General features: G+C 68.9%; 36 protein-coding genes. 20 read left to right on the top strand and 16 right to left on the bottom strand.

Annotated elements, in window-relative coordinates; genetic code table 11:
* Window positions 1-402: 402 nt before the first annotated feature.
* The 3 genes from ABGB08_RS47050 to ABGB08_RS47040 all read left to right on the top strand — a co-directional run bounded on the left by ABGB08_RS47050 (window position 403) and on the right by ABGB08_RS47040 (window position 7,138).
* Window positions 403-3,828: an AAA family ATPase gene (locus tag ABGB08_RS47050; RefSeq protein WP_347604570.1), complete on the top strand. Its 3,426-nt coding sequence runs from the start codon at window positions 403-405 to the stop codon at window positions 3,826-3,828.
* Between the two features lie 92 nt (window positions 3,829-3,920).
* Entirely contained in the window at window positions 3,921-5,066 is a 1,146-nt protein-coding gene (ftsY, locus tag ABGB08_RS47045; protein ID WP_347604567.1) for a signal recognition particle-docking protein FtsY, read from the top strand.
* Window positions 5,067-5,335: 269 nt separating this feature from the next.
* The gene (locus tag ABGB08_RS47040) at window positions 5,336-7,138 is read left to right on the top strand and encodes a tetratricopeptide repeat protein (protein WP_347604564.1); all 1,803 of its coding nucleotides are present in this window, start codon (window positions 5,336-5,338) and stop codon (window positions 7,136-7,138) included.
* Here the strand turns inward: ABGB08_RS47040 and ABGB08_RS47035 are convergent.
* Window positions 7,116-8,186: a PLP-dependent cysteine synthase family protein gene (locus ABGB08_RS47035; protein ID WP_347604561.1), complete on the bottom strand. Its 1,071-nt coding sequence runs from the start codon at window positions 8,184-8,186 to the stop codon at window positions 7,116-7,118. The genes ABGB08_RS47040 and ABGB08_RS47035 overlap by 23 nt on opposite strands.
* 254 nt (window positions 8,187-8,440) lie before the next feature.
* On the opposite strand from ABGB08_RS47035, the gene ABGB08_RS47030 reads away from it, so the two are divergent.
* A complete protein-coding gene (locus ABGB08_RS47030; RefSeq protein ID WP_155346215.1) occupies window positions 8,441-9,034 on the top strand; it encodes a sigma-70 family RNA polymerase sigma factor in 594 nt (197 codons plus the stop codon).
* Window positions 9,035-9,058: 24 nt separating this feature from the next.
* Here ABGB08_RS47030 and ABGB08_RS47025 read toward each other — a convergent pair whose 3' ends face one another.
* Together ABGB08_RS47025 and ABGB08_RS47020 are read right to left on the bottom strand one after the other, a co-directional pair.
* Entirely contained in the window at window positions 9,059-10,000 is a 942-nt protein-coding gene (locus ABGB08_RS47025; protein WP_347604558.1) for a sensor histidine kinase, read from the bottom strand.
* 17 nt (window positions 10,001-10,017) lie between these two features.
* Window positions 10,018-10,842 carry a DMT family transporter gene (locus ABGB08_RS47020; RefSeq protein ID WP_347604555.1) on the bottom strand — a complete coding sequence of 275 codons (825 nt, stop codon included), beginning with the start codon at window positions 10,840-10,842 and terminating at the stop codon, window positions 10,018-10,020.
* Window positions 10,843-11,060: 218 nt separating this feature from the next.
* On the opposite strand from ABGB08_RS47020, the gene ABGB08_RS47015 reads away from it, so the two are divergent.
* The 3 genes from ABGB08_RS47015 (at window position 11,061) to ABGB08_RS47005 (ending at window position 13,189) form a co-directional block, all read left to right on the top strand.
* Window positions 11,061-11,366, top strand: a complete 306-nt coding sequence (locus ABGB08_RS47015; RefSeq protein ID WP_347604552.1) for a hypothetical protein — start codon at window positions 11,061-11,063, stop codon at window positions 11,364-11,366.
* Between the two features lie 42 nt (window positions 11,367-11,408).
* Window positions 11,409-12,215 carry a polysaccharide deacetylase family protein gene (locus ABGB08_RS47010; protein ID WP_347604549.1) on the top strand — a complete coding sequence of 269 codons (807 nt, stop codon included), beginning with the start codon at window positions 11,409-11,411 and terminating at the stop codon, window positions 12,213-12,215.
* A 242-nt stretch (window positions 12,216-12,457) separates the two neighbouring features.
* The gene (locus ABGB08_RS47005; RefSeq protein WP_347604546.1) at window positions 12,458-13,189 is read left to right on the top strand and encodes a DUF2461 domain-containing protein; all 732 of its coding nucleotides are present in this window, start codon (window positions 12,458-12,460) and stop codon (window positions 13,187-13,189) included.
* Between the two features lie 175 nt (window positions 13,190-13,364).
* On the opposite strand, the gene ABGB08_RS47000 is transcribed toward ABGB08_RS47005, so the two are convergent.
* Both ABGB08_RS47000 and typA read right to left on the bottom strand, forming a co-directional pair.
* Window positions 13,365-13,976, bottom strand: coding sequence for a superoxide dismutase family protein (locus ABGB08_RS47000; protein WP_347604543.1), 612 nt, complete (start codon window positions 13,974-13,976; stop codon window positions 13,365-13,367).
* Window positions 13,977-14,136: 160 nt separating this feature from the next.
* Entirely contained in the window at window positions 14,137-15,990 is a 1,854-nt protein-coding gene (gene typA, locus ABGB08_RS46995; RefSeq protein ID WP_347604540.1) for a translational GTPase TypA, read from the bottom strand.
* A 208-nt stretch (window positions 15,991-16,198) separates the two neighbouring features.
* On the opposite strand from typA, the gene ABGB08_RS46990 reads away from it, so the two are divergent.
* Complete coding sequence (locus ABGB08_RS46990) at window positions 16,199-16,987, top strand: alpha/beta fold hydrolase (RefSeq protein WP_347604573.1); 789 nt, start codon at window positions 16,199-16,201, stop codon at window positions 16,985-16,987.
* A gap of 168 nt (window positions 16,988-17,155) precedes the next feature.
* Here the strand turns inward: ABGB08_RS46990 and ABGB08_RS46985 are convergent, their stop codons facing one another.
* Window positions 17,156-18,592: an aldehyde dehydrogenase gene (locus tag ABGB08_RS46985; protein ID WP_347604537.1), complete on the bottom strand. Its 1,437-nt coding sequence runs from the start codon at window positions 18,590-18,592 to the stop codon at window positions 17,156-17,158.
* A 219-nt stretch (window positions 18,593-18,811) separates the two neighbouring features.
* Here ABGB08_RS46985 and ABGB08_RS46980 point away from each other — a divergent pair, with 219 nt between their 5' ends.
* Window positions 18,812-19,696, top strand: coding sequence for a hypothetical protein (locus ABGB08_RS46980; protein WP_347604534.1), 885 nt, complete (start codon window positions 18,812-18,814; stop codon window positions 19,694-19,696).
* A 21-nt stretch (window positions 19,697-19,717) separates the two neighbouring features.
* On the opposite strand, the gene ABGB08_RS46975 is transcribed toward ABGB08_RS46980, so the two are convergent.
* Entirely contained in the window at window positions 19,718-20,251 is a 534-nt protein-coding gene (locus tag ABGB08_RS46975) for a hypothetical protein (RefSeq protein WP_347604531.1), read from the bottom strand.
* Window positions 20,252-20,456: 205 nt separating this feature from the next.
* Between ABGB08_RS46975 and ABGB08_RS46970 the strand changes: the two genes are divergently transcribed.
* Window positions 20,457-22,496, top strand: coding sequence for a hypothetical protein (locus tag ABGB08_RS46970; RefSeq protein ID WP_347604528.1), 2,040 nt, complete (start codon window positions 20,457-20,459; stop codon window positions 22,494-22,496).
* Here the strand turns inward: ABGB08_RS46970 and ABGB08_RS46965 are convergent.
* Window positions 22,483-22,959, bottom strand: coding sequence for a hypothetical protein (locus tag ABGB08_RS46965; RefSeq protein WP_347604525.1), 477 nt, complete (start codon window positions 22,957-22,959; stop codon window positions 22,483-22,485). The two genes, ABGB08_RS46970 and ABGB08_RS46965, sit on opposite strands and share 14 nt — an antisense overlap.
* Window positions 22,960-23,074: 115 nt before the next feature.
* Here ABGB08_RS46965 and ABGB08_RS46960 point away from each other — a divergent pair, with 115 nt between their 5' ends.
* Window positions 23,075-23,344 (top strand): hypothetical protein, encoded by a 270-nt coding sequence (locus ABGB08_RS46960; RefSeq protein WP_347604522.1) that lies wholly within the window; start codon window positions 23,075-23,077, stop codon window positions 23,342-23,344.
* Between the two features lie 171 nt (window positions 23,345-23,515).
* On the opposite strand, the gene ABGB08_RS46955 is transcribed toward ABGB08_RS46960, so the two are convergent.
* The gene (locus tag ABGB08_RS46955) at window positions 23,516-24,808 is read right to left on the bottom strand and encodes a GH1 family beta-glucosidase (RefSeq protein WP_347604519.1); all 1,293 of its coding nucleotides are present in this window, start codon (window positions 24,806-24,808) and stop codon (window positions 23,516-23,518) included.
* Between the two features lie 67 nt (window positions 24,809-24,875).
* Here ABGB08_RS46955 and ABGB08_RS46950 point away from each other — a divergent pair, with 67 nt between their 5' ends.
* From ABGB08_RS46950 to ABGB08_RS46940, 3 genes are all read left to right on the top strand, one after another.
* Window positions 24,876-25,529, top strand: coding sequence for a TetR family transcriptional regulator (locus tag ABGB08_RS46950; protein WP_155356278.1), 654 nt, complete (start codon window positions 24,876-24,878; stop codon window positions 25,527-25,529).
* A 199-nt stretch (window positions 25,530-25,728) separates the two neighbouring features.
* Complete coding sequence (locus tag ABGB08_RS46945) at window positions 25,729-26,106, top strand: MerR family transcriptional regulator (protein ID WP_155356277.1); 378 nt, start codon at window positions 25,729-25,731, stop codon at window positions 26,104-26,106.
* 81 nt (window positions 26,107-26,187) lie between these two features.
* Window positions 26,188-27,606, top strand: coding sequence for a penicillin-binding protein 2 (locus ABGB08_RS46940; protein ID WP_347604515.1), 1,419 nt, complete (start codon window positions 26,188-26,190; stop codon window positions 27,604-27,606).
* Window positions 27,607-27,705: 99 nt separating this feature from the next.
* Here ABGB08_RS46940 and ABGB08_RS46935 read toward each other — a convergent pair whose 3' ends face one another.
* A complete protein-coding gene (locus tag ABGB08_RS46935) occupies window positions 27,706-29,643 on the bottom strand; it encodes an ABC transporter ATP-binding protein (protein WP_347604512.1) in 1,938 nt (645 codons plus the stop codon).
* 179 nt (window positions 29,644-29,822) lie between these two features.
* Here ABGB08_RS46935 and ABGB08_RS46930 point away from each other — a divergent pair, with 179 nt between their 5' ends.
* The 5 genes from ABGB08_RS46930 to ABGB08_RS46910 all read left to right on the top strand — a co-directional run bounded on the left by ABGB08_RS46930 (window position 29,823) and on the right by ABGB08_RS46910 (window position 36,606).
* Window positions 29,823-32,228, top strand: coding sequence for a LuxR C-terminal-related transcriptional regulator (locus ABGB08_RS46930; RefSeq protein ID WP_347604509.1), 2,406 nt, complete (start codon window positions 29,823-29,825; stop codon window positions 32,226-32,228).
* Window positions 32,229-32,674: 446 nt separating this feature from the next.
* Window positions 32,675-33,457 carry an AMP-binding protein gene (locus tag ABGB08_RS46925; protein WP_347604506.1) on the top strand — a complete coding sequence of 261 codons (783 nt, stop codon included), beginning with the start codon at window positions 32,675-32,677 and terminating at the stop codon, window positions 33,455-33,457.
* A gap of 117 nt (window positions 33,458-33,574) precedes the next feature.
* Window positions 33,575-34,861: an ABC transporter substrate-binding protein gene (locus tag ABGB08_RS46920; RefSeq protein WP_347604503.1), complete on the top strand. Its 1,287-nt coding sequence runs from the start codon at window positions 33,575-33,577 to the stop codon at window positions 34,859-34,861.
* Window positions 34,862-34,912: 51 nt separating this feature from the next.
* A complete protein-coding gene (locus tag ABGB08_RS46915) occupies window positions 34,913-35,800 on the top strand; it encodes a sugar ABC transporter permease (RefSeq protein WP_347604500.1) in 888 nt (295 codons plus the stop codon).
* The gene (locus ABGB08_RS46910) at window positions 35,797-36,606 is read left to right on the top strand and encodes a carbohydrate ABC transporter permease (protein ID WP_347604498.1); all 810 of its coding nucleotides are present in this window, start codon (window positions 35,797-35,799) and stop codon (window positions 36,604-36,606) included. Before ABGB08_RS46915 ends, ABGB08_RS46910 begins: the two co-directional genes overlap by 4 nt.
* On the opposite strand, the gene ABGB08_RS46905 is transcribed toward ABGB08_RS46910, so the two are convergent.
* From ABGB08_RS46905 to ABGB08_RS46890, 4 genes are all read right to left on the bottom strand, one after another.
* Window positions 36,596-37,276: a hypothetical protein gene (locus ABGB08_RS46905; RefSeq protein ID WP_347604495.1), complete on the bottom strand. Its 681-nt coding sequence runs from the start codon at window positions 37,274-37,276 to the stop codon at window positions 36,596-36,598. The two genes, ABGB08_RS46910 and ABGB08_RS46905, sit on opposite strands and share 11 nt — an antisense overlap.
* A 35-nt stretch (window positions 37,277-37,311) precedes the next feature.
* Window positions 37,312-37,839 carry an NUDIX hydrolase gene (locus ABGB08_RS46900; RefSeq protein WP_347604492.1) on the bottom strand — a complete coding sequence of 176 codons (528 nt, stop codon included), beginning with the start codon at window positions 37,837-37,839 and terminating at the stop codon, window positions 37,312-37,314.
* Entirely contained in the window at window positions 37,778-38,827 is a 1,050-nt protein-coding gene (locus ABGB08_RS46895) for a hypothetical protein (RefSeq protein WP_347604489.1), read from the bottom strand. Before ABGB08_RS46895 ends, ABGB08_RS46900 begins: the two co-directional genes overlap by 62 nt.
* A gap of 265 nt (window positions 38,828-39,092) precedes the next feature.
* The gene (locus ABGB08_RS46890) at window positions 39,093-40,091 is read right to left on the bottom strand and encodes a winged helix-turn-helix domain-containing protein (RefSeq protein ID WP_347604487.1); all 999 of its coding nucleotides are present in this window, start codon (window positions 40,089-40,091) and stop codon (window positions 39,093-39,095) included.
* A 79-nt stretch (window positions 40,092-40,170) separates the two neighbouring features.
* Here ABGB08_RS46890 and ABGB08_RS46885 point away from each other — a divergent pair, with 79 nt between their 5' ends.
* Window positions 40,171-41,601 (top strand): MFS transporter, encoded by a 1,431-nt coding sequence (locus ABGB08_RS46885; protein ID WP_347604484.1) that lies wholly within the window; start codon window positions 40,171-40,173, stop codon window positions 41,599-41,601.
* On the opposite strand, the gene ABGB08_RS46880 is transcribed toward ABGB08_RS46885, so the two are convergent.
* Both ABGB08_RS46880 and ABGB08_RS46875 read right to left on the bottom strand, forming a co-directional pair.
* Entirely contained in the window at window positions 41,598-42,590 is a 993-nt protein-coding gene (locus ABGB08_RS46880; RefSeq protein ID WP_347604481.1) for a LacI family DNA-binding transcriptional regulator, read from the bottom strand. The two genes, ABGB08_RS46885 and ABGB08_RS46880, sit on opposite strands and share 4 nt — an antisense overlap.
* A gap of 32 nt (window positions 42,591-42,622) precedes the next feature.
* The gene (locus ABGB08_RS46875) at window positions 42,623-43,402 is read right to left on the bottom strand and encodes an IclR family transcriptional regulator (RefSeq protein ID WP_155356267.1); all 780 of its coding nucleotides are present in this window, start codon (window positions 43,400-43,402) and stop codon (window positions 42,623-42,625) included.
* Window positions 43,403-43,541 lie beyond the last annotated feature (139 nt).

The following is a 43,541-nucleotide window of genomic DNA, read 5'->3' as shown; positions in this document are numbered from 1 at the left end:
GATCCCAGGGCATCCCGTTGGTTTGACGCCGGTGGGCGAAACATCCACGGCGTCGGCGGGGTCGGGCGGAGCCCGAAGGAAAACGAAAAGGCTGGGTGGGTGGGAGAACCACCTTGAGCCCGGTGGACATGGGCCGGGTGCAGGGGATGCCGCCTCACGGAACCTTGGGCACCCCGTTGGCTTCGGCACCGGTGGGCGAACATCCCCGGCGTTGGCGGGGTCGGGCGGAGCCCGAAGGAGAACGAAAGGGCTGGGTGGGTGGGAGAACCAATGTGCTGAGGTTGTTGATTCCGTTTGTCCCAGTCGCATGGGGGAAGTGGGTCGGCCGGGCGGAAGGCGCGGCTGATAGGACGGAAGACCGGTAGTCTTCCCCCAGAGCGGGGAGCAGGAGGGGGTCGTGAAGTGTACCTGAAGACCCTCACCCTGCGTGGGTTCAAGTCGTTCGCCTCCGCCACCGCCCTCCGGTTCGAGCCTGGCATCACCTGCGTGGTCGGCCCCAACGGTTCCGGCAAGTCCAACGTGGTGGACGCGCTGGCCTGGGTGATGGGCGAGCACAGCGCGAAGTCGTTGCGTGGCGGGAAGATGGAGGACGTGATCTTCGCGGGGACCTCGTCGCGGCCGCCGCTGGGGCGGGCCGAGGTCACGCTGACGATTGACAATACCGACGGTGCGCTGCCGATCGACTACACCGAGGTGACGATCAGCCGGTTGATGTTCCGGTCGGGGCAGAGCGAATACGCGATCAACGGGGACACCTGCCGACTGCTGGACATCCAGGAGCTCCTCTCGGACTCCGGCATCGGCCGCGAGATGCACGTGATCGTCGGCCAGGGCCAGCTGGACCAGGTCCTGCACGCGGGCCCCGAGGAGCGCCGGGCGTTCATCGAAGAGGCCGCGGGCGTGCTGAAGCACCGCAAGCGTAAGGAAAAAGCGCTCCGCAAGCTCGACGCCATGCAGGCCAACCTGACCCGGGTCCAGGACCTGGCCACCGAACTGCGCCGCCAGTTGAAGCCGTTGGGACGCCAGGCCGAGATCGCCCGTAAGGCCGCCGTGATCCAGGCCGACCTGCGCGACGCCCGGCTCCGGCTACTCGCCGACGATGTCGTGACTTTACGCGACACCCTCCAGCGCGAGGCCCAGGACGAGGCCGCCGTACAAGCCAGGCGGGCGCAGGTGGAACGGGAACACGCCGAGAGCCAGGAGCGCGAGGCCGCGCTGGAGACGGCCGCCAACGAGGCCCAGCCGAGGCTGACGGGCGCTCAGGAGACGTATTACCGGCTTTCCGCCCTGCGCGAGCGCCTGCGCGGAGTGGAGAGCCTGGCGGCCGAGCGGGAGCGGCACGCGGCCGACGCGGCGTCCATCGAACGTCGGGGCCGGGACCCGGAGGAGTTCGAGCGGGAGGCGGCCGAGGTCAGGGAGCAGGAGCGGGAGCTCCAGGAAGCCCTGGCGGAGGCTCAGGAGCGCCTCGCTGTCGCGGTGGAGACCCGGGGAGAGGCCGAGGAGTCGCTGGCCACCGAGGAGCGCAGGCTGGCCGCCATGGCCAGGGCCGCCGCCGACCGCCGGGAGGCGCTGGCGCGGTTGCGCGGCCAGGTGGATTCGGCCAGAAGCCGGGCGCGTGCCGCCGAAGAGGAGATCGGCCGCCTCGCCAAGTCCCTCGACGACGCCCGCAAGCGGGCCGAACAAGCCCAGGCCGACCACGACGCCCAGGAACTGAGCGAACCCGCGACCGACCCGGAACTGACCGCCGAGCTGGAATCCGCCCAGGCGGGGGTGGAACTGGCCAGAGCCCAGGTCGACGCCGCCCGCGACATCGTGGAGCAGGCGAAAGGCCAGGTCGAGGAGGCCAAGACCGCCGTCGCGGCCCCCCGCGCCGCCCTCGCCGCGGCCACCTCCCAGGTCGGTACGGCCCGCGCCGCCGACCAGGACGCACAACGCGCCATCAGCGCTCTGACCGCCCGCAGGGACGCCCTGGAACTCAGCCTCTCCGGCGACGGCGAGCTGGAATGGGTGACCGGCGAGCTGGCCGGGCCCCGGCGTTCGGTCCTGCTGGCCAAGGACGTGCCCACGGCGGAACGGTTGCTGGCCAACCGCCCCGACCTGGCCGCCGTGATGGGCTCGGACGCGATGTTCGGCGCGCTCACCGGCACCGGCTCGGCCGACAACTCGACCTGGCAGGTCAGGGCCGCCCTGGAGCAGGCAGTCGCCGACCTCAGCGCGGCCCATGCCACCGCGGCCGAACACGCGTCCTCCCTGGAGGAGGCCGTCGAGGCCGAAGCCGAAGCCCGGGAGGCCGTGGAAGCCGCGCAGGGCCGGGTGAACGAGGCGCAGACCGGGGTCACCGTCGCCCAGAACGGGGTCAACTCGGCGCGGAGCGGGCTGGACGCGGCGCAGGCCGTACTCGATCGGGTGCGGGGGCGGCAGCGGGACGCGGATCAGCGGCTGGCGGACGCGGCCAAGCAGCTGGCGCGGCTGGAGGCCGCGGTGAAGGCCGCGCGGGACGAGGGCGAGCGGCTGGCGTCAGCCGTGCAGGGGGCTGAGGAGGCCCGGGAGGTGGCGCGGGCCGGGATCGCCGAGCTGGAGGAGCGGCTGGCCGAGGAGGAGTACGCGGACGAGCTGGAGGCCGAGCCGACCACCGAACTGCGCGACGAGCTGGCCGCGGCCTGCGGGGTCACCCGGCAGGCCGAGATGGAGGCCAGGCTGACCGTGCGGACGGCAGAGGAGCGGGTGCGGGGGATCGCGGGCCGGGCCGACGGCCTGCTGCGCGCGGCCCGCCGGGAACGCGAGGACCGGGCCAGGGCGGCGGCGCAGCGGGAGCGCAGGCGGATCCAGGCCAAGGTGGCCGCGGCGGTGGTCAAGGGCGCCCAGACGGCGCTGGGCGCGCTGGAGACCTCGCTGGCGCGGGCCGCCGCCGAGCGGGACGAGGCGGAGACGGTACGGGAGGCCGTGGACGCCGAGCTGAAGATGGTCAGGGTCCGGGTCAGGGAGCTTGGGGTCGAGCTGGACAAACTGGTCAACCGGGTGCACGGCAGCGAGATGGCCAGGACCGAGCAGCGCCTGCGGCTGGAGCAGCTGCAGGAGCGCGCCATGGACGAGTACGGCGTCGAGACCGACGCCCTCATCGCCGAATACGGGCCGACGGTGCCGGTTCCGGGCGAGCCCCCGGTTCCGTATGTCCGTGCCGAGCAGGAGAAACGCGCTCGGGCCGCCGACAAGCAGATGACCCAGCTGGGCAAGGTCAACCCGCTCGCGCTGGAGGAGTTCGCGGCGCTGGAGGAGCGTCACACGTTCCTGACCTCGCAGCTGGAGGACCTCAAGAAGACCAGGCGCGACCTGCTGCTGGTGGTCAAGGAGGTGGACGACCGGGTCGAGCAGGTGTTCACCGCCGCCTACGACGACGTGCAGCGCGAGTTCTCGCAGATCTTCGAGCGGGTCTTCCCCGGCGGCGAGGGCAGGCTGCTGCTGACCGACCCCAGCGACATGCTCACCACCGGCGTCGAGGTCGAGGCCCGCCCGCCCGGCAAGAAGGTGAAGCGCCTCTCCCTGCTCTCCGGCGGCGAACGCTCCCTGACCGCCGTCGCGTTCCTGATCTCCATCTTCAAAGCCCGCCCGTCCCCGTTCTACGTGATGGACGAGGTCGAGGCCGCCCTCGACGACACCAACACCCAGCGCCTGCTGACCCTCTTCGAGGAGCTCCGGCAGAGCTCCCAGCTCATCGTGATCACCCACCAGAAGCGCACGATGGAGATCGCCGACGCGCTCTACGGCGTATCGATGCGCGGCGACGGCGTAACCCAGGTGGTCAGCCAGCGGCTACGCGAGCACGCCTGACCTTGGGTGCCAGATAACGCGCGGCCAAGCCCGCCGTGCCGGAGGCGCGGCCATAGACGCAGCCCCCGGTGTTATCTGGAAAACTGACCGTTGTGGATGGTTACCTGGTCATCACCATTGTCGTGATCCTGGCCGCCTTGCTGGTGGCCGGTGGTCTTTTCTTCATGTACCGGCCGAAGGGCAAGGCTCTTCCCCCCGTGGACACGCCGCTGGTGGGAGGCGGGGCGGAGGAGGAATCGGGCGGCACCGCGACGGCGACGCTGGCGCCGCCGGTGGAGGAGCTGGTCAAGCCGCCGGAGATCGAGGTCCCGCCGCCGTCGGCGGGCCGGATGGTCCGGTTGCGTGCCCGGCTGGCCCGCTCGCAGAGCACGCTCGGCAAGGGCCTGCTCGACCTGCTCTCCCGGGACCGCCTGGACGACGACGTCTGGGACGAGATCGAGGAGACCCTGATCACCGCCGATGTGGGGGTGGCGCCCACCCGGGCCATGGTGGACGAGCTCAGGACCAAGGTGAAGGTGCTCGGCACGCGCAGTCCGGCGGAGGTGCGCGGGCTGCTCAGGGAGCAGCTGCTCGCCCAGATCAACCCGGGCCTGGACCGCACGCTGCACACCTCCGCGCCGGGCGAGCGCCCGGCCGTGCTGCTGGTGGTGGGCGTGAACGGCACCGGCAAGACCACCACGACCGGCAAGCTGGCCCGCGCCCTGATCGGCGACGGCAAGACGGTGGTGCTGGGCGCGGCCGACACGTTCCGGGCCGCCGCCGCCGACCAGCTGCAGACCTGGGGCGACCGGGTGGGCGCGGCCGTGGTGCGCGGCCCGGAAGGCGGCGACCCGGCCTCGGTCGCGTTCGACGCGGTGGCCCGCGGCATGGCCGACAAGGTGGACGTGGTGATCGTGGACACCGCCGGCCGCCTGCACACCAAGACCGGCCTGATGGACGAGCTCGGCAAGGTCAAGCGGGTCATCGAGAAGAAGGCCCAGGTCGACGAGGTGCTGCTGGTGCTGGACGCGACCACGGGCCAGAACGGCATGCGCCAGGCCCAGGTGTTCGCCGAGGTGGTGAACATCACCGGCATCGCGCTCACCAAGCTGGACGGCACCGCGAAGGGCGGCATCGTCATCTCGGTCCAGCGGGAGCTGGGCGTTCCGGTCAAGCTGGCCGGCCTCGGCGAGGGCCCCGACGATCTGGCCCCGTTCGACCCCGAAGTCTTCGTGGACGCACTTCTGGGAGAGGCGTGACCGAAGCTTCTGGGTGACTGAATAGCTAATTAAGTGCATTTATCGGGAAATGTCTATTACCGGCCAAAGTATTGTTAATTCCTTGGCGGTTGTGTTGACATTGGCGAGTCCCGAAACCATCTGGAAGGCCGTTTGATGAAGAAGGTCATCGTGCACAAGCCAGGTCCAGTCAAGCTGTCCGGCAGCGCCAGCGCCAAGCACCTTCCTTGATCGATCAGTGGGGCCGGAGCCGCGGGGTTCCGGTCCTCACCGGTGAGGGGAGTCGGACGATGCGCCATCTTTGGGTGCGGGGAAGCCGCTGGAACGGGGAAAAAGACCTGCCGCGCCTTTTGCTCGCGCCCATTGACGCGCATCGTTCCGGCGGCCCTTACACGGTGGCGGCGACGCTGCTCGCCGTCCTGGTGCCGGAGGCGCGGCCGGAACTGGTGGCGCGGCACGACATCGAGATCCGGGCGGCCGCGCCGCACCTGCGCGAACGGGTCCCCGCCCGGCGGCTCACCCTGGCCACGCAGGTCCCGGAAGCGGAGCGCATCCTGGTGCCCGCCCCGCGCCGCACACTCCGGCTGGCCAACGGAATCGCCGAGTTCATCCGCGACCACCTGGCCGGAGCCGGTCCGGTCGCGCTGGTCGTGGAGAACGTGCACGAGGCCGACCACACCGACAGCGAGCTGCTCGGCGTGCTGCTCCGGCGGCTCGACCCCGCCGTGCTGACCGTCGTGGTGTGCACGCCGGTGGCCGAACCGCCGCTGGCCGCCGCCCTGCCCCTGCACGTGGAGAGCGTGCCCGGCGCCGGCGGGCCGTCCGCGCACACCTGGCCGGCCCTCACCCCCGACCTGGTACGGCGCTACGTCGCCGAAGGCTTCCACCACGCCGCCGCCGAGGCCGGAACCCGGGCACTCGAACGCGCCCACGTGGACACCGAGGACTGGTGGACCCTGCTCCACCGCACGGCGGGCGCCCTGGCCGCCACCGACCGCGAGGACGACGCCCGCGCCCTCTTCGACCTGGCCCGCCGGGAGAGCACCGACCCGGTCAACCGCGCCACGGCCGCGTACGCCACCGCGATGCTCCTGACCCGCCACCACGACCCCGAGAAACGGGACATCGAGGAGGCCAGAGCCTGGATCAACGAGGCCGTCACGATCACCCGGCTGCTTCCCGACCGGCGGAGCCGCGCTTTCCACCTGGGCTTCGACCTGAACGGCAAGGCCCTGATCGAGACCCGGCTGGGCCGCCACCGCTCGGCCCTGCGCCTGGTCCAGGAGGCGATCGAGCTGGCCGACCGGGACCTCGAACCAGGCGAGCACGCGATCCACCGCCTGGTCCTGCGCGCGAACCGGGCGCAGCTGACCGTGCTGCTCGGCGACCCGGCCGCCGCCCTGGCCGACCTGGACGCGGTGATCGAGGCCGACCCCGGCTACCCCGACTACTACATCGACCGCGGCAACCTGCTCTACCGGCTGGGCCGGTCCGCGGACGCGGTCGCCGACTACGAGACCGCGATGCGGGTCGGGCCGCCGTTCCCCGAGGCCCACTACAACCGGGCCGAGATCCGCTTCGCCGACGGGGACCACGCGGGCGCGCTGGCCGACCTGGACTACGCGATCGAGCTGGACCCCGGCTTCGTGGACGCGTACGCCAACCGGGCCGGGCTGCTGGTGGCGATCGGCGAGTACGACCGGGCCAGGGCCGACGCGCGGCTGGGTCTGGCGCTGAACCCGCGCAACGCGTACCTGCTGTGCGCGCTCGGGCAGGCGGAGGCGGCCACCGCGCGGTACGCGGAGGCCCGCAAAGCCTACGACGCGGCCGTCTTCCACGATCCCGGGCTCGCCGCGGGCTGGGCCAGCCGGGGCGAGCTGGCCTTCGAGCTGGGCGACCCGGAGGGCGCGATCGCCGATCTCACCCGGGCGATCGAGCTGGCCGACGACGCCGCGCTGCGCTTCAACCGGGCGATCGCGCTGCGGTCGGTCGGCCAGCCCGAGCGTGCCCAGGCCGACCTGCTGCGGGCGGCCGAGCTGGACCCCGCCGACGAGGACGTGCGCGAGGCCCTCAGGACGCCAGAAAAGCCCTGAATTCGACCAGGTACGGCGCGATGTCGATCCGCCTGCCGGCCAGCCAGTCGTCGCTGCCGTAGGTGCCCCGGTAGCGCTCGCCGCCGTCGCAGATGAGCGTGACCACGCTGCCCCGCTCCCCGGCCGCCCGCATCTCCCTGATGATCTGTACGGCGGCCGCCATATTGGTCCCCGTCGATCCGCCCACGTCACGATGGGTGACCTCACGGGTCCACCGCATGGCGGCGATCGACATCGCGTCCGGCACCTGGGTCATGCGGTCGATCACGGTCGGCAGGAAGGACGGCTCCACCCGGGGGCGGCCGATGCCCTCGATGCGGGAGCCGCGGGCCGTCCCGTCCTGGCCGGAGACCCAGGACGGGAAGAAGGCCGAGCCGTCGGGGTCGGCGACGCAGAGCTTGGTCTGGTGGCGGCGGTAGCGGATGTAGCGGCCGATGGTGGCCGAGGTGCCGCCGGTGCCCGCGCCGACCACGATCCAGGCGGGCTCCGGGTGCCGTTCCAGGGCCAGCTGATCGAAGATCGACTCGGCGATGTTGTTGTTGCCACGCCAGTCGGTGGCCCGCTCGGCGTAGGTGAACTGGTCCATGTAGTGGCCGCCGGTCTCGGCCGCCAGCCGGGCCGACTCTTCGTAGATCTTTCCGGGGTCGTCGACCAGGTGGCACTTGCCGCCGTAGAACTCGATGATGTCGCGTTTCTCCGGCGACGTGGTGGCCGGCATGACCGCGATGAACGGCAGGCCGAGCAGGCGGGCGAAATACGCCTCGCTCACCGCGGTGGAGCCGCTGGAGGCTTCGATGATCGTGGTCTGCGGGCCGATCCAGCCGTTGGCCAGGCCGTAGAGGAACAGAGAGCGGGCGAGTCGATGTTTGAGTGAACCGGTTGGGTGCACCGATTCGTCTTTCAGGTAGAGGTCCACTCCCCAGTGCGCGGGAAGGGGGAAGACGTGCAGGTGGGTGTCGCAACTGCGGTTGGCGTCGGCTTCCACGGCCCGGATGGCTTCGGCCGCCCACGCGCGCGTCACCGGGTCGTGCCGGTCCAGGTGTTTCATGGGAGTCACTGTAACGAGTGCCATACGCCACACTTTCTTCCGGAACGAGGCGAGAGTGTTATGATAATGAGACTTGTCCGGCAGGCGGGTGATCAAGCCATTGCCGTCCCGGTGCTCCCGTCTGAACCCCTCTGGCCGGCTAACACCCCGCTTACGGGCCACCTGACACGATGACGATGACCACGACGGTTCGCCATAACCGCATGGGTCCGTTCCGGAGGGGCAGCGGGGGAGAGAGTTCCAGGGGGGATGACATGATCTCGATGAGCGATGAGCAGCGTCAGGCCTGGTTCGAGCGCGACGTGGTGCCCGTGACCAGCCAGTTGTACGCATCGGCCATGCGTCTCACCCGCAACCCCGCCGACGCGGAGGACCTTGTCCAGGAGACGGTGACCAAGGCGTTCACGTCCTACCACCAGTTCCGGGAGGGCACGAACCTGAAGGCGTGGCTGCACCGGATCCTCACCAACAACTTCATCAACGACTACCGCAAGAAGCAGCGCTCGCCCAAACTGTCGGCCGCCGAGGAGATCGAGGACTGGCAGCTGGCCGCCGCCGAGTCGCATATGTCGACCGGGCTGAAGTCGGCGGAGACCGAGGCGCTGGAGTCCCTGCCGGACAACGTCGTGATGAACGCGCTCCGGTCGCTGCCGGAGGACTTCCGGGTCGCGGTGTATCTCGCCGACGTGGAAGGCTTCGCGTACAAGGAGATCGCCGACCGGATGGGCACGCCGATCGGGACGGTGATGTCGCGGCTGCATCGCGGGCGGCGGCAGCTGCGCGGCATGCTGGAGGAGTACGCCCGGGAGGAGGGCGTCGTCCGGGAGTCGGAAAGCGTAGCCGCATAAGCCGAAATTTCGGCTGAAAGCGGCTTAAAGGGTCATACGCATGTGAAGGCGGACGCAGGACTTCCCGTCCAGCGTTCTGACCTCCATGACGTCGCAGAGTTGGCGGCTGATCCACAGGCCGTAACCCCGCAGCGATTCCTGTTCCGGTGGGATATATCCCGGAAAAGGCACTTCGATCCCGGCGTCCGGGTTGGTGATCTCGCAGATCAGCTCGTCCCCGGCCCGCCACACCGCCACGCGCCCGTGCCCCGCCCCGTGCTCGACCGCGTTCGCGGCGATCTCGGCCGCGGCCAGCACCAGCGAGGTCACCTCGTCCCGCTCCAGCCCCGCCGCGTACGCCTGGTCCCGGACGAACGCCCGCATGCGCCGCACCCCGGGCAGATCGAAGTCCAGCCCTTCGGCCTCCGCCGGAGGCGACTCGAACGCCGGTTGCTCCCAGTTCATCCGCTCCGGCGGGAGGTACGGCTCGCTCGCCCGGATCACCTCGCCGTCCAGATACCAGGGATGGCTGCGGAACACCTCCTCGCCCGGGTCCCGGTAGACGCAGAGCATCGTCGTCTGGATCCCGGCGAACGCCACGTTCGCGATCGCCTCGATCCTGGCCCACTCGGCCGCGTCCCTGGCCGAGCGCCAGACCGGTTCGCAGATCATCCTGGCCGGGCCGTTCCGCCGGGCGAAGTCGAGGTAGGCGGCCATGGTCCGGGCCGGATGGCCGTACCAGTCCTGGCTCAGCCCCAGCTCGACCCGGGCGGCGTCGGTGCCGAGCGCGGCCCGTACCAGCTCGAGGTTCTCTTCCGGGCCGAGCAGGATGGTGCGTTCCCCTCGGCGCAGCCCGTCCAGCAGGGCGGGCAGGACCGTTTTCAGGTATTCCTCACCAGAGCCATACGCCACAGCTACGTGCGCGAACGGCTCGGAGACGAGAGGGGCCCGCTCGACCTGCACGGGGACGAACGTAACAAGCTCCAACGTCTCATGACAATGCACTAGGAAGCCGCAATCAACGCGATTGCCCCCAATGCGCAGCCAACTCCCGCAATTTGCGTGGAACTCAGCCGTTCTCCGAGCACATATCGGGCCAGCAGCAACGTGCTCGCCGGGTACAACGACACCAGCACGGTCACCAAGATCAGCATGCCCCGCTGCGCGGCCAGCAGGAACAGCACGTTGGCCCCCATGTCCAGCACCCCGGCCGCGATCGTCACCCGCCACGACCCGGCGGCCGGGCGCATGCTCCGCCGCGTCGCCACCGCCAGCGCCGCCACCAGCGCGATCGACGCGATCCGCGCCCCCACCAGCGGCCACAGCCCGGCGTCGGAGGGCGCCAGCTTCAACAGGATGAAGAACCCGCCGAACCCGGCCCCGGAGGCGAGCGCGTTCAGCACCGGGCCCAGCGTCAGCCCGCCGGAGCCGCCGGGCTCCCTGCTCACCAGCATCACCGCGAGCAGCCCGAGCACCACCCCGCTCAGCGCCGGCACGGACGGCCGCTCGCCCGCGAGCAACCCGAACAGCACGGGGACGGCCATCGCCGTGGTGGCCGTGATCGGCGCGACCACCGACATCTTGCCCATCGCCAGGCCGCGGTAGAACAGCACGATCCCCAGCCCGCCGGCCACCCCGGAGGCCATGCCCCACAGCAGCGCGCCCGAACTGGCGATCCCCGGCAGGAACGGCATCAGCGCCAGAACCAGGACCATGCCCCCCAGCTGGGAGCACACCACGACGGCCAGCACCCGGGATCGGCGGGTCGCGAGCCCGCCGAAGAAATCGGCGGTGCCGAAGATCACCGCACACGCCGTCGCGAGCGCCACAGCCGTCACGCTAACCCCCCGTAATTGTGAAGCGAACCCCAATACCTTACAAAAGGGCATGAAAGCTCATCGACCGACCCGACAACCACTCAGAAGCCGGATAAGGCTGCGAAGTCACGCGGTGGAGTCCCATGATTACCCCATGAGCATGCGCGGGGTGGCCCGATGCTGGGTACATCCCTCCTTGTGCGCGTCGCTATGTCAGTTGGGGGTGGCCAGTGAGTGAGTCTCGCGCCGCCGTGGAGAAACTCCGGGCCGAACTGACCAACGTCGGAGTGGACGATGCGTACGAGATCGGCGATGACGCTACGCTCTCGGTTTGGATCGGCCTTGTCGTGAGCTACCGTGACGGCTTCTTCCGCTGGCAGGAAGGCGCGGTGAAACGCCGCCACCTGGGTACGGATCCGGTTGGATGCGCCATCAGAGTGGCCCGACGGTATGCCGAGTTGCAGGCCGACGTGCCGCCCTGGTGGGAGGACTTGGCCAAGGTCTTACGGGGGGACACGGCCGAGGACTATCCCTAGTCCCCGCCTGCCTCGGGGGGAAGAATGCGGCTGGGACTTGTGTTGCTCATTGCGGTTACCGGCTGTAGTGGTGCCGTTACCAATGCGGTCGCTCCGGGGAAACTGGCGTCCCTGCCCGCCCTGCCGCCCCCCGTCCATGATCCGGCGACGCTGGCGCGGCAGCTGGCCTCGATCCAGCCGGGGTGGCCGGCGCCACGCTTTCCGGTCGCGCCGCAGTCCCGCGGCATCGACTGCCACAAGCTCAAGTGCGTCGCGCTCACCTTCGACGACGGGCCCGGCGACCAGACCGGCGTGGTCCTGGACCGGCTCGCCGAGCATGGCGCCAAGGCCACCTTCTACATCGTCGGCCGGATGGTCTCCGAGAAGACCGCCGGGCTGCTGCAGCGCATGGTCACTGAGGGTCACGAGCTGGGGAACCACTCTTGGGACCACCCGGCGCTGCCCTCGCTGTCGGAGGCCGCCCTCAAGGAGCAACTGGTCAGGACGCAGCTCGCGGTGGGCAGGTACACCGGGGTGCGGATGCGGACGATGCGCCCGCCGTATGGGGCGACCAGTCCCGGGGTGGCGGCGATGACCCGGCGGTACGGCATGGCCCAGATCCTGTGGGGTCTCGACACCATGGACTGGCGGGATCGTAACGCCGAACTGGTGGCGAAACGCTGCCTCAAGGCCAAACCCGGCGATGTCATCCTCATGCACGACATCCACTCCTCCACCGTCCAGGCGGTGCCCAAGCTGCTCGACCTGCTGGACGCGAAGGGTTTCACCTACGTCACGATCACCGAGCTGTTCGGCGAGACGACCCCGGGCAAGGAGTACTTCCACCTGCGAAAGGAACGCCCGACGTAACGGTGGTTCTCCCACCCACCCAGCCCTTTGTTTTTCCTCGGGCTCCGCCCGACCCCGCCATCGCCGTGGTCGCCCCGTGGGAAACCACGGCGACGACGAGGGCGGGCGGAGCCCGAAGGAACAGGGGCTGGGTGGGTGGGAGAACCACCGGGCCTTCAAGCGCGTCCTTCAGCGGATCGGGCGGGGGCGGGCGGAGCCCGGACAGAGCAAGAGGGCTGGGTGGGTGGGAGAACCACTGCGCCATGACAAGTCGCTCCCTCCACGGGCACGACAGCTTTGGCGTGGTGGTTCTCTCTCGGGTTCCGCCCGGGGTTCCGCCCGCCCGCGCCATCACCGATACGGTGGAGGGCATGGTGTTCAGTGGGATTCCGGATGAGGCGTTCATGTTCTACGAGGGATTGGAGGTGGATAACTCCAAGTCCTACTGGAATGCCAACAAACAGGTGTACGACACGATGGTCAAAGCGCCTGTGGCTGCGATGCTGGACGAGTTGGCTGACGAGTTTGGAACGCCGCACCTGTTCCGGCCGTACCGAGACGTCCGATTTTCAAAGGATAAAACGCCATATAAGGACCATCAGGGTGGCTACATCCAGATTCTCGATGGGGTGGGGTATTATCTGCATATCGGTGCGGATGGGCTTTATGTGGCGGGTGGTTGGTGGTCCCAGGGGGAGATGACCAATCGATTCCGGGCCGCTCTTGAGGATGACGCCATCGGGTCCGAACTGGAAAAGATCGTCGACGGGCTGCGCTCGGATTTCAGGATCTCCGGAGACCGGCTCAAGACCCGTCCCCGCGGCGTTCCCGAAGATCACCCCCGCCTGGACCTGCTCCGCCACAAGTCCCTCTACGCCGCCCGGCAGTACGAACCGGAACCCTGGGTCCACACCCCCGAGGCCCTCGACCGGGTCCGCCAGACCTGGCGGACCCTCACACCATTGGTCGATTGGTTGCGGGTTAGACTCAGCTGACCCATATGCCCCGTACCGTTCAGCTCAGCACGTACTGAAACACGACAGCGACCACAGCGATGATCGCCCAGGCGCAGAACAGCGCCACGTAGAAACTTGCACTCACGATTTTCATCGTCAGCCCCCTTCCTCTGCCATTGAGCGTGCGGCACGGGGATTGCAAATGACTTGAGCCCTACTTGGGCGCTTTGATCGGCTTAATAGCGCCGCAGGCGACACGCGGTCCCGAGTCACCCGTTTTGAGGGTGGCCTCGTCCGGGCCCTTGGGCGCGTACCGGTCGGGGATATTGGCGAAGTTGTCCGGCAGGGCGTGCACGATCACCGCGCTGCCGTCGGCGTCGGAGAGCTGGGCCGCCCGGAACCGGTCGGTGATGAACGAGGCCGACCCGGTGCCGTCCTGGCGGACCAGCAGCGGCGGCATGTCGCCGGAGTGCGAGGGATGGCTCTGCCCGCCGGGAGCGAGGTCGAGATGCCCGCCCGCGCTGAAGAACGGCGACACCTGCCCGGTCGCCGGATCGACGGACTTCGGATCGCAGACGCCGACGGCGTGGATGTGAAAGCCGTGGTATCCGGGGGCGAGGTGGTGGACCTTGACGGTGACCCGGGATCGGGTCCCGTCCTTGCGTACCACGGCGAGCGTGCCGATCTGGGTGCCCTGCACATCCCGGATGGCGACGCGCACCGGCTTGTCGCGCTGGGACGCCTGCGCCATCGTGGCCACCCCGGCCACGCCCAAGCCGATGGCGATCGTGGCGGTCAGGACGATATTCGTGACGCGCTGGCTCATAACTGTTGCTCTCCTCCGTCTGCGCTGGTGTCTCCTCTGTCGCACACGACAGCGCGAACGGTTCGCCGCCACGACGGGAACCCGAGCCCAGGGTTCCAACTTCCGGCCGGAAGAAAAGCGAAACGCCCGCCCCAACCGGGACGGGCGTTCCGAAGCGACCTCAGTTAGCGCGCTTGGCCCTGGCCGCCGAGCGGGCGCGGGTGGAGGCGTCCAGCACGACCTTGCGGATCCGGACCGTCTCCGGCGTGATCTCCACGCACTCGTCGTCCCGGATGAACTCCAGCGCCTGCTCCAGCGACAGCTGGCGCGGCGGGATCAGCGTCTCGGTCACATCGGCCGTGGAGGAGCGCATGTTGGTGAGCTTCTTCTCCTTGGTGATGTTCACATCCATGTCGTCGGAGCGCGAGTTCTCCCCGACGATCATCCCTTCGTACACCTCGGTGGTCGGGCCGACGAACAGGATGCCGCGCTCCTGCAGGTTGGTCATCGCGAACGCGGTGACCGGACCCGAGCGGTCGGCCACCAGCGAGCCGTTGCCCCGGGTGCGCAGCTCCCCGAACCACGGCTCGTAGGCGTCGAAGACGTGGTGCACCAGACCGGTGCCCCGGGTCTCGGTCAGGAACTCGGTCCGGAAGCCGATCAGGCCGCGGGCCGGGACCACGAACTCCATCCGGATCCAGCCGGTGCCGTGGTTGGTCATGTGCTCCATCCGGCCCTTGCGGACCGCCAGCAGCTGGGTGACCGCGCCCAGATACTCCTCCGGGCAGTCCACGGTGAGGCGCTCGACGGGCTCGTGCCGCTTGCCGTCGATCTCCTTGGTGACCACCTGCGGCTTGCCGACGGTCAGCTCGTAGCCCTCCCGGCGCATCTGCTCGACCAGGATGGCCAGCGCCAGCTCGCCGCGGCCCTGCACCTCCCAGGTGTCCGGGCGCTCGGTCGGCAGGATGCGCAGCGACACGTTGCCGACCAGCTCCCGGTCCAGCCGGTCCTTGACCATCCGGGCGGTGACCTTGGAGCCCTTGACCCGGCCGACCAGCGGCGAGGTGTTGGTGCCGACGGTCATGGAGATGGCCGGCTCGTCCACCGTGATCAGCGGCAGCGGGCGCGGGTCCTCCGGGTCGGCCAGGGTCTCGCCGATCATGATCTCCGGGATGCCGGCGATGGCGATGATGTCGCCGGGGCCCGCCTGCTCGGCCGGCTTGCGCTCCAGCGCGTCGGTCATCAGCAGCTCGGTGATCTTCACCCGCTGGATGGTGCCGTCGGTGCGGCACCAGGCCACCTGCTGGCCCTTCTTGATCGTGCCGTGGTGCACCCGGCAGAGCGCGATCCGGCCCAGGTAGCTGGAGGCGTCCAGGTTGGTGACGTGGGCCTGCAGCGGCGCGGACGGGTCGTAGGTGGGGGCCGGGATGGTCTTGTAGATCGTCTCGAAGAGCGGCTCGAGGTCATCGGAGTCGGGCATGCCGCCGTCCTCGGGCCGGTTCAGCGAGGCGCGGCCGGCCTTGGCCGAGGCATACACGATCGGGAAGTCGATCTGCTCCTCGGTGGCGTCCAGATCGATGAAGAGCTCGTAGACCTCGTCCACGACCTCCTTGATCCGGGCGTCGGGCCGGTCCACCTTGTTGATGCACAGGATGACCGGCATCTTCCCCTCGAACGCCTTGCGCAGCACGAAGCGGGTCTGCGGCAGCGGGCCCTCGGAGGCGTCCACCAGCAGCACCACGCCGTCCACCATGGACAGGCCGCGCTCGACCTCGCCGCCGAAGTCGGCGTGGCCGGGCGTGTCGATGATGTTGAGGGTGCGGCCGCCGTGCTTGACGGCCGTGTTCTTCGCGAGAATGGTGATCCCCTTCTCGCGCTCTAGGTCGTTGGAGTCCATGACACGCTCGTCGACGTCCTGGTTGGCGCGGAACGCCCCGGACTGCCAGAGCATGGCGTCCACCAGCGTGGTCTTGCCATGGTCGACGTGCGCGATGATCGCGAGGTTCCGCAGGTCGTCGCGGCTGTTCAAAGGCATAGTGGAGTCTCGCTCTGGTTCGTCGGGGCTGTCGTCCGCGTCCCGGACTTTGCGGCGAGACGCTCCTGCCGCGAGAGTGCGGCCTTCCCATTTTAGTTGATCCGTGTTACCACGATGCGCCCGGGAAACCCTGACCTCCACTGGACGCTGCATATAACCAGCCATCCGTAACCTTGGGAGGGTGGTGATCGCACCTGTTTACGGCGCCATGCTGCGCACCTCCGACGGGGTCAGAATCGACGCCGGGCACCTGCCCGGCCCGATGGGGAACACCGGCGAGCTGGGCATCGTGCTCGCCCACGGTTTCACCGGCTCGTGGCGCTCGCCGGCCACCCGCCGCATCGCCGCCGTCCTGGCCAGGTACGGCGGGGTGCTGGCCATCGACTTCCGCGGCCACGGCCGCTCCTCGGGCCTGTCCACCGTCGGTGACCTGGAGGTCCTCGACCTGGACGCCGCCGTACGGCATGCCCGCACCGCCTACCGGCGTGTCGTCACCGTGGGCTTCTCCATGGGCGCGGCGGTGGCCCTGCGGCACGCCGCGCTGCACGGCGGGGTGGACGCGGTGGTCGCGGTGAGCGGCCCGGCCCGCTGGTACTACCGGGGCACCAGGCCGATGCGCCAGGTGCACTGGGCGATCGAGCACCCGGCCGGCCGGCTCGCGGCCCGGCTGGCCAAACGCACCAGGATCGCGGTCGGCCGCTGGGATCCGATCCCGCTGGCGCCGTACGAGGCCGTGGCCATGATCGCGCCTACGCCGCTGCTGATCGTGCACGGGGACGCGGACACGTTTTTCCCGCTGGAACACCCCAACCAGCTCTTCGAGGCCGCCCAGCACCCCAAGGAGCTCTGGATCGAGCGGGGTTACGGACACGCGGAGTCGGCCGCTACGCCAGATCTGATCCGCCGAATTGGTCGGTGGCTTGGCCGCGCCTGTGTCTGGACTGAGGAACGCAGGGGAGCGAAGCGACCCGGAGTGACGAGGGAAGACACAGGCTGAAGGCGGCCAAGCCCGCCGATCCGGAGTATCGGCCATAAACACAGTGCGAACCAAAATGGAATAACGGGCGTCTACCACAGAGGGATGTAATTCGCCCAGCGTCGCGGGGGCGCGCTGGGCGTCCTTCCGGTCCGGTACGGGTTCCCGTACCGGACCGGACAGGAACCCCTAACCGAGGCGCGCGATGCTCTTGTACTCCAGGTAGGCCGCCAGGCCCTCGGGGCCGAGTTCGCGGCCGAGACCGCTGGCCTTGTAGCCGCCGAACGGCGTGCTCGGCTCCATAGTGTTCATCATGTTGACGCCATATGTTCCCGCGCGCACCCGGCGGGCCACGTCCATGCCGTGGTCGGCGTCGGCGGTCCAGACGCTGCCGGACAGGCCGTAGTCGCTGTCGTTGGCGATCCGGACGGCGTCGGCCTCGTCGTCGTACGGGATCACGGTGAGGACCGGGCCGAAGATCTCCTCGCGGGCGATGCGCATGTCGTTGGCGGCGTTGGCGAAGACGGTGGGGGAGACGTACCAGCCGCGGTCGAAGGGGCGGTCCAGGCCGCCGACGACGGTTTTGGCACCCTCGTCGAGGCCGATCCTGATGTAGTTCTCGACGCGTTCCTGCTGGCGTTTGGCCACCATCGGGCCGATCGCGGTGGCCGGGTCGCCGGGGTCGCCGACGGTCTGGCCGGTCACCATTTCGGCCACCGCCTGGACGACCTCGTCGTACCGGCTGTGGGAGGCCAGGATGCGGGTCTGGGCGACGCAGGCCTGACCGCTGTTGAGCAGGGAGGCGATGGACAGGAAGCCCATCGCCGAGGGCAGGTCGCAGTCGTCCAGGATGATCGCGGCGGACTTGCCGCCGAGTTCGAGGCTGCAGCGTTTGAGCTGCTCGCCGCAGATCGCGCCGATCCGGCGGCCGGCGGCGGTGGAGCCGGTGAAGGCGACCTTGTCCACGCCGGGGTGGGCGACCAGGTGCTCCCCGGCCTCCCGGCCGGCCGCGACGATGCTGACGACGCCGTCGGGGATCCCGGCTTCCTTGATCATCTCGCCGAGCAGGTAGCCGTCCAGCGGGGTCTCCGGCGCGGGCTTGATCACCACCGTGCAGCCCGCGATGAGCGCGGGGGCCAGCTTGGTCATGATGACGAACTGCGGGACGTTCCACGGCACGATGGCGGCCACCACGCCGACCGGCTCGCGGCGCACGGTGACCGGGCCGAACATGCCGGGGCGCTGGTCCTCGACCTCGAAGGTCTGGCCCAGCTGGGCGAAGTACTGCAGCATGCCGAGCGGCTGCGGCGCCTGGGCGAGCTGCGAGAACGTGATCGGGCTGCCCATCTCCAGGGTGATGATGTCGGCGATCTCGGCCTGGCGGGCGGCGTACACCTCGGCCAGCCTGGCGACCACGGCGGCGCGCTCCGGCATGGTCATCCGCGGCCAGGGGCCGTGGTCGAATGCCGTGCGGGCGGCGGCCACCGCGCGGTCCATGTCCGCCGGGGTGCCGTCCGGGACCCGGGCGATGATCTCCTCGGTGTGCGGGGAGACGACGTCGATCGTCCCGGTGCTCGCGGGGGCCATCCAGTCGCCCCCGATGAACAGCGTGTCGTGCTGGAGCATTGCTCTGCCTCCCGCGGCTGCCTGAACGAGTGCTTGCTTGGATAGTCTTCTCGCTCGCGTCGGCCCCGACAACCCCCCAGACCGAACCATGTTCTGGCCGCACCGGCGGGGTTCCAAATTGGTAGATACTTCGTCAAAGGCGCACGAGTTCCCCCGTTCCGGTGGCAGTGACCAAGATCAGCTTCTATAGTTTCGGTCCGTCTGGGAGGGGAGGTTGGGTTGCGACGCTGGTCGGGCTCTGCGCTTATCGCGGTCGGCCTGTTCGGCATGTTCGCGCTGCCTTCGTCCGTGACCGCGGAACCGGACCGGCAGGCCCAGCTGCGCAAGCTCACCAAGGACGCGGCCGCGCTGGCCAAGGCGTACCGCGGGGAGATCGCCAGCCTGGACGACACCCGCAAGGCCGCCGAGCGGGCCGACGCGCGGGTCAAGAAGCTCAAGGCCGACCTGATCACGGCCGAGCAGAAGGTCGCGCAGTTCGCGCAGACCACCTACATGGGCGGCGGGTTCGACAGCGCGCAGATCTTCAGCATGCAGTCGGACCTGAGCTCGGTGGCCACCCTGGCCTACCTCAACGACTCCAAGACCGAGCGGCTCAACAACGTCACCCGGCTGATCGCCGAGCAGAAGAAGGCCGCCAAAGCCGCCGACCAGCGGGTGGATCAGCTCAAGAAGGACATCAAGGAGCTGCAGGGCAAGCAGCGCGAGGTCGAGAAGCTGCTGGCCAAGTTCGGCTTCCAGACCCCCGACGCCGGGACCGGGCTCACTTCGCGCATGGTCTCCATCCGCAATCTGATCATGCAGAACTTCCCGATGCCGTTCGGCGTCGGCTGCTTCCGGGCGGGCGACTCCGGCGAGCACGGCAAGGGCCGGGCCTGCGACTTCATGATCAGCACAGGTGGCCGGATGCCGGACGCCTCCGCCAAGGCCCGCGGCGACGCGCTGGCCCAGTGGTGCGTGGCCAACGGGCGGCGGCTCGGGATCATGTACATCATCTGGCAGCAGAAGTACTACGACATCCGGACCGGGGCCGCGCCCAAGATGATGGCCAACCGGGGCAGCAACACGGCCAACCACTACGACCACGTGCACGTGTCGGTGCTCTGATCTGCTGGTTGAGTTTGGGTCCTAAAATGGATGGCCGTAGAAAGAATTACGCGGACGCGGAGTTTGCAACCAGAGGCACTGGGTCTCGCCTCGTACGAAGTACGTGCCGTTTGCCGTCGACTCCAGCAGAATGACCGTCTTCGTGGGCTCGTTTTCCAGGCGGAATGTCGTGTCTGAGCTATCGGTGATGTCGTAGTCGGCGATACTGAACATAGCGCCTAACATTCTGTTGTTCAGAAGGTCGGGTGGGCGCTTCGGATCGGAATCCAGACCGGTGGCGGCGAAGGTGCGTTTGAATTTGTCGTTCCCGCAGGGAATGTCGCTACCGCCAGGGTCGGTGACCTGGACGTTTCGCGCGAACACCTCGTCGAAAAGCGTAAGAATGTGCGTCTTGAGGGCTGCGCCCGCTTCGGCTGCCGTTGGGTCCGGTTCCTTTTCACCCTCGACTGAGACCAGCGCGGGCAGCACGATCAGCATGAGCGCCAGGAGTGCCGCGCTGAGCCGCAGGAGAGGGTTACGGTTGTAACGGAGAAAGCTACGGTTGTAACGCAGCATCGACTACCCTCCAAAGAACTGGCCGTCTGAGCGCCATCTCATATCCAGCGGGTCTCGCTTCTTAGCGTGTGCGTCGCCATCAGGCAGGCGTTCTACCAATGATCAGCTTGGCCAAGCGGCTCCATACGATCGTGAGGTATAAGAGCCTCAGACCAATGTGTCACTAAACCTTCACGCCCGACCGCAGGTCGCCGATGATGGACGCATGGCAGAGAAGCCCTCTGTTCCACCGGGGACCGGACCGCTCGCGCCGGAGTTCTCCGGGATCGACCCGGCGTTGATGAACAGCTTCATCACTGAGTTGGAACGGGCTGGTCAGGTCATCGCCGAGCAGGCCGAGAACATCCGCCGGGAACTGGCCGCTGTCGACCTGCCCGCGGCGGGGCTCGCGCCGATCCGGGAGATCGGTGGCTGGGCTGAACAGCAGCTGCCCCGGCTGCGGCAACGGGTGGCGGCCATCACCGCTCCCGTGCCCGGACTCCTCGGCATCATGTCCAGTCCCGGCCTGCGACCGTATCGGGAAGCGTCGCTGCTGACTCCCGCCGAAGCGCAGCGCCTGGGCACCGACCTGGGCAGGCGATTTGGGGCCATCAATCCAGATGAGTTCAGTTTGGTCGGACCGTATGCCTCCGACCGGATAGCTGCGGTCCTCGACGAGCTGGAGGCACATCAGCATGATGCGGTCTTCACCGCCGCGTTCTTCGCCGCTCTAGGCCCGGCCGGGACCCGTAAGGTGCTCCCGGCGTTGTGGCGTCTGCCGGAGGAGGATCGGCCAGAGGCCCGGCGCGCGCTTGGTACGGCTTTCGCCACCGCGGTCAGCGGCGGGGCGAAGGTTCCCAGGTTCGCAGCAGTGATCAAAGCCGTGGAGGACATCAAGGCGGAAGACGCCGAGGGCATGGAGGCGCTCGCCACCCTGCTCAGCCATGGCAACTACCCGGATGTATGGCTGGCCGAACTCGTCACACCCGCGCTGCGGCCCGACAGCCGGATCAGCGGCCCAACGCTGGCGGGGTTGTTCAACGCGCTGGGGAACAACCCGGCCGCGGCTCGCCTGGCGATCGGCCGAGCAGCCCGCTTGAGCCCTCTCCCTTCCCCGCCGGCGCTTCCCCTACCTTCTCTCGGCCTGCTTCCGCCAACCCCGGAGGCATGGGACAAACGGCCCGAACTGGCCGCGTTCCTCAAAGGGCTCAACGAGCGAGTGAAGAGGTTTCCCGAGGAGTCGGACGCCTTCGGGCGGCTGCTGGCCGCGGCCTCCGGCGCCTATGACGAGCGCGACGGCGAACACAGCCAGGAAGCGGTGTTGTTCGCCTACACCGTGATGACCACGGCGGATGAGTGGCAGTTGAACGACGCGACCCGGATCCATCTAGCCGAGGTCGCGGGCTCGTACGCCACGGAGATCACCATGGGCGCCAACCTCAATGACGCCGACCTGGCCAAGGACAGCGCTATGCAGGTCGCTCCGGGCCTGTTCGAGTGGACGCCGATCCCGGGAGTGCGTGGTGCTTTCCGGCTGAGTCCCGAAGACACCTTCCGCTTCATGACCACCTTCGCCGGTGACGCCGACGCACGACTCCGGTTCGACGAAGGCATGGGTGAGTTCGTCAACAGAGTTCTTCCTCGTGCTTCAAGCGCCGTGCAGAGCAGCGGAAAGGTTGGTCCGTTGAGCAGTTTGTTCACGGCCCTGGGCAACGTTCGGGGAACTGAGCTGGCGGCTGCGGTGAGAGTGCTCGACCCCGAGGACAAGCGAGCAGAGGACGCCGAGGCCGCGGAGAGTTTCCTCGCGGGTGGCGCCTTGGCGGTTCTTGGGCTGGTCCACCCCTTGTCCGCCATTCCCAGGGCTTGGACTGCGTTATCTACCGGGGCCTCCGCCTACTACACGTACGGTCGCGATCCGGAGGAGAAAGCGGAGAAACTCCTGGAGTCGGACGAGGCGGAGGCGTTGGGGCGTCGCCACGACACGGCTCAGCTCCTGATGAAGCAGGGATTCGCTCCTCAGACGGCCCCAACAGGAATCATTGCTGACTCCACTGGTAGCCTCCGTCCGTTCAAAGATATTCTGCAGCAGGGTGATGCGGGCGTGAAGGCTTTTGATCAATGGATGGCCGACAACGGCCTTGGGAAAGGTAACATCCTTTCTCTGGGAGAACTGGCCGCACAACGAGCTGGCGACTATGACGGAGGCAAGGGGGAAGCCTATAAACGTAGAAGGAATTATATGAACGCGGAACTCACGACCGACTGAGGCACTGAGTCTCGCCCCGCACGGAGAACGTACCCTTTGCGGTGGACTCCAGCAGAATGACCGTCTTCGTGGCCTCGTTCGCCATGCGGATTACCGCGCCTGAGCTATCGGTGATGTCGTAGTCAGCGACTACGTCCATAGCGCTCAACATTCTGACGTTCAGCGAGTACGGCGTCGACTCCGTATCGGAATCCAGACCGGTGACGGCGAAGGTCCGTTTGCTTTTGTCGTTCCCGCAGGCAATGTCCTTGCCTCCAGGGTCGATGATCTGAACGTTTTGTGCGAACACCTCGTCGAGGAGCTGCAGGATGTGCGTCTTGAGGGCCGCGCCCGCCTCGGTCGCTGTGGGTTCCGGTTCCCGCTGCCCGCCGTTGATCACGACCAGCGCGATCACCGCGACCAGAACGGCAGCCAGGAGCGTCGCGCCGAGTCGCAGGTAAAGGCTTCGGTTGGAACGGAGCATTGGATATCCTCCAAAGGAGCTGGCCGTCTGAGCGCACCATCTCATATGGTCCGGGAGACCGCGCAAGCTGTTCCAGGGAGAATGGGGAAACGTTATGGCCCCTGAACCACAGGATATGGCGCTCAACCCCCGTAGAGAGGAATTGCTGCGAGCGCTGGCGAGGGTGCGCATGTACGCGGCTGGGCTGGAGGCGGCCCTGGATCCGGCACATGCGGCGTTCACCGGCAAGGCGGTCTGGGTGGGCCCGGTGGCGCGGGACTTCACCGCGGAGCTGACCGGGCGCCGGGCGCGGCTAAGGGTGCTCACCCAGCGGATCGTCGAAGACCTGGAGAATGAGCTGCGGTCCACGCCCGAGAGGGTGGCACGGCCCTCGGCCGCGTGGTGAGGGCCGCCGACCCGTGCACCTGCAACCGCGCCGCGCTCACGCAAATGCCTAACGGGACAGTAGGGCGATCAATGCCTATCGGGGACGATAAGGCGATTAAATGCCGAACGGGGACGGTAGGGCGATTCCCATGCGTTCGCAAGACGTTCGCGCGGCTGTGCCTGGGCGCGCTCAGAAGGGATTCTGGCCGGTGAGTATTTGGCTCCGGAACCCGTGGTAGGAGGCCTTCGGAGTTCGGACCTGGGTGTCGAAGTCCACGTGCACCAGGCCGAAACGCTGGTGGTAGCCCTCGGCCCACTCGAAATTGTCCAGTAGCGACCAGGCGAAATAGCCGCGAACGTCGACGCCCTCGGTTTGGGCCTGGCTCAGGGCTTTCAGGTGGTCGGTCAGGTAGTCGATGCGGAACTGGTCGTCCAGGCCGTCGTGGGAGCAGCCGTTCTCGGTGATGTAGACGGGCGGGAGGGTGTCGTAGCGCGCCCTGAGGGAGACCAGGAGTTCGCGCAGGCCGTCGGGAACGACCGGCCAGCCGAAGGCGGTGGTGGGGTAGCCGGTGATCCCGGCGTCGTCGAACGGCAGGATGTCGGTGCTGGGGGCGGCGATCCGGGTGGGGTTGTAGTAGTTGATCCCGAGTCCGTCGAGGGGCTGCGCGATCGTTTCCAGGTCGCCGGGGCGCACGCCGGGCATCTCGTCGATCGCGAATGCCGACATGTCGGGGTATGTGCCGGTGAGGAGGGGATCGTTGAAGAGCCGGTTGTGCAGCACGTCGTACGCGTCGGCGGCGGCCACGTCCTCGGGCGCGTCCGAGGACGCCCACACCGGCGTGCAGTTGTTGGTGATCAGCACCTGCTCGGCTCCGGCCGCCCGCAGGGCCTGTACGGCCAGCCCGTGCCCGAGCAGCTGATGATGGGCGACCGGCAGGGCCTCAAGAAACAGCGTCTTCCCCGGCGCGTGCGTCCCCAGCGCGTACCCATACACCATGTGCACGAACGGCTCGTTCAACGTGATCCACAGCTTGACCCGATCACCCAACCGCTCCGCCACAATCGCCGCATAATCCGCGAAATATCCGGAAATATCGCGGTTCATCCAGCCGCCTTCGTCCTCCAGGGCCTGCGGCAGATCCCAGTGGAACAGCGTCAACGCCGGCGCGATCCCCTTCGCGCACAGCCCGTCCACCAGCCGATCGTAGAAATCCAGGCCCTTGGCGTTCACCGCCCCCCGCCCGTACGGCAGGACCCGGGACCACGCCACCGAGAACCGGTACGCGTTGACCCCCAGCGCCGCCATCAACTCGACGTCCTCGGCCCACCGATGGTAGTGATCACAGGCCACGTCGCCGGTGTGCCCATCCCGCACCCGCCCGGGCTCATGCGCGAAGGTGTCCCAGATCGAGGGGCCGCGCCCGTCCTCGGCGACCGCCCCTTCGATCTGGTAGGCGGCGGTAGCCGTACCCCACAGGAACATCGGGCCTCCTGATGCGAGTGCAACTCATGTTAACCCGACCGCAATCGAACAGGTAGAGAATGGAGCAATGACAAACGCCGCCGCCGGGACGCTGCGTCGTCGCCCGGCCCAGCGCCGCAGCCTGGAACGCGTCGAGCGCATGCTCGACGAGTGCGCCCTGCTCCTGGACGAGGTGGGGTATGAGGCGCTCACGACCAAGGAGGTCGCCCGGCGTGCCGAGGTTCCCATCGGCACCTTCTACCAGTTCTTCCCGGACAAGCAAGGCCTGGTCCGGGCGCTCGCGCTGCGCAATCTGGACGCGTTCCTGAACCGGATGGCGACCCGGCTCGGCGCGACCGCCCCCGGCGACTGGACCGAGGCCGTCGACCTGGGCATCGACGAGTTCATCCGGATGAAGCGCACCATGCCCGGCTTCGGCGTGGTCGACTTCGGCGAAGTGCTGGCCGCTCCCGGCGGCCCGGCGCTGCCCGGCACCCAGCGCATGCTCGACGCGGCCCTGGAGAACAACGTCGTCGTCGCCGACCGGCTGCGCGCTCTCGTAATCGACCTTCTCGGCGCGCCCGGCAGCGACGCGCTGGCCCGCGCCCTCGTGGTGGCCGTGGAAGCCGCCGACGCCGTGCTCAAACTGGCTTTCCGCGTGCATCCCGACGGCGACCCCGAACTGATCGCGGAGTGTAAGCGGCTGGTTCGCCGCTATCTGTCCGACCATCTCGCCGGGTAGCGCGGCGCGGCAGGGTGCTGTACTCGTCGCGGACCCAGAGCGGGAGCAGCGCGGGAGTGCTGAACCAGCCGGGACGGACGGTTGGGTAGTTCGTCATGGGCCCACTCTGCGAGCTGGAGCGCGCTCCAGGGCAAGCCCGCATTCCCGGCCGAGGTGGGCGTCTTGACCTGGAGCACACTCCAGGTGCCAGGATCGGGGTATGGCCGTATTCACACCTGGGCAGGTTTCCGAGGAGACCGGCTTCAGCCTGGACACCCTCCGCTACTACGAGCGCATCGGGCTGCTCGGCAACGTCGGGCGCAACGCCGCCGGGCAGCGCCGCTTCACCGACGGTGACGTCGGCTGGCTGAACATGATCCGCTGCCTGCGCGACACCGGCATGCCGATCGCCGAGATGCTCCGCTTCGCCGAGCTCGTACGGCAAGGCGACCACACCATCCGCGACCGGATCGAACTGCTCGAAGCCCACGACGATGGCGTCGAGCAGCAGATCGCCACCCTGCGCCGGCGGCAGGGCGCGATCCAGCACAAGATCCAGTATTACAAGGACGTCATGGCCATCCCGCAAGGCGTCTAACCGCGCTTTGCCCCGCGCGGGGACGGGCTTTCCCGGCCGCCTGTTACACCAGAACGTGTGGCAGGACCTCGCGCCAGACGTATGAACATCCCGCTGCGACGGGTCGCCGCCGTCAGCGGGGCGATGCTGTTCGCCCTGCTCGCGAACGCCAGCTACATCCAGATCTTCCAGGTCGCCGCGCTGGAGGCGGACGTGCGCAACCAGCGCGTGATGCTCGCCAAGTTCAACACCTCCCGGGGCGACCTGCTGCTCCGCGACGGCACCGTGCTCGCCACCAGTAAGGAAGTCCGCAGCCGGTATCGCTACCAGCGCGTCTATCCGGAAGGCCCGCTGTATTCGGCGGTCACCGGCTTCGTCTCGCTCTACCGGGACGCCGGCGTCGAGCAGGCCGAGGACCAGGCCCTGTCCGGCAACGACCCCAGGGTCAAAGTCCGCACCCTGCTCAAGGACACCGCCCGGGGCGCGTCGGTGACGCTCACCATCGACGCCCGCGCCCAGCGCGCCGCCTACGAGGGCCTGCGCGCCACCGGCAAACACGGCGCCGTCGTAGCCGTGGACCCGGCCACGGGCGCCATCCTGGCCATGACCTCCTTCCCCGCGTACGACCCGAATGACTTCGCCACCTTCGACCCCGAGCAGCTGGCCAGGATCGACAAGGAGCTGCAGGCCGACCCGGCCAAACCCCTGCTCAACCGGGCGACCAGCCAGAACTACCCGCCGGGCTCCGCGTTCAAGGTGGTCACCGCCGCCGCGGCGCTGGACTCCGGGAAGTACGCGCCGGGCACCCCGATCACCGCGCCGCCCCGGCTCAAGCTGCCCGGGACCAGCGTCTTCCTCGGCAACGCGGGCGGCGGGGGCTGCGGGAACGGCTCACCGCCGCTGGCCCAGGCCTTCCAGATGTCGTGCAACACGGCGTTCGCCACGCTCGGCCTGGTGCTCGGCCAGGACGCGCTGCGCCGCCAGGCCACCGCGTTCGGGTTCGGCGACGAGAGCCTCACCGTGCCGCTCGCGGTGGTGGCCAGCCGGTATCCGGAGCGCATGGACCGGGCGCAGACCGCGATGTCGGCCATCGGCCAGTTCGACGACCGGGTGACGCCGCTGGAGCTCGCGCTCATCTCGGCGGCGGTGGCCAACGACGGCGTGCTGATGCGGCCCTATCTGGTGGACGAGATCCGGCTGACGGACGGCACGATGGTGAGCATGACCGATCCGGAGGAATACCGCGAGGCCATGCCAGGGCGGGTGGCCGAGCAGCTCACCGAGATGATGGTCAGCGTCACCCAGCCCGGCGGGACCGGGACCGCCGCCGCCATCCCCGGCGTCGAGGTGGCCGCCAAGACCGGCACGGCCGAGAACGACGGCTCCGACCACGCGGTCTTCACCGCCTTCGCTCCCGCCTCGCGGCCCCGGGTGGCGGTCGGAGTGCTGGTCGAGCACGGCGGCTTCGGCGGCGAGGTGGCCGCTCCAATCGCGAAGGCGGTCATCGAAGCTCTGCTATAGCACAGCGCGGCTGGTCGGTGCCCGGCCTGGCCGCCTCGCCTTTCTTGATCCCGATCGGACCCGGGGCCGCGTCCATGCGGCTGTCTACGGGGTTAATGGTCAGCGGCTGTAGGCGCGGGCCTGCAGGTTGTACAGATCCGCATATATGCCGTCACCGCCGACGAGTTCGTCGTGGGTGCCCTGCTCGACCACGAGGCCGTGGTCCAGCACGTAGATCCGGTCGGCGTGCCGGACGCTGGCCAGCCGGTGGGTGATGAGCAGCACGGTCCGGCCGTCCGAATGTTGCCGGATGCGGTCGAACAGGGCGTGCTCGGCGCGGGCGTCCAGCGCGGCGGTTGGCTCGTCGCAGATCAGCAGCGGCGCGTCCCGGTAGAAGCCGCGGGCCACCGCGATCCGCTGCCACTGCCCGCCGGACAGCTCCTGGCCGCCGGAGAACCTGCGGTCCAGCAGGGTCTGATAGCCGTTCGGCAGTTCGGCGATCACCTCGTCCGCCCCAGCCACCCCGGCCGCCCGGATCACCGCGTCCTCGCCCTTCTCCAGGCCCATGGTGATGTTGTGCCGGGCGGTCAGCGGCCACCGGGTGTGGTCCTGGGCGATCACCGCGATGTTGCTCCGGAGCAGGTGCGGTTCCACCTCGGCCAGGTCGGTGCCGTCCCAGAGCACCCGGCCGCCGGCCGGCGCGTACAACCCCGCGAGGATCTTGGACAGGGTGGTCTTGCCGGAGCCGTTCTCGCCGACCAGCGCGACCACCTCGCCCCGGTCGATGTGGATCGACACCCCGGCCAGCGCGGGGGTGTCCTTGCCCGGGTAGGTGAAGGTGACGTCGTCCACGGTGATCCGGTCGAACCCGGCCGGGGGCCGCCCCCGCTCCGCTTCCGGCGCCGACTCGTTGGCCTCGCAGAAGTCGATGAAGTCAGTGAAGTAGAGGCCGTTCTCGTAGAGCCGGTTGACCGCGTAGAGCAGGTTGGTGAGCGAGCCCTGGCCGGAGCGCACGGCCAGCACCGCCGTGCCCGCGATGGCGAGGGGGACCGCGCCGGTGGCCAGCAGCAGGCCGAGCGCGACGTAGACCAGCGCGGCGCCCACCCCGCCGAGCGCCTCGCCGATCAGCCGGGCCATCGTCTGCCGCCGGGCCAGCTGGACCATGACGTTCTGCTCGGTCCTGGCGACCAGGTCGTAGACCCGCAGCAGGAAGCCCCGCATGGTGAAGGAGCGCACCTCGGCGGCGGTGTTCCGGTCGGCCAGCAGCTCGCTGATGATCCACTTGCGGCGGAAGGTGGGGAGCAGGGACAACATTGTGGCGTACCGCATCCGGGCCGCGCGGACGGTGGCCCACGCGTCCGGCAGGACCGCGATCACCAGCAGCGGCAGCAGGATCGGGTGCAGCACGCCGAGCACGCCGCCCGCGGCGATCAGGCTGATCCCGGCGGTCAGCACGTCGATGGCGGAGCCGACCACCATGTCGGCCGAGCTCACCCCGCGGGATCTGGCCCGCTGCAGCGTGTCGTGGAAGTCGGGGTCGTCGAACCTGATCAGCTCGACCTTGCTGGTCAGCCCGTACAACCGTTCTTGGGCGATGCGGTCGACCTGGGGTTCCAGGCGAGCCTGGGCCCAGCCGGCGCCCGCCTGGAGCAGCGTGCGCAGCACGGCCGCCACGCCCACCAGGAGCAGGCTGGGCAGCGCGGCGCGCACCCGGTCGGGGGTGGGGCCCGCCGTGAACAGGGCCTCAAGCACGCCGGTGGTGGCCAGCAGGCCGAACGCGGTGAACACGCCCGCGAGCAGGTTGAGCACCACGGTCGCGACCGTGTCGCGCGGGCTGGCCTGCCACGCCATCCGGACCGCCTGCCCGATCAGCGCGGGCAGTCGCCTGGCGATCGTGACGAATCCGACGCCGCTCATGGTGTCGTCGTGGGCGTGCCAGTTGTGGGTGGTCAGATCGGAGAAGTCCGGCAGATCGTCTATCCTGCCCTCGTCCGGCCCCGAATCCCGATCGGATTCGGGGTCCCGTTCCCGGTTCTCTTCGAGGGGGGCGGTGGCCATGCCGCCAGTGTGGCTGCCGCCACTGACAATTCGCCATCGCATTTCCGGCCGATCCTGGTGGCGGTCGAGGAATGAAACTCGGTTGCGTCTGGGCAGCTTCCCGTAGTTGGTGTAACACTTCCTGTGACGGATGCAGCCGGCGACCCCGAGGGCCGATGACTCAGACTTCACGCGCGCGCGTGGGAAATCTTCCGCTGGAGCCGAACGCCTTCGTCGGCCGTGAGCCCGACGTGGCGGAGCTGGTCCAGCTGATCACGGCCACCCGGGTGGTGACCTTGAGCGGCATGGGCGGGATCGGCAAGAGCAGGCTGGCCCTGCGGGTCGCCGCCGAACTCGCCGGCGACCTGCCGGACGGCGCCTGGCTGGTGGAGTTCCCCGAGGGCACCCCGCCGGACGAGGTGGTCCGCAGGACCGCCACGATCCTGCGGGTCGAGGGGGAGCCGCGCCGGTCGCTGCGGGACACCGTGGCCGAGGTGCTGGCCGGGCGGAGGATGCTGCTCCTGCTGGACAACTGCGAGACCGTGGTCGAGGAGTGCGCCCGGCTGGTCCGGCGGCTGACCGAGGCCTGCCCCGAGGTGCGGGTGCTGGCCACCAGCCGGGAGCCGCTGCGGGTGCCCGGCGAGACCGTCTGGCGGGTGCCGCCGCTGATGTTGCCCGCTTCGCCGGAGCCGGCCGACGTGCGCGACTCGGAGGCCGGGCGGCTGTTTCTGACCAGGGCCGCCGCCGCGGCCCCCGGGTTCGCGCTGACCGAGGCCAACGCCGCCGTGGTGGCCCGGCTCTGCCGCGACCTGGACGGCCTGCCGCTGGCCCTGGAACTCGCCGCCGGAATGACCCGGGTGTTGTCGATGCCGCAGCTGGTCTCCCGGCTCGGGGACCGGTTCCACCTGCTGGCGGCGGGGGACAGGACCGCGCCGCCGCGCCAGCGCACCCTGCGGGCCACGGTGGACTGGAGCTACCGGCTGCTGTCGGACCCCGAACGCCTGCTGTTACGCCGGGCCACCGTGTTCCGGGCGGGCTGGACCCTCGACATGGCCGAGCGGATCTGCTCGGGGGACGGCCTGCGGCCGCACGACGTGCTGACCCATCTGACCGCCCTGGTGGACAAGTCCCTGGTCGTGGTGGACGGCGAGCTCGCCGGTGAGGCCCGCTACCGCCTGCTCGACACCATCAGGCAGTACGCGACCGAGCAGCTCGACGCGGCCGGCGAGGAGCAGGACGTGCGCCGCCGCCACCGGGACTACTTCTGCCACCTCGGCAGGGACTGGGAGACCGCCACTCTCGGCGTGCCCTGGCCCGATCTAAAACGCCGGGTGGACCGGCTGGAGCGGCTCCAGGGGGATCTGCGCGGCGCGGTCGAATGGTCGGTCGCGGCCGGTGACACCGATCCCATGCTCCAGGCCCTGGTCGAGATGCGCTGGGCGCTGATCGGCGCGGGCCGGTACCAGACCCAGCTGATCTCCTGGCTGGACCGGCTGCTCGCGCTCGCCTCCCCGGAGCTGCCCGCGGCCACCCGCGGCCGGGTGCTGCTCCTGGCCGCCAACCTGGCGGTCAACTCCGGCGACCTGGCCGGGGCCAGGAGCCGGGCGTTACGCGGGGTGGAGCTGTGCCGGAGCGGCGGTCACCGGGGCGGGGAGGCGCTGGGCCTGATGGTGCTGGCCGTCACCGACCAGGACGACCCGGACGCGCCGGAGAAGCGGCTCGACCAGGCGGTGACCATCGGCGTCGAGATCGGCGAGCGGCTGCTGGAGGCGGAGGCGTACGGCTTCCGCGCCTTCCTGGCGCTGGGGCAGGGCAGGATCAGGGAGGCCCAGCGGGCCAGCGAGCGGGTGGTCGAGCTCACCACCGCGCTGGACAATCACCTGGGCATGGTGATCGGCCTGACCGGCCTGGCCCAGGCCGCCCGCAAGCGCGGCGACCTGGCCGCCGCCCGCCGGCACTTCACCCGCGCCATGGAGCTGCTGCGCGGGTTCGACGCCCGGCAGTCGCTGATCAGCTGCCTGGCCGGGCTCGGCACGGTGGCGCTGGAGAGCGGCGACCTGGCGGAGGCCCGCCAACGTTTCGACGAGGCGCTGCGGCTCGGCCGGGACGCCGGGCTGCGGATGGAGACCGCCAGGCGGCTGGCCGGCTTCGCCCTGCTGTCGGCCCGCGAGGGCGACCCGCGCCGCGCGGTCCTGCTGGCCGCCGCGTCCTCCGCCCAGCGTCCTGCCGCCGGATCCCGGCTGGAGAACGTGCTGGCGCCCGCCAGGGACGTGCTCGGCGAGGCCACGGTGGCCGCCCTCTGGGCCGAAGGGCTCGGCCTCACCCTCGACCAGGCGGTCCGGCTGGCGCTGGAAGAGGCCGTGCCGGCGGCCCGGCCGGTGGTCCAGCCCGCCGCGCTCACTCCCCAGAGCACGCTCACCGCCCGCGAGCAGGAGATCGCCGAGCTGATCGCCCGCGGCCTGAGCAACCGGGCCATCGCCGACGAACTGGTGATCAGCCAGGCCACCGTGGCCCGCCACGTCGCCAACATCCTGGCCAAGCTCGGCTTCGCCTCACGCACCCAGGTGGCGACGTGGGTCGTCGAGCATGCCCGCCCGGATGTGTAGACCGCGCCGAGAGTCCGCCTACACATGATCAGCTGGTGCGAATACACCATCGAGTGGACATTCGTGTGGATGTGACCGCCAGGCCCGCCGCCTAGTTTTGCGGTGTGACCGGCCGGGGGGAAGCGACATCAGGCCGGTACGCAGGCGGATGCCTTCCGGTCCGGCTGAGGGCATCTGGACACGCCGCGTGCCTCATCCAGTCGGCCGAGGTCACCTCGGAGGGGTGGAGACCCGGGCCGAGGGGCACGCGGCCGCGGGCCCGGGTCGCGCAGGACCCGGGTCCGCCCGAACAGAGAGGCCGCGGGCCCGGGTCGCGCAGGGCCCGGGTCGCGCAGGGCCCGGGTCGCGCAGGGCCCGGGTCCGCCTGAACGGAGAGACGGCTTACACATGCGACTACATACATATGCGGATCCGCGAACCGGCCGCCGGGCCGTACCGTCCTGAGCATGGAGTCGACGACTCAGCCGCTGGTCACCCAGGCGGTGTTCGGTGGCGCGCACGAGCGGGGGGATCGTCCGGCGCTGGTCGATCTGAGCGACGGCGCGGTGCTCAGCTACCGCGCGCTCGCCAGCACGGTCGTCGGGGCGGCGGCCGGGCTGGTACGGCGCGGGGCCAGGGTCGGCCAGGTCGTGGGCGTGCTGGTGGACGGGGTGGCCACCCAGCTGACCGCGCTGCACACGGTGATCGCGGCCGGCGGCGTGGCGCTCCCGCTCTGCGTGGCCGACGCGGCGGCGCTGCTGCGCTGGGACGCCCGGCTGCTGTTCACCACCCAGAAGCTGGCGCCCGCCGCGGTGGAGGCCGCCGATCATTCGCGGGTGCGCCAGGTGGTCTCCTTCGGCCCGGCGGTGGACACGATCGAGTTCGGCGCGCTGCTCGCCCTCGAACCGGTCCCGCTGCCCCGGATCCGCCCGACCGCGGGCGCGGTCCTGCTCACCGAGGAGGACCGGCTCACCCACGAGGCGTTCCTGGACGGGATGGACCGGCTGGACGACGGCGTCGGCCTGGTCGGCTCCGACGTCGTGCTGGTCACCTGGCCGCCCGGGCCCGACGCCGAGCTCGCGCTGCTGGCCAGCCTCGCCTTCAGCCGGGGCGCGCTGGTGGTGGCCCGCCCCGGCCTGGCCTCGGTGGAACTGCCCGGCGCGCTGGACGATTTCGGGGTAACTGTCACCGCCCTGGTGGACGAGTGCGAATGCCGCGTGATGCGCCGGGTCGGAGAGCGCTCTATATAGAGACGTTATCCGCACATACCTTGACGCGGGATGGTGAAGGGTGGGTTGATTGGCGTCTTGACAACGTTGTCAGTCGGGGATGACATGACCGTTTCACTACCCCGAAAGGATGTTGCGATGAGACGACGGTGGATGGCGGCCCTCGCGGTTTCCTTGACCGGACTGCTGACCTTGACCGCCTGCGGGAGCGGGGAGAGCGCCGGGACCGGCGGTGGGGACACTCCGGACGCCAAGGTCGAGGTCTTCTCCTGGTGGACGGGCCCCGGTGAGGCGGACGGCCTCAAGGCGATGCGGGCCATCTTCGAGCGGGAGAACCCCGGCCAGCAGTTCGTGGACGCGGCCGTGGCGGGCGGCTCGGGCGACCAGGCCCGCGCTCTGCTGGCCAGCAAGCTCAACGCCAACCAGCCCCCGGACACCTTCCAGGGCCACGCCGGAGCCGAGCTGCAGGGCTACATCAAGGCGGGCAAGCTGGAGTCGCTGAACTTCCTCTACGACGAGCTCAAGCTGAAGGACGTCTTCCCGCAGCAGCTGATCGACCAGATCTCGGTGCAGGGCCAGATCTACTCGGTGCCGGTGAACATCCACCGCTCCAACGTGCTCTGGTTCAACCCGGCGGTGCTCCAGGAGGCCGGGATCACCAGCCCGCCGGCCACGATCCCCGCGTTCATCGCCGACCTGGAGAAGGTCAAGGCGGCAGGGAAGATCCCGCTGTCCATCGGCTCGCAGTGGACCGTGGTGCACCTGCTGGAGAGCGTGCTGCTCGGCTCGCTCGGGACCGACGCCTACAACCAGCTGTGGAGCGCGCAGGCCGACTGGTCCGGCGCGAACGTGACCAAGGCGCTGACCGACTTCAAGACCATCCTGTCCTACGCGGGCACCCCGGTGGAGGACTGGCAGCCCGCCGCCAAGCAGGTCGCGGACGGCCAGGCCGCCTTCAACATCATGGGCGACTGGGCCTACGGCTACTTCCACAACCCGCCGGACGGCGGCCTCGGCAAGGTCTCCAAGACCGACTTCGACTGGGCCCCCGCGCCCGGCACCGACGGCACCTTCATGTGGCTGTCGGACAGCTTCACCCTGCCCAAGGGCGCGCCGAACCGCGACGGCGCGGTGGCGTGGCTGAAGGTGGCGGCCGGCAAGGAGGGCCAGGACGCGTTCAACCCGCTGAAGGGCTCCATCCCCGCCCGCAAGGACGCCGACAAGTCCCTCTACAAGGACTACCTGGAGTGGGACCTGGCCCAGTGGGCGAGCAACAAGCTGGCCGGTTCGATCCAGCACGGTGTGGTCGCCAACGACGCCTGGCGCGCCGCGATCAACGACGCGGTCGGCCTGTTCCAGCAGGATTCCGACGTCGCCAAGTTCCAGCAGTCCCTCGCCGACGCCGCCAAGAACAGCGGCCAGTGATCTGACACCTGGGGGTACGGCACCCGCCGTACCCCCACGGAAAGGACAAATGTGACGAGGGTCCGCAGGTGGCTGCCCGGCTTGCTGCTGGTGTCACCGTCGATCATCGCCATCGCGGTTTTCGTGTACGGCATGCTGGGCTGGAACTTCAAAGTCGCCCTGACCGACCAGCACGACGAGATCTCCCCGGGGAGTTTCGTCGGCCTGGAGAACTTCACCGGCATCTGGGCCGAGGAACGCTGGGGCCTCTCGGTCCGGCACGCCATCGTCTTCACGGTCGTCTTCGTGGTCGGCGCGCTGGTGCTCGGCTGGTTTCTGGCGTTCCTGATGGAGAAGGGAATCAGGGGCGAGGGCGGGTTCCGGGCGATCTACCTGTTCCCGATGGCCGTCTCGTTTATCGCCACCGGCGTGGTCTGGCGCTGGCTGCTCAACAGCGGCACCGGCGAGCGCGCGGTCGGCCTGAACGGCCTGTTCGGCTATCTGGGGCTGGATTTCCTGCAGTGGGGCTGGTTCCGCGACCAGGACTGGGGGATGGCTGCCATGGCCCTCCCCGCCGTCTGGCAGATGTCCGGATATGTCATGGCTTTGTTTCTGGCGGGGTTCCGGGGGGTGCCGGAGGAGCTGCGCGAGTCGGCGCGGGTGGACGGGTGCACCGAGTGGCAGGTCTACCGCCACATCGTGCTGCCGTTCCTGCGGCCGGTGACGCTCGCGGCGCTGATCATTCTCGGGCATATCAGCTTGAAGGTGTTCGACCTCATCGTGGCCGTGTCCGGCAAGCAGATCATCACGGACGTGCCCGCGATCTTCATGTGGACCGCCGTCTTCGACTCGCACGATCCGGCCAAGGGGGCCACCATCGCGGCCTACATCGTGCTGTCGGTGTGCGTGTTCGTCGTGCCGTACCTGATCTGGAACGCCCGCCGGGGAGATCGAACGTGACCACCAGGCATGTGCGTTTCGCACTGCTCCTGCTTTTCGTGCTGCTCTTCCTGCTGCCCGTGTACGTGCTGCTGGTCACCAGCTTCAAGCCCCTGTCGGAGGCCGACCCGAGCCAGGCGTGGAACCTGCCGCGGGTCTGGACCACCGAGGCGTGGGGGGTGGCCTGGGAGAAGCTGCAGCCCGGTATCGTCAACAGCTTCCTGCTGGCCGTGCCCGGCTCGCTCATCTCGGCCGCGCTGGGCGCGATGAATGGCTACGTCCTGTCGAAGTGGCGCTTCCCCGGTTCGGAACTCGTGTTCACGCTGTTCCTGTTCGGCATGTTCGTCCCGTACCAGGGGGTGATGATCCCGCTGGTCCAGCTCATGGTGAACCTCGGCGTGTACGGCGGCATCCCCGGCCTGGTCCTGGCCCATGTCGTGTACGGCATCCCGATCTGCACGCTGATCTTCCGCAACTACTACGTGACCATCCCGGACGAGCTCATCGAGGCGTCCCGGGTGGACGGCGCGGGCATGCTGCGGACCTTCGCCTCGATCGTGCTGCCGGTCTCGGGTCCCGCCTTCGCGGTCGTGATCATCTGGCAGTTCACCTCGATGTGGAACGACTTCCTGTTCGCGATCTTCCTGACCGGCCCGAGCTCCTGGCCGACCACGGTGATGCTCAACAACATCGCGGGCGCCCAGACCGTCCCCTACAGCCAGCAGATGGCCGCCGCGATCCTCGCCTCCATCCCCACGATGATCATCTATGTGCTGCTGGGCCGGTTCTTCATGCGCGGCCTGATGGCGGGCGCCCTCAAGGGCTGACCCGGCTGGAAGACGTGCTCCGCACCGGCTGCAGCCGGCTCATGGACAGGTGCGCCAGCGTGCCGGGGAGCCTGCTCCGCAGGTCGTACACCTGCCTGCTGGTTCCGCTGACCAGGTCGTAACAGGTGCTGAACCCTCGCGCGGCGGGCCCCTGGACGAGCACGGTGTAGGTGTGCGGGTCGACCTGGTCGACCCGATGGATCTCTTCATGACCGAGCAGCATGGTCCGCCCCTGCCGGATCACTCTGCGCTCGCGCTCCCGTAGCGGTTGGCCAGGTTCGGCGGGATTCGCGAAGGCGGACACATGCAGGGCTCCGGAGAGCACCCGCGAGCAGAAGCTGTATCGGTGGTTGTGCACCGAGGCAGCGAACCCCACCGCGTGGGCGAACACCTCAGGCGCCTTGTATTCATGCAGCCAGACGATGTAGCCGCCACGCTGGGCGCCGAGAAACCACTTGAAATGTGTGGTCCGCTCCAGCGACCGGTTGAGAATGCCATCCACCTGGTCATCAGAGCGGGAGGCCAGCCATGCGATCAACTCGTCTTCCAGGCGGCTCGACTCCAGCAACGCCCGGGCGGAATCCAAGGCCACCGCCAGTTGCTCCCGCCACGGTAACTCTTCCAACGCGGGGAAACCATTGATCGGGCATGCCCCGGCGAACAGGCTCATTTCTCAGCTCCCGAATATGCGCGATGGGCCGCACGTCAGCGGTGGCGCAGATGGTAGTCGACGGCCTTGCCCAGAACAGTGCTGGTGAAATCGTCGATGCGGACGGGCGGTCGGTGGATCTGGTGGACGGAGAGCCACAGATGGTCCATGTTCGACTTGTCCATCAGCTTCACCTGGCGGTCTTCCGCGTCGACCACGAAATTGAACTGAATATGGTGGAGAAGCTGGTCGTAATATCGACTCTCGAACCAGCACATGCCGAGGCCGTGGCGGACTCTTCCTTTAATCCCCGCTTCTTCGTAGAGTTCGCGGCAGACCGCGTCCTCCAGGCTCTCCTCCAGCGGCTGGATCTTGCCCGCGGGAATCGACCATTCCCCGGGCATGAACTTCTGGTCTTCGCTCCGCCGCAGGAGCAGCACGTGATCGTCGTGGAACGTCGCGGCGCAGACCAGGACACCGAAGACCTTGTCCTTCAGGGGGGCGATGGCCTCAGCCGCCGCGTCAGGTCGGACGGGATGCTGAATTGTCGAGGAACGCTTCGACGGATTGCGCGAAATGGGCATGAGCCGCCCTCCATTTGACCAGATCGCTGCTGGTGCAGGAACGTCCGATAAGTGCGGAAAGCTGTTGCATCAGTTCACTTTCAGTTGTCTCGCGGGTCAATCGTAGTACGGAATCTTCGAGGCTGTGGCGCCGATGAAAGTCCTGGGCGAATACCCTGAACAAGAACGTGTCGCGACCAAATTTGAGCGTTTCTGGAAATCGTTTTGTTGTGGATTCTGGGCCTTGGTACCAGGACAGATAGATCGCGTCGTCGAAGAGCTCGATCCGGGTGGCTGTTGTTTCCTGTACGAAGACGATTTCCGGGGAGCAGAAGAGGCGGCAGTCGTACAGCGCTATCACGGACATGAAGATCTCTTCTTTTATGTCCTCGATCATGGCGTCGATGGAACCGTTGTTCGAGTTCTTCTGCTCCATCCTCTCCGCGGCCCGGGCGTTGAGCACGGGCCGGCTGCGGGGATCCAGCATTATGATCTTGACGGATCGCAGACTGCCTCTGGGCGCCTTCTTCAACCTGATCGGAACGAATTTCGCGCTCGTGCCGCGAAAGGCGTAGGACGAAGATTGTTCCAGGCTCCTGCTGATATCTTTGTTGAACGCGACGACAGGATCATCGCTCGCGTCGTAGGTGGCCTGCGGCATGAACCGCCCCTCGTAGCCGGCCAGCTTTACGAAGAGTTCGGTCGACAGCTCCGAGACTTTGGCCAGCATCGACTGGGTCGCCGATTCCTGGGCCGCCAGCGATCTCGCCTGCTCGGCTCGTACATTCTCGAGCAGGATTCGCTGCTGCACGTTTCCGCTGAGCCAGGAGAACACCACAGCGAAGATCACCGAAGCGATCAGATTGAGGCCGATGGACGATAGGACCGCACTCTGGCGCAGGTCGTCGTCGAAGAGTGTGAGAGCTATCCCCACGGAGAAACACGCGACAAGTGCCAGCCAGAAGGCATAGACCTCAAGTTTCCGGCGTTCCCAGCCTGGTCCTGACATCCATGCACCCCTATGGTGTCTTACCTGCTCAGGCCAGCACAAAGCCATGATCGACTTTAATGTGATGGCGCGAGTCGGACCGCACACCCCCGAGTTGCAGTTCTAGTATGCATGAATCGAACTTCTCGTGAAAGCATTTTCTTGCTTTCTTTGCCATGGGTCAGGCCGATTCCGGGTTACTGGTCCGTTCCAAGATGTATGTGTGGTTTATCCGGCTTGAGCCGCCCGCACAAAGACCAGGTGATTGTTGTGCGGCGGATCATTGTCAGAAGGCGCCCTTGGCGGAATTCGCGGCGCCGATGGTGAGCGCGTCGCCGAGTTGAGTGCGGTGGTAACGGACGGTGCGGCCGGTGCGGGTGCCGGTGATCAGGCCGGCCGCGCGGAGGGCGGAGATATGGTCGCCGGTGGCGCCGAGGCTGAGCGTCAGGCGGGCGCAGAGTTGGGAGGTGGTGGCCGGGGTCGCCAGTTCCAGCAGGATGCGCGCCCGGGAGCGGCCGATCAGGCGGGTCAGGGCGGTGGTGCCGCCGGTGTGGGCGGGGACGGCCGTGCCCCGGGCCGGATAGACCACCGCGTAGGGCCAGGAATCCTCCAGGTAGGGGATCACCTTGGGAGAGAACGCGCTCGGGATGAAGAGCAGGCCGCGGCCGTTGAGGCGGTAGTGCTCGGGGTCGCCCCGGTGGCGGATCTCGATGGCGTCGTCGCGCCAGCCGATGCTGGGGTTCAGGTCGTCGAGCGCGGCCGCCCAGCCGTAGGTGGCCAGCCGTCCGGCCCGCTGCACCACGTCGCGTTCCAGGATGGCGTGGAAGCGCGGCCAGTCCGGGGCGAGGACCGAATACCAGGCCAGTTCCAGGGCGTCGGCGAGCGCGTTCACCACGCCCGGGCCGTTCAGGATGGCCATCACCGCGTCCGGCGGGCGGGCCACGCCGTCCAGGTTCCTGGCGATCTCGGCCCGCGCCTGGGCGAGCGGTGTCGCCCTGATGCGCTCGATCTCGGCCTCGAACCGCGCATTCACCCCGGAGGGCGGCGGCGCGACGAAGTCCGCGTTGTAGCCTCCCGCCCGCATCAGCGCGTGCAAGGCCCGCAGCTCGGGATTGGCCGCCACCAAGGGCCTGTACTGCTCTCGCGCCCGTTCCACCCAGGACCGCAGCGGCCCGGCGGGCTGCCGCCCCGACACCACCCAGAGCGCGTGCATGGTCTCCACCACCGGCGAGATCGCGAACCGGCTCGCGGCGATGTCCTGCGGGCTCACCTCGATCCGGATCATCCACCCCTACCTTTCGGATATTTCCGAAATATTAGCGAAAGAGGGTGGGACCTCCCGAGCATCTGATGCGGGAGGTGTCATGGCAGACGGTTCTTCGTCGGCTTCACGGGACTCCGAACCGGGGGAGAATGCGCCCGCCGGGGCGGTCGGGCTTGAGTCCACCCCGGAACGTGCGGCGACATTGGTTTCGCAGGGCTCTGGATCGGCGGGAAGCGTGCCCGCCAGGCCCGAATCCATCCCGGAACGTGCGGCGACATTGGTTTCGGAGGGTTCCGGATCGGCGGAGAGTGTGCCCGCCGGGTCCGAGTCCATCCCGGAACGCGCGGCGACATTTCGTGAAGTGTTCTCGGTGGCCGAGTTCCGGGTGCTGTTCGCCGGGCAGTTGCTGATGGTCCTGGGCGAATCGGTGAAGATGCTCGCCGTGTCCGTCCTGGTCTACACGCAGACCGAGTCCGCCGGGCTGTCGGCGGCCGCGTACATGATCGGGTTCTTGCCGCACGCGGTCGGTGGGGTCTTCCTGCTCTCGCTGGCCGACCGGCTGCGGCCGCGGCCGGTGATCGTGGCCGGCGAAATCTTGCGGGTCGCCGTGTGCCTGGTGCTGGCGTTCGCCGGGCTTTCGGTGTGGGCAATGTTGGCGGTGGTCCTGGTGACCAGCGTGCCCGCGTCGATCTTCGCGGCGGCCCGCAACGCGATCCTGCCCGACATGCTGGCGGGGGACGGCTTCGTGCTGGGGCGTGCGATTTTCACGATGACGGCGGCGGGCGCCCAGATCGCCGGGATGGCGGTCGGCGGTGGCGTGCTCGCCCTGATCGGGCCGAATCACGCGCTGCTGCTCACGGCGAGCCTGTCCGGTTGCGGCGCGCTGGTGCTCAGGTTCGGGCTGCGGGACCGTGCCGCCCGCGCGGTGGCCGCCACGGCCGGCGTGGTCCGCGCCAGCCTGCGGGTGAACCTGGCCCTGCTCGCCGATCGCCGGGTGCGCGGGCTGATGCTGGTCGGCTGGGTGCCGATCATGTTCATGGTGGGGGCGGAGGCGGTGTTCATTCCGTACTTCACTGAGCGGGGGACGGCGTCGGCGGCCGGGATCGTGCTGGCCGTGACCGCGGCCGGGATGGGTGTCGGGGAGTTCGTGGTCGGCCGGTTCGCGCCGCCCGCGCTGCGCGAACGGCTGACGTTGCCGCTGGTCGTGCTGCTCGGCCTGCCGCTGCTCGGGTTCCTGGCCGAGCCGGGCCCCCTCGCGGCGGCCGGGCTCGCGTTCCTGGCCGGGAGCGCGCTCTCCTACAACCTGGGGTTGCAGCGCAGGTTCGTCGAGGCGGTGCCAGGGGAGACGCTCGGGCAGGCGTTCGGCCTGTCCCAATCGGGGATGATGACCTGCCAGGCGCTGGGCGGCGTGATCGCCGGAGGCTTGGCCGAGCTGACCGGGCCCGCGCCCGCGATCGCCCTGTCCGGGGTGGCCGTCCTGCTCTCCGCGATCGCCTTGCGCAAGCACCTCTATCCCAGGGCGGTCGGTTAGAACAGGCGGAAGACGCCCTCCCCGGAGCCGCGCGTGATCAGCTGGGTCGGTAGTTCGCGCCGCTGGGCGGGCTCCCGGTTGCCGGACAGGCGGCTGAACAGCAGGTCGGCGGCGGCCTTGCCGAGACCGGCCGGGTTCTGCGCGACCACCGTGATGCCCAGCAGGTCGGCCAGGTCGAAGTCGTCGAAGCCGACCAGCGCGATCGGCCGGTTCAGGGCGCGCAGCGTGGCCACGGTCGTTCTGCCGTTGCCGGTGAACAGGGCGGTCGGCGGGTCGGGCAGGGCGAGCAGGCGTTCCACGTCGGCCAGGACCCGGGCGGGTTCCGGTGGGCCCATCGCGATCAGGGCCGGGTCGTAGGGGAGTTCTGCCTGGGTGAGGGCCTGGCGGTAGCCGTACCAGCGCTGGGTGGCGGTGAAGATGGACGGCGCGTCGGCGATGAAGCCGATCCGGCGGTGGCCGTGCGCGATCAGGTGGGCCACGCCGGAGCGGGCGCCGCCCGCGTTGTCGCAGAGCACGGTGTCCAGGTCGCGGCCGGAACCGGACGGGCGGTCGGCGAAGACGGCGGAGATGCCCGCGTCCAGTTCGGGGGTCAGGTATTCGTGGTCGTTTCCGGCCGGGACGATCACCAGGCCGTCCACCCGCCGGGCGCAGAAGGCCAGCACCAGCTCGCGTTCCCTGGCCGGATCCTCGCTGGAGGAACCCGTGAACATCAGGTAGCCGTGCCGGAGCGCGACATCCTCGACGGCCCGGCTGAGCCCGGAGTAGAACGGGTCGGCGGCGTCCTCGATGACCAGGCCGATGCTGGCCGTCCTGCCGCTGCGCAGGGTCGCGGCGCTGTCGTTGCGGCGGTAGCCGAGCCGTTCGATGGCGGCTCTGACCCGGTCGGCGGTGGCCGGGTTGACGCCCGGCTCGTCGTTGACCACGCGCGAGACCGTCTTCAGCGCGACGCCCGCTGCCGCGGCCACGTCGTTCATCGTCGGCCGTCCCACGCCCCGATCCTAACTGACAACGTTGTCACCGGTCAGGGCGTGGCCTCCCGGCTCGCGGCCGCGTGCAGGTCGGCTTCGATCCTGGCCGCGGTGGCCAGCAGCGGCGGCAGCAGGTCACGGCGGGCCGACTCCAGCGTGGTCCGGCTGGCGTGCGACGACAGGTTGACCGCGGCTATCGTGCGCCCGGCCCGGTTCCTGATCGGCGCGGCGATCGAGCGCAGGCCCTCCTCCAGTTCCTGGTCGACCATCGCCCAGCCCTGCGCGCGCACCCGGTCCAGCTCGCTCCGGAGCGCGACCGGCGAGGTGACCGTGCGCGGGGTGAGCCGCTCCAGCGGGTTGCCCGCCAGGAACGCGTCCAGCTCGGCGGGGGAGAGCCCGGCCAGCAGCACCCGCCCCATGGACGTGCAGTGCGCCGGGAACCGGGTGCCGATCGCGATGGTCACCCGCATGATCCGGGTGGTCGGCACCCGCGCCACGTAGACCACGTCGGCCTCGTCCAGCACCGACACCGAGGCCGACTCGTGCACCTCGGCGACCAGGCGCTCCAGGTGCGGCAGCGCCACCTCGGGCAGCGACAGACTGGACAGGTACGCGTACCCGAGTTCGAGCACGCGCGGCGAGAGCGAGAACAGCCGGCCGTCGGTCCTGACATAGCCCAGGTCGACGAGGGTGAGCAGGAATCGGCGCGCCGCGGCGCGGGTGAGGTCGGTCTTGCGCGCGACGTCGCTCAGCGTCAGCTCGGGCGTGACCGCGTCGAACGCGCGGATCACCGCCAGGCCGCGTGCCAGCGACTGGACGTACTCCTCAGCCATGATTCCGCAACTCTAAGACCTGCCCCGTAAGTCGGGGCAGTCCGGGGTAACAGGCATGCCGCTCCGGCGTGGTCCCTGCACCGCGAACGCGGGTCGGAGCTCATCCGGGGTTGACATGCCGCACGTTCCGGCACTTCGC

The sequence above is a fragment of the Acrocarpospora sp. B8E8 genome, assembly GCF_039871605.1.
Taxonomy (GTDB): Bacteria; Actinomycetota; Actinomycetes; order Streptosporangiales; family Streptosporangiaceae; genus Acrocarpospora; species Acrocarpospora macrocephala.
This window is presented reverse-complemented; position numbering and strand designations above follow the sequence as displayed.

What these genes read in the sequence shown, in the direction of transcription:
- ABGB08_RS47040 (WP_347604564.1), top strand. Translation starts at nt 5,336, where the DNA reads ATGCGCCATCTTTGGGTGCGGGGAAGCCGCTGGAACGGGGAAAAAGAC.
- ABGB08_RS47035 (WP_347604561.1), bottom strand. Translation starts at nt 8,186, where the DNA reads ATGAAACACCTGGACCGGCACGACCCGGTGACGCGCGCGTGGGCGGCC.
- ABGB08_RS47030 (WP_155346215.1), top strand. Translation starts at nt 8,441, where the DNA reads ATGATCTCGATGAGCGATGAGCAGCGTCAGGCCTGGTTCGAGCGCGAC.
- ABGB08_RS47005 (WP_347604546.1), top strand. Translation starts at nt 12,458, where the DNA reads ATGACAAGTCGCTCCCTCCACGGGCACGACAGCTTTGGCGTGGTGGTT.
- ABGB08_RS47000 (WP_347604543.1), bottom strand. Translation starts at nt 13,976, where the DNA reads ATGAGCCAGCGCGTCACGAATATCGTCCTGACCGCCACGATCGCCATC.
- typA (WP_347604540.1), bottom strand. Translation starts at nt 15,990, where the DNA reads ATGCCTTTGAACAGCCGCGACGACCTGCGGAACCTCGCGATCATCGCG.
- ABGB08_RS46990 (WP_347604573.1), top strand. Translation starts at nt 16,199, where the DNA reads ATGCTGCGCACCTCCGACGGGGTCAGAATCGACGCCGGGCACCTGCCC.
- ABGB08_RS46985 (WP_347604537.1), bottom strand. Translation starts at nt 18,592, where the DNA reads ATGCTCCAGCACGACACGCTGTTCATCGGGGGCGACTGGATGGCCCCC.
- ABGB08_RS46975 (WP_347604531.1), bottom strand. Translation starts at nt 20,251, where the DNA reads ATGCTGCGTTACAACCGTAGCTTTCTCCGTTACAACCGTAACCCTCTC.
- ABGB08_RS46970 (WP_347604528.1), top strand. Translation starts at nt 20,457, where the DNA reads ATGGCAGAGAAGCCCTCTGTTCCACCGGGGACCGGACCGCTCGCGCCG.
- ABGB08_RS46965 (WP_347604525.1), bottom strand. Translation starts at nt 22,959, where the DNA reads ATGCTCCGTTCCAACCGAAGCCTTTACCTGCGACTCGGCGCGACGCTC.
- ABGB08_RS46960 (WP_347604522.1), top strand. Translation starts at nt 23,075, where the DNA reads ATGGCGCTCAACCCCCGTAGAGAGGAATTGCTGCGAGCGCTGGCGAGG.
- ABGB08_RS46955 (WP_347604519.1), bottom strand. Translation starts at nt 24,808, where the DNA reads ATGTTCCTGTGGGGTACGGCTACCGCCGCCTACCAGATCGAAGGGGCG.
- ABGB08_RS46950 (WP_155356278.1), top strand. Translation starts at nt 24,876, where the DNA reads ATGACAAACGCCGCCGCCGGGACGCTGCGTCGTCGCCCGGCCCAGCGC.
- ABGB08_RS46945 (WP_155356277.1), top strand. Translation starts at nt 25,729, where the DNA reads ATGGCCGTATTCACACCTGGGCAGGTTTCCGAGGAGACCGGCTTCAGC.
- ABGB08_RS46940 (WP_347604515.1), top strand. Translation starts at nt 26,188, where the DNA reads ATGAACATCCCGCTGCGACGGGTCGCCGCCGTCAGCGGGGCGATGCTG.
- ABGB08_RS46935 (WP_347604512.1), bottom strand. Translation starts at nt 29,643, where the DNA reads ATGGCCACCGCCCCCCTCGAAGAGAACCGGGAACGGGACCCCGAATCC.
- ABGB08_RS46925 (WP_347604506.1), top strand. Translation starts at nt 32,675, where the DNA reads ATGGAGTCGACGACTCAGCCGCTGGTCACCCAGGCGGTGTTCGGTGGC.
- ABGB08_RS46920 (WP_347604503.1), top strand. Translation starts at nt 33,575, where the DNA reads ATGAGACGACGGTGGATGGCGGCCCTCGCGGTTTCCTTGACCGGACTG.
- ABGB08_RS46905 (WP_347604495.1), bottom strand. Translation starts at nt 37,276, where the DNA reads ATGAGCCTGTTCGCCGGGGCATGCCCGATCAATGGTTTCCCCGCGTTG.
- ABGB08_RS46900 (WP_347604492.1), bottom strand. Translation starts at nt 37,839, where the DNA reads ATGCCCATTTCGCGCAATCCGTCGAAGCGTTCCTCGACAATTCAGCAT.
- ABGB08_RS46895 (WP_347604489.1), bottom strand. Translation starts at nt 38,827, where the DNA reads ATGTCAGGACCAGGCTGGGAACGCCGGAAACTTGAGGTCTATGCCTTC.
- ABGB08_RS46890 (WP_347604487.1), bottom strand. Translation starts at nt 40,091, where the DNA reads ATGATCCGGATCGAGGTGAGCCCGCAGGACATCGCCGCGAGCCGGTTC.
- ABGB08_RS46885 (WP_347604484.1), top strand. Translation starts at nt 40,171, where the DNA reads ATGGCAGACGGTTCTTCGTCGGCTTCACGGGACTCCGAACCGGGGGAG.
- ABGB08_RS46875 (WP_155356267.1), bottom strand. Translation starts at nt 43,402, where the DNA reads ATGGCTGAGGAGTACGTCCAGTCGCTGGCACGCGGCCTGGCGGTGATC.